This is a genomic window from Gordonia oryzae (assembly GCF_003797185.1).
GTDB classification, from domain to species: domain Bacteria; phylum Actinomycetota; class Actinomycetes; order Mycobacteriales; family Mycobacteriaceae; genus Gordonia; species Gordonia oryzae.
In genome coordinates, this window is record NZ_RKMH01000001.1 from 114,943 (window position 1) to 172,613 (window position 57,671).

General features: G+C 67.6%; 49 protein-coding genes and 1 pseudogene (2 of these 50 only partly in view). 44 read left to right on the top strand and 6 right to left on the bottom strand.

Annotated features, from left to right (window positions below):
- The 22 genes and pseudogenes from thrS to EF294_RS00685 form a co-directional block, all read left to right on the top strand.
- Positions 1 to 94 carry the 3' end of a threonine--tRNA ligase gene (gene thrS, locus EF294_RS00575; RefSeq protein ID WP_123925083.1) on the top strand. The gene continues 1,976 nt to the left of window position 1, outside the view, so 94 of the gene's 2,070 nt are visible here — the last part of the coding sequence; the start codon falls outside the window, past its left edge; its stop codon occupies positions 92 to 94.
- On the top strand, positions 87 to 677 hold the full coding sequence (locus EF294_RS00580) for an ATP adenylyltransferase (protein WP_123925084.1): 591 nt from the start codon (positions 87 to 89) through the stop codon (positions 675 to 677). Before thrS ends, EF294_RS00580 begins: the two co-directional genes overlap by 8 nt.
- A gap of 28 nt (positions 678 to 705) precedes the next feature.
- Positions 706 to 1,392 carry a phosphatidylinositol phosphate synthase gene (pgsA, locus tag EF294_RS00585; RefSeq protein WP_123925085.1) on the top strand — a complete coding sequence of 229 codons (687 nt, stop codon included), beginning with the start codon at positions 706 to 708 and terminating at the stop codon, positions 1,390 to 1,392.
- Between the two features lie 14 nt (positions 1,393 to 1,406).
- Positions 1,407 to 2,342 carry a phosphatidylinositol mannoside acyltransferase gene (locus EF294_RS00590; RefSeq protein WP_123925317.1) on the top strand — a complete coding sequence of 312 codons (936 nt, stop codon included), beginning with the start codon at positions 1,407 to 1,409 and terminating at the stop codon, positions 2,340 to 2,342.
- Positions 2,339 to 3,463: a glycosyltransferase family 4 protein gene (locus tag EF294_RS00595; RefSeq protein WP_123925086.1), complete on the top strand. Its 1,125-nt coding sequence runs from the start codon at positions 2,339 to 2,341 to the stop codon at positions 3,461 to 3,463. The genes EF294_RS00590 and EF294_RS00595 overlap by 4 nt, the downstream gene beginning before the upstream one ends.
- 33 nt (positions 3,464 to 3,496) lie before the next feature.
- Positions 3,497 to 4,030, top strand: coding sequence for a LemA family protein (locus EF294_RS00600; protein WP_123925087.1), 534 nt, complete (start codon positions 3,497 to 3,499; stop codon positions 4,028 to 4,030).
- Between the two features lie 132 nt (positions 4,031 to 4,162).
- A complete protein-coding gene (gene pdxS, locus EF294_RS00605; RefSeq protein WP_123925088.1) occupies positions 4,163 to 5,122 on the top strand; it encodes a pyridoxal 5'-phosphate synthase lyase subunit PdxS in 960 nt (319 codons plus the stop codon).
- Between the two features lie 95 nt (positions 5,123 to 5,217).
- A pseudogene (locus EF294_RS00610) lies at positions 5,218 to 6,063 on the top strand (PP2C family protein-serine/threonine phosphatase); the annotation flags it as partial.
- Positions 6,064 to 6,325: 262 nt separating this feature from the next.
- Positions 6,326 to 7,090 carry an FHA domain-containing protein gene (locus EF294_RS00615; RefSeq protein WP_425459380.1) on the top strand — a complete coding sequence of 255 codons (765 nt, stop codon included), beginning with the start codon at positions 6,326 to 6,328 and terminating at the stop codon, positions 7,088 to 7,090.
- A 222-nt stretch (positions 7,091 to 7,312) separates the two neighbouring features.
- Positions 7,313 to 7,753, top strand: a complete 441-nt coding sequence (locus tag EF294_RS00620) for a response regulator transcription factor (protein WP_185090889.1) — start codon at positions 7,313 to 7,315, stop codon at positions 7,751 to 7,753.
- A 93-nt stretch (positions 7,754 to 7,846) separates the two neighbouring features.
- Positions 7,847 to 8,701, top strand: coding sequence for an acyl-CoA thioesterase (locus EF294_RS00625; protein WP_123925091.1), 855 nt, complete (start codon positions 7,847 to 7,849; stop codon positions 8,699 to 8,701).
- On the top strand, positions 8,698 to 9,309 hold the full coding sequence (gene pdxT / locus EF294_RS00630; RefSeq protein WP_123925092.1) for a pyridoxal 5'-phosphate synthase glutaminase subunit PdxT: 612 nt from the start codon (positions 8,698 to 8,700) through the stop codon (positions 9,307 to 9,309). The genes EF294_RS00625 and pdxT overlap by 4 nt, the downstream gene beginning before the upstream one ends.
- A 127-nt stretch (positions 9,310 to 9,436) precedes the next feature.
- The gene (locus EF294_RS00635; RefSeq protein ID WP_123925093.1) at positions 9,437 to 10,189 is read left to right on the top strand and encodes a YebC/PmpR family DNA-binding transcriptional regulator; all 753 of its coding nucleotides are present in this window, start codon (positions 9,437 to 9,439) and stop codon (positions 10,187 to 10,189) included.
- Positions 10,190 to 11,662: 1,473 nt separating this feature from the next.
- Positions 11,663 to 12,256 (top strand): crossover junction endodeoxyribonuclease RuvC, encoded by a 594-nt coding sequence (gene ruvC, locus EF294_RS00640; protein WP_123925094.1) that lies wholly within the window; start codon positions 11,663 to 11,665, stop codon positions 12,254 to 12,256.
- Positions 12,253 to 12,849, top strand: coding sequence for a Holliday junction branch migration protein RuvA (ruvA, locus tag EF294_RS00645; RefSeq protein WP_123925095.1), 597 nt, complete (start codon positions 12,253 to 12,255; stop codon positions 12,847 to 12,849). The genes ruvC and ruvA overlap by 4 nt, the downstream gene beginning before the upstream one ends.
- Entirely contained in the window at positions 12,846 to 13,949 is a 1,104-nt protein-coding gene (ruvB, locus tag EF294_RS00650) for a Holliday junction branch migration DNA helicase RuvB (protein WP_123925096.1), read from the top strand. The genes ruvA and ruvB overlap by 4 nt, the downstream gene beginning before the upstream one ends.
- Before the next feature lie 282 nt (positions 13,950 to 14,231).
- Positions 14,232 to 14,642 (top strand): preprotein translocase subunit YajC, encoded by a 411-nt coding sequence (gene yajC, locus EF294_RS00655; RefSeq protein WP_123925097.1) that lies wholly within the window; start codon positions 14,232 to 14,234, stop codon positions 14,640 to 14,642.
- A gap of 215 nt (positions 14,643 to 14,857) precedes the next feature.
- A complete protein-coding gene (gene secD / locus EF294_RS00660) occupies positions 14,858 to 16,660 on the top strand; it encodes a protein translocase subunit SecD (RefSeq protein WP_123925098.1) in 1,803 nt (600 codons plus the stop codon).
- Positions 16,657 to 17,892, top strand: a complete 1,236-nt coding sequence (gene secF / locus EF294_RS00665; protein ID WP_123925099.1) for a protein translocase subunit SecF — start codon at positions 16,657 to 16,659, stop codon at positions 17,890 to 17,892. Before secD ends, secF begins: the two co-directional genes overlap by 4 nt.
- 65 nt (positions 17,893 to 17,957) lie before the next feature.
- Positions 17,958 to 19,658 carry an ABC transporter substrate-binding protein gene (locus EF294_RS00670; protein WP_246007590.1) on the top strand — a complete coding sequence of 567 codons (1,701 nt, stop codon included), beginning with the start codon at positions 17,958 to 17,960 and terminating at the stop codon, positions 19,656 to 19,658.
- Between the two features lie 65 nt (positions 19,659 to 19,723).
- Positions 19,724 to 20,302, top strand: a complete 579-nt coding sequence (locus EF294_RS00675; RefSeq protein ID WP_246007617.1) for an adenine phosphoribosyltransferase — start codon at positions 19,724 to 19,726, stop codon at positions 20,300 to 20,302.
- A gap of 690 nt (positions 20,303 to 20,992) precedes the next feature.
- Positions 20,993 to 23,395: a RelA/SpoT family protein gene (locus tag EF294_RS00685; protein WP_123925101.1), complete on the top strand. Its 2,403-nt coding sequence runs from the start codon at positions 20,993 to 20,995 to the stop codon at positions 23,393 to 23,395.
- A gap of 53 nt (positions 23,396 to 23,448) precedes the next feature.
- Here the strand turns inward: EF294_RS00685 and EF294_RS00690 are convergent, their stop codons facing one another.
- Positions 23,449 to 24,552, bottom strand: a complete 1,104-nt coding sequence (locus tag EF294_RS00690) for a peptidylprolyl isomerase (RefSeq protein ID WP_123925102.1) — start codon at positions 24,550 to 24,552, stop codon at positions 23,449 to 23,451.
- Positions 24,553 to 24,767: 215 nt separating this feature from the next.
- Between EF294_RS00690 and EF294_RS00695 the strand changes: the two genes are divergently transcribed.
- Both EF294_RS00695 and hisS read left to right on the top strand, forming a co-directional pair.
- On the top strand, positions 24,768 to 25,499 hold the full coding sequence (locus EF294_RS00695) for an MBL fold metallo-hydrolase (RefSeq protein WP_123925103.1): 732 nt from the start codon (positions 24,768 to 24,770) through the stop codon (positions 25,497 to 25,499).
- Positions 25,496 to 26,761 (top strand): histidine--tRNA ligase, encoded by a 1,266-nt coding sequence (gene hisS / locus EF294_RS00700; RefSeq protein ID WP_123925104.1) that lies wholly within the window; start codon positions 25,496 to 25,498, stop codon positions 26,759 to 26,761. Before EF294_RS00695 ends, hisS begins: the two co-directional genes overlap by 4 nt.
- A gap of 64 nt (positions 26,762 to 26,825) precedes the next feature.
- Here the strand turns inward: hisS and EF294_RS00705 are convergent, their stop codons facing one another.
- A complete protein-coding gene (locus EF294_RS00705) occupies positions 26,826 to 28,481 on the bottom strand; it encodes a DUF885 domain-containing protein (protein ID WP_123925105.1) in 1,656 nt (551 codons plus the stop codon).
- The gene (gene ypfJ, locus EF294_RS00710) at positions 28,481 to 29,353 is read right to left on the bottom strand and encodes a KPN_02809 family neutral zinc metallopeptidase (protein ID WP_123925106.1); all 873 of its coding nucleotides are present in this window, start codon (positions 29,351 to 29,353) and stop codon (positions 28,481 to 28,483) included. Before ypfJ ends, EF294_RS00705 begins: the two co-directional genes overlap by 1 nt.
- A gap of 182 nt (positions 29,354 to 29,535) precedes the next feature.
- Here ypfJ and aspS point away from each other — a divergent pair, with 182 nt between their 5' ends.
- The 6 genes from aspS to EF294_RS00740 all read left to right on the top strand — a co-directional run bounded on the left by aspS (position 29,536) and on the right by EF294_RS00740 (position 41,439).
- The gene (gene aspS / locus EF294_RS00715) at positions 29,536 to 31,374 is read left to right on the top strand and encodes an aspartate--tRNA ligase (protein WP_123925107.1); all 1,839 of its coding nucleotides are present in this window, start codon (positions 29,536 to 29,538) and stop codon (positions 31,372 to 31,374) included.
- A 171-nt stretch (positions 31,375 to 31,545) separates the two neighbouring features.
- Positions 31,546 to 35,043 (top strand): transglutaminase family protein, encoded by a 3,498-nt coding sequence (locus EF294_RS00720; RefSeq protein ID WP_123925108.1) that lies wholly within the window; start codon positions 31,546 to 31,548, stop codon positions 35,041 to 35,043.
- On the top strand, positions 35,040 to 37,796 hold the full coding sequence (locus tag EF294_RS00725; RefSeq protein WP_123925109.1) for a circularly permuted type 2 ATP-grasp protein: 2,757 nt from the start codon (positions 35,040 to 35,042) through the stop codon (positions 37,794 to 37,796). The genes EF294_RS00720 and EF294_RS00725 overlap by 4 nt, the downstream gene beginning before the upstream one ends.
- Positions 37,793 to 38,761, top strand: coding sequence for a transglutaminase family protein (locus tag EF294_RS00730; protein WP_123925110.1), 969 nt, complete (start codon positions 37,793 to 37,795; stop codon positions 38,759 to 38,761). The genes EF294_RS00725 and EF294_RS00730 overlap by 4 nt, the downstream gene beginning before the upstream one ends.
- Positions 38,762 to 38,873: 112 nt before the next feature.
- On the top strand, positions 38,874 to 40,046 hold the full coding sequence (locus EF294_RS00735) for a hypothetical protein (protein ID WP_123925111.1): 1,173 nt from the start codon (positions 38,874 to 38,876) through the stop codon (positions 40,044 to 40,046).
- 7 nt (positions 40,047 to 40,053) lie between these two features.
- Entirely contained in the window at positions 40,054 to 41,439 is a 1,386-nt protein-coding gene (locus EF294_RS00740; protein ID WP_123925112.1) for a replication-associated recombination protein A, read from the top strand.
- 294 nt (positions 41,440 to 41,733) lie between these two features.
- Here EF294_RS00740 and EF294_RS00745 read toward each other — a convergent pair whose 3' ends face one another.
- The gene (locus EF294_RS00745) at positions 41,734 to 42,201 is read right to left on the bottom strand and encodes an OsmC family protein (RefSeq protein WP_123925113.1); all 468 of its coding nucleotides are present in this window, start codon (positions 42,199 to 42,201) and stop codon (positions 41,734 to 41,736) included.
- A 124-nt stretch (positions 42,202 to 42,325) separates the two neighbouring features.
- On the opposite strand from EF294_RS00745, the gene alaS reads away from it, so the two are divergent.
- A complete protein-coding gene (alaS, locus tag EF294_RS00750; RefSeq protein WP_123925114.1) occupies positions 42,326 to 45,103 on the top strand; it encodes an alanine--tRNA ligase in 2,778 nt (925 codons plus the stop codon).
- A complete protein-coding gene (gene ruvX, locus EF294_RS00755; RefSeq protein ID WP_123925115.1) occupies positions 45,103 to 45,558 on the top strand; it encodes a Holliday junction resolvase RuvX in 456 nt (151 codons plus the stop codon). Before alaS ends, ruvX begins: the two co-directional genes overlap by 1 nt.
- A gap of 475 nt (positions 45,559 to 46,033) precedes the next feature.
- Here the strand turns inward: ruvX and EF294_RS00760 are convergent, their stop codons facing one another.
- Complete coding sequence (locus tag EF294_RS00760; RefSeq protein ID WP_123925116.1) at positions 46,034 to 46,231, bottom strand: hypothetical protein; 198 nt, start codon at positions 46,229 to 46,231, stop codon at positions 46,034 to 46,036.
- Between EF294_RS00760 and mltG the strand changes: the two genes are divergently transcribed.
- The 6 genes from mltG (at position 46,226) to aroB (ending at position 52,118) form a co-directional block, all read left to right on the top strand.
- On the top strand, positions 46,226 to 47,776 hold the full coding sequence (mltG, locus tag EF294_RS00765) for an endolytic transglycosylase MltG (RefSeq protein ID WP_246007591.1): 1,551 nt from the start codon (positions 46,226 to 46,228) through the stop codon (positions 47,774 to 47,776). The two genes, EF294_RS00760 and mltG, sit on opposite strands and share 6 nt — an antisense overlap.
- Positions 47,767 to 48,690: a shikimate dehydrogenase gene (locus EF294_RS00770; protein ID WP_123925320.1), complete on the top strand. Its 924-nt coding sequence runs from the start codon at positions 47,767 to 47,769 to the stop codon at positions 48,688 to 48,690. The genes mltG and EF294_RS00770 overlap by 10 nt, the downstream gene beginning before the upstream one ends.
- Positions 48,691 to 48,780: 90 nt before the next feature.
- A complete protein-coding gene (locus EF294_RS00775; protein WP_123925117.1) occupies positions 48,781 to 49,167 on the top strand; it encodes a prepilin peptidase in 387 nt (128 codons plus the stop codon).
- A gap of 70 nt (positions 49,168 to 49,237) precedes the next feature.
- On the top strand, positions 49,238 to 50,446 hold the full coding sequence (aroC, locus tag EF294_RS00780) for a chorismate synthase (RefSeq protein WP_123925118.1): 1,209 nt from the start codon (positions 49,238 to 49,240) through the stop codon (positions 50,444 to 50,446).
- A complete protein-coding gene (locus EF294_RS00785) occupies positions 50,443 to 51,000 on the top strand; it encodes a shikimate kinase (protein ID WP_123925119.1) in 558 nt (185 codons plus the stop codon). Before aroC ends, EF294_RS00785 begins: the two co-directional genes overlap by 4 nt.
- Positions 50,997 to 52,118, top strand: a complete 1,122-nt coding sequence (gene aroB, locus EF294_RS00790) for a 3-dehydroquinate synthase (RefSeq protein WP_246007592.1) — start codon at positions 50,997 to 50,999, stop codon at positions 52,116 to 52,118. Before EF294_RS00785 ends, aroB begins: the two co-directional genes overlap by 4 nt.
- A 467-nt stretch (positions 52,119 to 52,585) precedes the next feature.
- Here aroB and EF294_RS00800 read toward each other — a convergent pair whose 3' ends face one another.
- Positions 52,586 to 53,086: a B-4DMT family transporter gene (locus tag EF294_RS00800; RefSeq protein WP_123925120.1), complete on the bottom strand. Its 501-nt coding sequence runs from the start codon at positions 53,084 to 53,086 to the stop codon at positions 52,586 to 52,588.
- Between the two features lie 102 nt (positions 53,087 to 53,188).
- Between EF294_RS00800 and EF294_RS00805 the strand changes: the two genes are divergently transcribed.
- From EF294_RS00805 to EF294_RS00830, 6 genes are all read left to right on the top strand, one after another.
- Positions 53,189 to 54,295, top strand: a complete 1,107-nt coding sequence (locus tag EF294_RS00805) for a M24 family metallopeptidase (protein WP_123925121.1) — start codon at positions 53,189 to 53,191, stop codon at positions 54,293 to 54,295.
- A 35-nt stretch (positions 54,296 to 54,330) separates the two neighbouring features.
- Positions 54,331 to 54,894, top strand: coding sequence for an elongation factor P (efp, locus tag EF294_RS00810; protein ID WP_123925122.1), 564 nt, complete (start codon positions 54,331 to 54,333; stop codon positions 54,892 to 54,894).
- Positions 54,895 to 54,909: 15 nt separating this feature from the next.
- Positions 54,910 to 55,377 (top strand): transcription antitermination factor NusB, encoded by a 468-nt coding sequence (nusB, locus tag EF294_RS00815; protein ID WP_123925123.1) that lies wholly within the window; start codon positions 54,910 to 54,912, stop codon positions 55,375 to 55,377.
- Between the two features lie 196 nt (positions 55,378 to 55,573).
- On the top strand, positions 55,574 to 56,161 hold the full coding sequence (gene pyrR / locus EF294_RS00820) for a bifunctional pyr operon transcriptional regulator/uracil phosphoribosyltransferase PyrR (protein ID WP_123925124.1): 588 nt from the start codon (positions 55,574 to 55,576) through the stop codon (positions 56,159 to 56,161).
- The gene (locus EF294_RS00825) at positions 56,161 to 57,111 is read left to right on the top strand and encodes an aspartate carbamoyltransferase catalytic subunit (protein WP_123925125.1); all 951 of its coding nucleotides are present in this window, start codon (positions 56,161 to 56,163) and stop codon (positions 57,109 to 57,111) included. Before pyrR ends, EF294_RS00825 begins: the two co-directional genes overlap by 1 nt.
- Positions 57,108 to 57,671, top strand: partial view of a dihydroorotase gene (locus EF294_RS00830; RefSeq protein WP_123925126.1) — the beginning only. It continues 747 nt past the right edge of the window; only the first 564 of its 1,311 coding nucleotides appear in the window; its start codon is at positions 57,108 to 57,110; the stop codon falls past the right edge of the window. Before EF294_RS00825 ends, EF294_RS00830 begins: the two co-directional genes overlap by 4 nt.

Here is a 57,671-nt window from a genome sequence, read left to right on the forward strand (position 1 = left end):
CGAGACGATCGCCGAGTGGATCGGCGCCCGTCGCAACGATTCGCCGACCAGTGAGCTCATCGCCGCCGGGGCGGGTGGGGGCCACGATGGCTGACGAGCATGGGGCCGGTGAGACGAGCGCCGGCGAGCAGATCCGGGATTGTGGTACGGGTGATCCGGATCGGTTGCAGCGGTTGTGGAGTCCGCACCGGATGACCTACATCACCGCCGACCCGCCCGCGACCGCATCCACCGGACATCCCTTCCTTGACATCCCGACCATGACCGACGAGGACGGGTTGATCGTCGCCCGCGGGGAGCACGTGTACGCGGTGCTCAATCTGTACCCGTACAACCCCGGCCACACGATGGTCGTGCCGTATCGCCAGGTCGCCGATCTGGAGGCGTTGATGCCTGGGGAGTCGGCCGAGCTGATGGCCTTCACTCAGCGGATGATCCGCACCATCAAGTCGGTCTCGAATCCCAACGCGTTCAACGTCGGTTTGAACCTCGGTTACGCAGCGGGGGGATCGTTGGCCGAACACCTGCACCAGCACATCGTTCCGCGCTGGGTCGGTGACGCGAACTTCATCACGGTGGTCGGCGGCGCGAAGGTGATGCCGCAGTTGTTGCGAGACACCCGTCACCTCCTCGCCCAGGCGTGGGAACAGTTCGGTGAGGGGCGGGGCGAGCGGTGAATCTCGATCGGGGAGAAGGAGCGCATCGGTGCTGAGCATCCGGGGCCGCGCGTCGGTATCGAAGGTGACGCTGCCCATTGGTCGCGCGTTGCTGCGCACCGGACTCACACCCGACATGATGACGTTCATCGGCACCGTGGCCTCGGTGGCCGCGGCGCTGACGCTGTTCCCGATGGGGCAGTTGTTCTGGGGCACGATGGTCATCTGGCTATTCGTGATGTTCGACATGCTCGACGGTGCGATGGCGCGTGCCCGTGGCGGTGGCACCCGGTTCGGTTCGGTGCTCGACGCGACCTGCGACCGGATCGCCGACGGCGCGATCTTTGCCGGACTGGCCTGGTGGGCCGCCTGGACTCACCCGCATCAACTGCTCGTCGTTGCCACCTTGATCTGCCTGGTGACCTCCCAGGTCATCTCGTATGCGAAGGCTCGAGCAGAAGCCGCAGGCCTCAACGGCGACGGTGGTCTGATCGAACGACCCGACCGGCTGATCATCGTGCTCGTCGGGGCCGGGTTCACCGGCCTGGGTCTGTGGTGGGCGATCCACGTCGCGATGTGGTTGCTCGCGGTCGGGTCGCTCGTCACCGTCGGTCAGCGCATGTGGTCGATCGCGGCGTCACCCGGTGCGCGCGAACTCATCCCGATGGGCGCGGCGGCCACCGATGCCGACCGGCCGGACGGGGCGGGAACCGAACCCGGCGCGGACGCGCGGTGAGCGGGTCGACGAGGGTGGGGTCAGCGCTGGACCGCTTGACCGCGCATGCCGCCGACCTCAGCTATCGGGCCGGGTGGGCCGGCGTCCGCCATGCCCCGGACGGTCCGGCGCGCGCCGCCTTCGACCGGGCCGGTGCAATCGCCGGCCGACGTCGTGGCGGACCGGAGCAGTTGCGCCGCAACCTCGCACGTGTCCTTGGCACCAGCGGCACCCAGGTCCCCGACGATCTCGTCGTCGATGCCATGCGCTCCTATGCGCGGTACTGGTACGAGGCCTTCCGTCTGCCCGCGCAGGATCTGGCAGCCACCGCCGAGACCGTCGTCGTCCCACCATCGGATCAGGCGCGACTCGATGCAGTCCTCGACCGCGGCAAGGGTGTGGTGCTGGCGCTGCCGCACTCGGGCAACTGGGATATGGCAGGCGTTTGGCTGGTGCAGAATCGCGGGAGTTTTGCCACCGTCGCCGAACGACTCAAACCGGAATCGCTGTTTCGTCGGTTCGTCGACTACCGGGAGTCGTTGGGATTCGAGATATTTGCGCTCTCCGGCGGAGAGCAACCACCGTTCGGTCTGCTGGCCGAGCGCCTGCGCGCCGGCGGAATCGTGTGCCTGCTCGGCGAACGCGACATCGCGCGCCATGGCGTCGGGGTCACCTTCTTCGGCGAACGCACCCGCATGCCCGCCGGCTCGGCGCGCCTGGCCATCGAGACCGGAGCCGGTCTGTTGCCGGTGCACCATTGGTTCACCGATGCGCCCGGCTCGCAGATTTCCGTCAGCACCGAAATCGATGTATCCGTCGGAGTCGAGGCAGCGACCCAGGCGCTCGCCGACGCCTTTGCCGAGAACATCGCCGCACACCCCGCCGACTGGCACATGCTGCAGCCCTTGTGGGAGGCCGATTGGTCGGCGCGCCAGCGTGATCGGGTACATGGGGCCGGGGAGAACACATGAGGATCGGCATGGTGTGCCCGTACTCGTTCTCCGTGCCCGGCGGAGTGCAGGCGCACGTCGCCGAACTCGCTGCGGTGTTCATCGACCGCGGCCACCATGTCAGCGTGATCGCTCCCGCCGACGGTGACACCGACCTTCCCGACTACGTCGTCTCCGGTGGCCCGGCACTCGCCATTCCCTACAACGGTTCGGTATCGCGGTTGAACTTCAGTCCCAACGGATATCGACGACTGCGTCGCTGGATCGCCGACAACCACTTTGACGTGTTGCACGTCCACGAACCCAATGCGCCGAGCCTGTCGATGATGGCACTGATGGTGGCGTCCGGTCCGATCGTCACGACATTCCACACGTCGACGTCGAAGTCCTTGTGGCTCAGTACTTTCCAAGGAATACTACGGCCCTATCACGAGCGTATCTCGGGTAAGATCGCGGTGAGTGAACTGGCGCGACGATGGCAGATGGAGTCGCTGGGTTCGGACGCGGTGGAGATCCCCAACGGCATCAACGTCGGATCGTTCGCCGACGCCGAGCCCCTCGACGGCTATCCGTGGCCGGGGCGGACGGTGCTGTTCCTCGGTCGCTACGACGAGCCCCGCAAGGGCATTGACATCCTCATGCGCGCACTGCCCGCGGTGGTCGAGCGATTCGGTGACCTGCGGGTCCTCGTGGTCGGCGGTGGCAATCAGAAGGCGCTGCGGCGCCGCGCCGGAGATCTCGCCGACCACCTGGTGTTCCTCGGCCAGGTAGACGACGCCACCAAGGCCCGCGCGCTGACGTCGGCCGAGGTCTACTGTGCGCCGAACCTCGGCGGCGAGAGCTTCGGCATCGTGCTCGTCGAGGCCATGGCCGCCGGCGCCGCGGTGATCGCCAGCAAACTCGACGCATTCCGGCGGGTACTCGACGATGGCCGGGCGGGCCGATTGTTCGCGGTCGGCGCCGCCGACGAACTGGCGTCGGGCCTCATCGAGCTACTTGCCGACGATCGGTCCCGCGCCGATCTGGTGCGGGCCGCACATGCCCGCGCGGCCCGCTACGACTGGTCACGGGTCTCCGATCAGATCATGCGCGTGTACGAGACCGTCACCGTCGGTGCCGGTCCGGTCGTGGTGTCGGACTGAGGTCATGGTGCGCGAGTCGAGGGGACGGTGCGGATGCAGGCGTTGATGACCGTGGTGGTCGTGATCACTGTGGCGATCCTGGTGATCATCGGTGCCTGGGCCTACAGTCGCGCGAATCGGCTCGACCGGCTCAACGTCCGCGTCGACCTCGCGTGGCAGGCGCTGGAGGCGGCCCTGGAGCGGCGAACCGTGGTGGTGCGGTTGCTCACCGCGTGGATGGAGGACTCCGGTGTTCCGGAGACAATCACCGCCGCACGGCATCTCGCCGCCTGTGCCGACGCCGCCGAATATGCTCCGCGAGCCTCGCGTGAGGATGCCGAGAACGCGTTGTCCACGGCGCTGAACCGGGTAGACCCGTCGGTCCGCCCGCCCGGACTGATCGCCGAACTGGCCGACGCCGAGACCCGGGTGATGATGGCCCGCCGCTTCTACAACGACGCCGTACGCGACACTCGCAATCTGGCCGACCGGTTCCTGGTGCGGCGTCTACGACTCGGTGGACGTGCGCAGCGTCCCGAGTACTTCGAGATCGTCGAGCGGGTAACCACTTCCGGCACCGCCGACTGATCAGCGTCGGCCAAACCGAGGTGTGTGGCGAGTACGCCGGACACCTCACCTATCCTGGTGGGACGCGCTGCGCAGCCCTGACGGGTAGCGCCTTCGCCGAGCCTGCAAGAACCGCGAATCAGGAGACCTCCAGTGAGCCAACCCCAGTCCGGGACCACCCCCGGGTCTGATGCGACGTCCGCGATCAACGGACACCACGGCAGCCCCGAGTCCGGTCAGGGCACCGCACGGGTGAAGCGTGGCATGGCCGAGATGCTCAAGGGCGGTGTGATCATGGACGTGGTCACCCCCGATCAGGCCAAGATCGCCGAGGATGCCGGTGCGGTCGCGGTGATGGCGCTCGAGCGTGTGCCCGCCGACATCCGTGCCCAAGGTGGCGTCTCACGGATGAGTGATCCGGACATGATCGATGGCATCACCGCCGCGGTGTCGATCCCGGTGATGGCCAAGGCCCGCATCGGTCATTTCGTCGAGGCCCAGATCCTGCAGAGTCTCGGTGTCGACTACGTCGACGAGTCCGAGGTGCTGACCCCGGCCGACTACGCCAACCACATCGACAAGTGGGCGTTCACGGTCCCGTTCGTCTGCGGTGCCACCAATCTCGGTGAGGCGCTGCGTCGTATCACCGAGGGAGCGGCGATGATCCGGTCCAAGGGTGAAGCCGGTACCGGTGACGTATCGAACGCGACGACGCACATGCGCAAGATCCGCGACGAGATCCGCAGGCTCACCTCGCTGCCGACCGACGAGCTGTATGTGGCCGCCAAGGAGCTGCAAGCGCCCTACGAGCTGGTTGCCGAGGTCGCGCGGGCGGGTAAGCTGCCCGTCACCTTGTTCACCGCCGGCGGCATCGCGACCCCGGCCGATGCCGCGATGATGATGCAACTCGGCGCCGAGGGGGTGTTCGTCGGATCCGGCATCTTCAAGTCCGGCAACCCGGCGCAGCGTGCGGCCGCGATCGTGGCTGCGACGACCTTCCACGATGACCCCGACGTGGTGGCAAAGGTCTCGCGAGGACTCGGTGAAGCGATGGTCGGGATCAACGTCGACGACATCCCCGCGCCGCACCGCCTCGCCGAACGAGGTTGGTGACTCGTCCTGACCGTGAGTATCCGTCAACCGAATGGCCGTTTCCCGGTGTGGTCCGACGCCGTCCGGCGAGGTCTCGCCGGTAGGATCTGCTGACCATGGATTCGGTGAGCATCGTCCGCGACGAGGCGACCTCGGGCACCCACTTCGTGGAGGATCTGCGTCTGGAATGGGCGGTGCGATGCAGCGTCGGCCGGGTGCGCGAGACCAACGAGGACGCCGCACTGGCCATGCCGGGTACGTATCTGCTCGCCGACGGCATGGGCGGTCACGACAGCGGGGAACTCGCCAGTGAGGCAGCGCTGCTTACTCTCTCGGCTGCCACGAGTGCCGGCGAGCTGATCGAGACGCAGAAGGCACTCATCGACCTCCTCGACGAGGCACAGGCCCGGATCTCCGACATCGAGACCTCCTCGGAGCGCCGCGCGGGAACCACGACGACCGGTGCGGTGCTGGTCACCGTGGAGGGCGAGCCGCACTGGCTGATCCTCAACATCGGCGACTCGCGCACCTACCGGTTCCAGCGCGGCACTCTGCAGCAGCTCACCCGGGATCACTCACAGGTCCAGGACTTCATCGACGCCGGGTTCCTCACACCCGAGGACGCTCGGACCGATCCGCGCCGTAACGTGATCACCCGAGCGCTCGGCGCGGGCATGATCGAGCCCGTCGCCGACTACTTCAGCACCGTCGCGTTGCCGGGCGACATCCTGCTCTTGTGCTCGGACGGTTTGACCGGGGAACTTCCTGACGACGAGATCGCCCGCATCCTCGGTGACGCCGACGGCGTCGTCGACGCCGCGGACGAACTCGTCGACGCCGCACTGGAACTGGGCGCTCATGACAACGTGACCGTCATCGTCGTCGAGGTCCACGAATCGGTCCCGACGATCCGGATCCCGGCCGTCAACGGCGACGCGGACAGCGCTGTGGCGGACGGCGCTGAGGTGGACGGCGCTGTCGCGGACGATGCTGGGGTCGATGGCGCCGCCGTCGCGGGGGCGGCTGTCGAAGAAACCGGAACCCACGACGCAGGGGTCGACGACGCAGGAGCCCACGGTGCCGAAGACGCAGGAGCCCACGGTGCCGAACACGCAGGAGCCCACGGGGCCGAAGACGCGGAGGCCTCGGAAACCAGGGCCGACGGGACCGCAACCGACGGGGGCAACGCGGAGCCCACACCGGAGAAGTGATCGGGTCAGATGAATGATTCCTGAACCGGACCATCCGGCGTCGGAGCATTCGGGGAGTGCTCCAGTGCCCGCGGGGATGACCTACGTCGAATACTGCGGTGAGCGCTATCCGTTGATGGGCGACCGACGGTTCACCGTCGGGCGCGAAGCCGACCTCTCGGTTGACGACAACCCCTATTTGCATCGCCGATTTCTGGTGCTGCACAACGAAAACGGACTTTGGTGGCTCACCAACCTGGGCACCCACCTCTCGGCGAGCGTGTCGGCCGGCGACGTCGGGTTCTCGGCGACCCTCGGCCCGGGCGCGCGTATGCCGCTCGTCTTTGGCGAGACCACGATCGTGTTCACCGCGGGCCCGACCACCTACGAACTCAGCGTCTACGCGACGGCCCCACAGGTGCGCCCGGTGACCGAGCAGTCCTTCGCCGGGGGGCGGACCACGCAGGGCGTCCCGATGCTCACCGCGAGCCAGAAACTGCTCATCGTCGTGCTCGCGGAAGAGATCCTGCGCCGAGAGGGCACCGGGGCCAGCGCGATCCCGTCCTCGGCGAAGGCGGCCGCCCGGCTGGGGTGGCCGCTGACGAAGTTCAACCGAAAGCTCGACAACGTCTGCGACAAGCTCGATCAGCTCGGGGTCAGCGGGATGCGCGCCGGGGGTGGCAAGCTCGCCAGCAACCGCCGTGCCCGCCTGGTCGAGTATGCGGTCGCCTCCCGCATTGTCACCCGCGACGATCTCCCGCTGATCGACGCCGAAGCCGCGCGCAACGCCGCGAGCTGATGGCTGGGCCCGTTCCCCCTTTCTGGGGAGCGACGCATGGGTAGTCGTGTCGACAACTCCCCATCGGCCCGAAGTCACCCCTTCTGACCTGCTCTTATCTTATGGGTAGTTCTACCCATGGGCAGGGGAGTTCTCCCCATCGACCTCTCGTCGGATCGCTCATAACGTCTTCTGCATCGGGGCAACGGAGCCCAACGCATCACGCGAACTCAGGAGGACACCATGACCGCAGTCGTTTCCCACATCCCCGCCAATCAGCTCGCCCAGGCCGCTCGTCGCCGGGCCGAGGCCGACCGCCGGCGCACCGAGGCACTCGCGCGGCTCGCCGCCCGCCGGATGCCGTTGCCCGGTCAGCAACCGAAGCCGGCCAACCCGCTCATGCGACTGGTGCCCGAGGCGCCGCAGCCGGTTGAGGAGGCCACGGCTCCCGACCTGTCGCGGCCGAACCTGACCAACCGGGAGATCGAGGTGCTGCGCACCTGGCTGATGGTGGACTCGAAACCCGCTGTGGCCCAGGAGCTCTTCATCTCTCTCGGCACGGTCAACACCCACCTGACCCGTATCCGCGCCAAGTACGCCGAGATCGGCCGCACCGCGCCGACCAAGGCTGCCCTCGTTGCGCGCGCTGTGCAGGACGGTCTGGTTCGTCTCGACGAGCTGTGACATATTTTGCTTGCAGCGCCTGGGGGAACCACGCCGCGTCTTCGGCACAGGCCCTTTCGAGTGACAACCGAACCCATACGGGATACTGGTCCGGTGGCAGAGATCGAGGACGTCCTCAGGGTCGAGCGTATCGAGACCGACATCTATCGAGGCGGGGCCTTCGAGAGTCAGCTCCAACGCACCTTCGGTGGACAGGTCGCCGGCCAGTCGCTGGTGTCGGCGACACGGACCGTTTCCGACGAGTTCTCGGTGCATTCGTTGCACGGATACTTCCTGCGGCCCGGCAACCCCGATATACCAGCGGTCTTCCTCGTCGACCGCATCCGTGACGGCCGATCCTTCGTCACTCGTCGGGTGACCGGAATCCAGAACGGCGAGGCCATCTTCACGATGTCGGCGTCGTTCCACGTCACCACCGACGAGGGCATCGAACACCAGGACCCGATTCCGCCCGCACCGGCCCCCGAGGATCTGCCCGACCGGCAGGCCGAGGCCGGTGACGACGAGAAGGCGGTGTTCAAGGAGTGGGACAACTTCGACATCCGGATCGTCCCGGCCGACAAACTGGTCACTTCACCGTTCTTGGTCGCCCAGCAACGGGTGTGGTTTCGCTACCGCAAACCGCTGCCGGATGATCAGACGATCCACGTGTGCACGCTGGCCTACATGAGTGACATGACCCTCTTGGGGTCGTCGAAGGTGCCCCATCCCGGCGTCGAGCCCCAGTCGGCGTCCCTCGACCACGCGATGTGGTTCATGCGGAGCTTCCGCGCCGACGAATGGTTGCTCTACGACCAGACCTCGCCGTCGGCCGGTGCCGGGCGAGCTCTGACGCAAGGTCGGATCTTCGACCGGGCCGGACGGATGGTCGCCGCGGTGACCCAGGAGGGCCTGAGCCGGACCGGACGCGTGATGCCCGCCGATCAGCATGCCCGGCAACAGCGGTGAGTGGCACCCGACCTCGGATCGGGGTGCTGGCGCTGCAGGGTGACGTCCGCGAGCATCTCGCCGCCCTGACTGGTGCCGGTGCGCAGGCGTCCACGGTCCGCCGCGCGACCGAGCTCGACCTCGTCGACGGGCTGGTGATCCCCGGTGGTGAATCGACCACGATGAGCAAACTCCTGGGGATCTTCGAGTTGTTCGAACCGCTGCGTGAGCGGCTCGCCGAGGGCATGCCAGCCTACGGTTCGTGCGCCGGGATGATCCTGCTCGCCTCCCACATCCTCGACACGCGCCCCGACGCCCGGCACCTCGACGCCCTCGATATCACGGTGCGCCGCAATGCTTTCGGGCGTCAGGTAGACTCCTTCGAGACCGATCTCGATGTCGAGCACATTACCGACGACGGGCCGTCGATGCGCGCGGTGTTCATCCGCGCGCCCTGGGTGGAGGAGGTCGGGGCCGACGTGGAAGTGCTCGCCCGGGTGCCCGGTGGTCCGGCCGCCGAGCGGATCGTCGCGGTGCGGCAGGGCAACGTGCTGGCCACCTCGTTCCACCCCGAGGTGACCGGTGACCGGCGGGTGCATGCGCACTTCGTCGACATGGTGCGCCGTTGACGCCGGTGGCGCGTCGGTAGAATCGATCTCCGACGTGTTCGACAGTTAGTGACGTGTTCCACAGAAGTCTTGCCCGGATCACCCCTTCGGGGGCTCCTCCGGTGCACGGGAAGGATCGGGAGAGCGTATGAGCGGCCATTCCAAATGGGCGACCACCAAGCACAAGAAGGCCGTCATCGATGCCAAGCGTGGCAAGATGTTTGCCAAGCTGATCAAGAACATCGAGGTCGCCGCGCGCACCGGTGGCGGTGACCCCGCGGGTAACCCGACGCTCTACGACGCGATCCAGAAGGCCAAGAAGTCGTCGGTGCCCAACGACAACATCGAGCGGGCCCGCAAGCGCGGCGGCGGCGAAGAGGCCGGCGGCGCCGACTGGCAGACCATCACCTACGAGGGCTACGGCCCCAACGGTGTTGCGATCCTCATCGAATGCCTCACCGACAATCGCAATCGCGCCGCCGGCGAGGTGCGGACCGCGATGACCCGCAACGGCGGCAACATGGCTGATCCCGGCTCGGTGGCCTACCTGTTCACCCGCAAGGGTGTGGTGACGCTGGAGAAGAACGGTCAGAGCGAGGACGACATCCTGATGGCCGTCCTCGACGCCGGCGCCGAAGAGGTCAACGACCTCGGCGAGACGTTCGAGGTGGTCAGCGAGCCGACCGATCTCGTCGCGGTGCGTACCGCCCTACAGCAGGCCGGCATTGATTACGAATCGGCCGAGGCCGACTTCCGCGCGTCGGTGGAGGTTCCCGTCGACGCTGACGGGGCGCGCAAGGTATTCAAACTGATCGACGCTCTCGAGGATTCCGACGACGTCCAGAACGTGTACAGCAATGTCGACGTCAGCGACGAGGTGCTCGCCGAACTCGACAACTGAGTACCCGACAGCGCACCCCGCGTCGGTTCAGCCGTCAACCGCGCGGTCCCCAACGGTGCGGCGCCGGGTGGTCCGCATGGTCGTAGCAGACCTCGCCGTCAGCAGCCGGGTGCTTCTGTCGAGCGATCGTCGGTTCCGGCAACAGCACCTGCATGACCGCATCCCGTGAATTGTCCCGGTTCGGGCGGGGACCGTTGGTTGGGCCACCTCCGATTCGGTGGTGGCCCGCTCACGGTGGCGTGTCTCGACTTCGACGGCTGAGCAGCCCAGCGACGAGCGCGGGCGGTCGGTGTTGAACCAGAGCGCCCGATCGTCGATTCCATCAGCGCGTTGTCGGGGGCTCTCGCCCCCCGGGATTCGGTGGGTCCGGTGTTGTCGGCCTCCTGCACAGTCGTGGTCGACGCCAAGGACCGATATTGCCCCCGGCGTCGCCGTAATGCACCAAACCTGTTGTAGCGAAGTCGAATACAGACCTTCCGCGAAAGGCGGCGCTTGCTTGATGGCACCGGTCACCGGCGGCGTGCGTGTGCCGGTCATGACGCGCCATCCGAGGATCCACCTGGGAACCACTCGACGAGAACGACACGTAGTCGAAGACGGCCCATGTCCACACATAGATGAAGTCCGCACCCATCACTGATCCGGTCGATCTCGCGTATCCCATTTCCGGCCAACATGATCCGGGAAACCGCATCGTGCGAGCGTAGGTAGGCGGACTCCGGCGACCTGGATCCGGTACTCGGTGAGTACCCGGCTGATCGGAATAACAGGCGGCGTTCTCACGTGGCGAACGTCGTGTCGAGGTAGATGAACACGCGTTGCAGGCGGAGTGTGATCGTGAGTTCCGTTGTGAAAGATGGCCATTCGCTCCATAGGGGTCGAGGCGGCCGCTGTCGGTGCTCGGTTCGGTCGGCGGCGAGGCGGGCGGGGTGATCACTCAGGTAGAAGGCCCCGGGCCGTGGGGCTTGTTCAGTGGTGGGGGCCTCGTGTCGTTGGTTGCGAAATGACCTGTCGGAGAGTTTATCCCAGAGGTGTGGTAGTCAGCCTCGGTGGCCGCGGAAGCCATCGCATACCTTATGGCGCGGCGCCGCGAGGTCGTACCGCGAGGTGGTGAACGCGTCGAGGTGGTGCGGTCCCCACGACAGTCGCGGTGAGGGCGTCCGACGTCGTCGGCGACCTGGACGACGTCGGCCGTGTGGGCGCGGTACTTCGGCGATCCGCGGCGCCAACAGGTCCGGTCGGCCGCCACTGCACCGTCGATCCCGAGCACCGGTTGACCGGGCAGGCCGCGCACCTCTCGGCGCATGTGACGACCAGGCCCTCGGGGTCGATCGGGCGGTAGGCGGCCGCGGCCGCATTCTCCACGGTTCGGCCGTGTTCGTTCGCTACGGGTTGCCGTGTCGATCCCACTCTCCGTCGGTCGGCGTCGCTAGAATCTCGAACAACTGTTCGCTGTCGGTGGAGGAGTGTCGAGTGCGGGTGATGGGCGTCGATCCAGGGTTGACCCGGTGCGGGATCGCGCTGGTCGAGTCGGGCAGTGGTCGCAGCGTGACCGCCCTCGACGTCGATGTGGTGCGCACACCGACCGACATGGAACTCGCCCAGCGCCTTCTGTCGGTGTACACCGCGGCCAGCCACTGGCTCGACATCCACCAGCCCGATGTGGTGGCGATCGAGCGTGTTTTCGCCCAGAACCAGGTGTCGACGGCGATGGGCACGGCGCAGGCCGGCGGGGTGATCGCGCTGGCCGCAAGTCAACGCGATGTGCCGGTGCGTTTTCACACCCCATCGGAGGTGAAGGCGGCGGTCACCGGCAGCGGCCGTGCCGACAAGGCGCAGGTCACCGCCATGGTGACCCGTATCCTCGGGATGCAGACCAAACCTCGCCCCGCCGATGCCGCCGACGCCCTCGCGCTCGCGATCTGCCATTGCTGGCGTGGACCGATGATCGAACGGATGGCGCAGGCACAGCAGCGCGCTGAACAGATGGCCCGGGTGCATCGGAAACGGGTCGCTGCGGCGCGTGCGGTGACGCTACCGTCCGGGCGGAAGGGGACAGGTTCATGATCGCGTCGGTACGCGGACCGGTGGTCGAGGTCGCCCTCGATCACGTTGTCATCGACTGCGCCGGGGTGGGCTATCGGGTGTTGGCGACCCCCGACACGCTCTCGCGGATGCGGCGCGGTGACGAGATGACGCTGTTGACCTCGATGATCGTGCGTGAGGACTCGATGACCCTGTACGGTTTCACCGAACCCGACGCCCGCGCGCTGTTCGCCCTGCTGCAGACGGTCACCGGTGTCGGCCCACGTCTGGCGATGGCGACGCTGGCGGTGCTCGAACCCGATGCCCTTCGGCGGGCGCTGGCCGATTCCGACGTGAAGTCGTTGACGAGCGTGCCGGGTATCGGGAAGCGGGTCGCCGAGCGGCTCGTCGTCGAACTGCGTGACAAGGTTGCCCGGCCGGTGGCCGACGCTGCCGCTGGTGCGGAAGCGCGGCCGGTCGGGGTCGCCGGGCAGGTTGCCGAGGCGCTCGTCGGACTAGGCTTCAACGCGGCGCCGGCGGAGAAGGCGGTCGCCGCGGTGCTCGCCGAGCAACCGGATGCGGACGCGTCGATGGCGCTGCGTAGGTCGCTGGTCCTGCTCGGGAAGTCCGCATGAACCCCGACGACCGCCTCACCGACGACGGACTCGAGGAGGAGCGGGGGGTCAGTGCGACCCCAGTGCGCTCCGACGGTGACCTCGACGCCGGGCTTCGTCCGCGATCGCTCGCCGAGTTCATCGGCCAACCGCGCGTGTGTGAACAGCTCGAGCTGGTGCTGCACGGCGCGAAGAAGCGCGGTAGCACTCCCGACCACATTCTGCTGTCGGGGCCACCCGGTCTGGGCAAGACGTCGCTGGCGATGATCATTGCCGGGGAGATGGGTGCGGCCATTCGGGTCACCTCCGGGCCCGCCCTCGAACGTGCCGGCGACCTCGCGGCGATGCTGTCCAACCTGGTCGAGGGTGACGTGCTGTTCATCGACGAAATCCATCGGATCGCCCGGCCCGCAGAGGAGATGCTGTATTTGGCGATGGAGGATTTCCGGGTCGACGTGGTCGTCGGCAAGGGACCCGGTGCCACATCGATTCCGCTCGACGTGGCACCGTTCACCCTGGTCGGGGCCACGACCAGATCCGGATCGCTGACGGGTCCGCTGCGTGACCGCTTCGGGTTCACCGCACACATGGAGTTCTACGAGGCGGGCGAGCTGGTCCGGGTACTGCGCCGATCGGCGGGCATCCTGGGCATCACCCTGCAAGCCGATGCCGCCTCGGAGATTGCGAGCCGCTCCCGGGGCACGCCCCGCATCGCCAATCGGTTGTTGCGGCGGGTGCGTGACTACGCCGAGGTCCGCGGGGACGGGGTCATCACCGTCGATATCTCTCGTGCGGCGCTGGCCGTGTACGACGTCGACGAACTGGGCTTCGACCGCCTCGACCGCGCTGTCCTGGATGCATTGATCCGGGCGTTCGGTGGCGGGCCGGTGGGGGTGTCGACACTGGCGGTGGCCGTCGGCGAGGAACCGGCGACCGTCGAGGAGGTGTGCGAACCGTTCCTGGTGCGCGCCGGGATGGTCGCACGCACACCGCGTGGACGTGTGGCGACCGCAGCGGCGTGGCACCACCTGGGACTCACACCACCAGCCGGTGCTCTCGACGCGACCTTCGGGGTCCGCCCGCGCGAGATGGGCGGCCCGTCGCTGTTCGACGCCATCTGAGCGCCCGCGGCGAGGAAGGTCTGAACCTGTCATCGCGCCGTTGTGCCATGTATCTGCCACGGCGGCGTTCGCCGCGTTGGGAGGCGACTCGCCCCTCATGGCACACTGGATGCAGTGCGTGCGCTCGGCGCAGACGTTACCGGTGGTCATCATCACTCCGGGGCAACGGGTCGCGGGCGCGTGACTTCGCCGGAGCCCCTTCGCCGGCGACCCGCCGAGCGTGGCATCAGCGCGTCGCGTCGCGGGTAACGATCTCGATACGACAAGGACGACGACACCTCGATGGAATCTCTGTTTTTACCACTCTTGCTGGTCCTGATGGTCGGCTTCATGTACTTTTCGGTGCGCAAACAGAAGAAACGTGCCGCCGAGGCGCAGGAAATGCAGAACTCTGTCCAGACCGGTACCCGCATCCAGCTGTCGAGCGGACTCTTCGGCACCGTGATCGACGCGACATCGTCGGAGTACGTCGACGTCGAGATCGCGACCGGCCTGGTCACCCGATGGAACCGGCTGGCCGTCATGCGCGTGATACCCACCGACGAGGCCGCCGCGACCTACCCCGGCTACACCCTGCCGGTCGACGAGGCGACCGACGATGCGTCCGAGGCGATCACCCCCACCGATGTCACCACAGATCGGCCCAACCTCGATAAGTCGGGCGGCGACACGTCCGCCGACTCGGACAAGTAGGCACCACCCGACACCAACCGCCGGCCGCTTGACCGATCCGAATGGCCACGGAGGAGGGCCGTCGGGGGCGGTGGCCCGCCGTTCTGCGCGAGCGGGGCAGTAGAGTGGCCACTCGATCGCGCGATCGAGGCCCTCGGTCTGTTCGCGCCGCGTCGTCCGCGTCGACGAGTGTGCCCAGGTGCGCCGGTCGACGCTCATCAAAGGAGATCGAGTACGTGAGTTTTTCGCGTGGGGCCGAGTCGAAGGGAACCGCCGCCGATTCGACCGGTACGGCGGGTCCCGGCGGTCGGAAGGCGCCCGGGCAATCGGCCCGATCGCGATCGGCGGGGGGATCGAAGAAGGGTACCCGGCGCCGTTCGCCGGGCCGCTCGTCGTCGATCGAGATCCCACCGTGGCAACCGTTGACGGCGTTTGTCGCGCTCCTCGCCCTCGTCTATCTCCTCGTTTTCCTCACCGGTGGTGGCTCGCCGGAGCCGAAGCTGGGCATCGACCTGCAGGGCGGGACCCGCGTGACATTGACCGCGCGCACCGCCAACGGCCAAGCGCCGACCCGCGACCAGTTGAACCAGGCCAAGCAGATCATCGAGCAGCGCGTCAACGGGCTCGGTGTGAGTGGCTCGGAGGTCGTGATCAGCGGGAACAACCTGGTCATCACCGTGCCCGGCCAGGACGGCTCGCAGGCCAAATCACTGGGCCAGACCGCCCGGCTGTACGTGCGGCCGGTCGAGACCTCGGCGCCGGCGACGCCGCAGCCGCCCAACACCACGCGCGCCGAGAGCTCGAACCAACTCCCCGCCGATCAGGTGGCCGCGGAGATCACCCAGGAGAAAAAGAACCGGCAGGCCCCCGCCGGCGCCAACACCCAGGCGCTGCAGGGCTACATGTCGAAGATGAACTGCGCCAACAACGCCAACGACCCACTGCTCGGCAACGACGACCCGAAGCAATACCTGGTCGCCTGCTCCACCGACGGCAAGACCGTGTACCTGCTCGGGCCGGAGATCATCGACGGGCGAGATGTGAAATCGGCCAGCGCGGGCACCGACCCGCAGACCGGTGAGTGGATCGTCAGCCTCGAATACAAAGGCGCCGCCGCGACGACCTGGCCGGAGTACACCGCCAACAACATCGGCAAGCAGACCGCGTTCACCCTCGACACCCGCGTGGTGTCGGCACCGGTGATCAACCAGGCGATCAGCGGGGCCACCCAGATCACCGGCTCGCCGTTCACCGAAGCCGAGGCCACCGACCTCGCCAACGTGCTCAAGTATGGCTCGCTGCCGTTGTCGTTCTCCACCCCCGACACCGAAACCGTCTCGGCCACACTGGGTCTGTCCTCGTTGCGGGCGGGCCTCCTGGCCGGAGCGATCGGGTTGATCGCGGTGCTGATCTATGCGCTGGCCTACTACCGAATGCTCGGTTTCCTCACGGTCGCGTCGTTGCTGCTGTCGCTGGTGATGGTCTACGGCATCATCGTGCTGCTCGGTCGCTGGATCGGGTTCACGCTCGATTTGGCCGGCATCGCCGGTCTGATCATCGGCATCGGTATGACCGCCGACTCCTTCGTGGTGTACTTCGAACGCATCAAAGACGAGATGCGTGAGGGACGAAGTTTCCGGTCCGCGGTCCCGCGTGGCTGGGCGAGCGCGCGACGCACGATCTGGTCGGGTAACGCCGTGAGCTTTCTCGCCGCGGCGGTCATCTACATCCTCGCCGTCGGCGAGGTGCGCGGCTTCGCATTCACCCTCGGCCTCACCACCATCCTCGATATCGTGGTCGTATTCCTGGTCACGCACCCGCTCGTCGTGCTCGCCAGCCGCTCGGAGTTCCTGTCGCGGCCGCGACTCAACGGACTCGGGGCGGTCAGCGAGGTGGCGCGAGCCCGCAGAATCTCACGGGGCGAACGGATGTCGAACCTCAGTCCGTCCACGACCGCGGCCAGCGCGGCAGCGACAGGCGTCGACTCGACATCGACCGACTCGACCCCCTCTGGTCCGACGAAGGGATCGGCGAAATGACCGGCAGTAATCGGACCACCGGCGCACCAACCGGCAGTACGACGACGGGAGTGGAGTCGGGTACCGCGACTGCGACGACTGTGATGATCACCGGCAGTGATGCCGACTTCCACGCCGACACCTCCCGGTCGTTCCTCTCACGCCTCTATACCGGTACCGGCGCCTTCGAGGTCATCGGCAAACGCCGTATGTGGTACCTGGTCACCGCGCTGATCCTCGCGGTCGGCATCATCTCGATCGGCGTGCGCCAATTCACCTTCGGTATCGATTTCGAGGGCGGCACGCAGATCTCGATCCCGGTGTCGCAGGGCATCACCAGCCAGTCCGTCGAGGACATCGTGGGCAAGGCGCTCGGCAGAGCCCCGGATTCGGTGCAGACCGCCGGATCGGGGTCGAGTGAAACCGTGCAGGTGCGCACCGACGCGCTCAGTGCCGAGCAGGCGCGCGCGGTGACCGTCGCCCTCACCGACGCGTATGCGCCGACACTCACGGCCGCCGACGTCAGCATCGCCGAGGTGAGTTCCACGTGGGGACGTGAGATCACCGAGAAGATGTTGCTCGCCCTCGCCGTATTCCTGGTGATCGTGTTCGTCTACATCGCGGTGCGCTTCGACCGGGAAATGTCGATCGCCGCGCTGGCGACCCTGTTCTTCGACATCATCTGCACGGCCGGCGTGTATTCGCTCGTCGGTTTCGAGGTCACCCCGGCGACCGTCATCGGTCTGCTGACCATCCTCGGTTTCTCCCTCTACGACACCGTCGTCGTGTTCGACAAGGTCTCGGAGAACACCCGGTCGGTGCTACAGACGACGCGTCGCACCTACGCCGAGCAGGCCAACCTCGCGGTGAACCAGACTTTGATGCGCTCGATCAACACCACAATCATCTCGGTGCTGCCGATCATTGCATTGATGGTCATCGCCGTGTGGCTGCTCGGGGTCGGCACCTTGAAGGATCTCGCGCTGATCCAGCTCGTCGGCGTCGTGGTCGGCACCTACTCCTCGATCTTCCTCGCCACCCCGCTGCTGGTGACCCTCAAGGAACGGCGTCGTGAGATCGCCCGCCACACCGCCCGCGTGCTCGATCGACGCGCGGCCATCGCCGCCGGGCAGGACCCGGACGCCGCCGGCACACCGGCACGTCGCCGTCCGTCCCGGGCGTCGACCGGTCGGGGAGCCGCCGAGAACGACACCCCGACGGTACCGAGCGGGAAACGGCGACGCACGCGATAGTCTCGGCAGTCGTGGCATCCAGATGTCGGCAATCCAGGCGTTGGCAGGGCACGACCACACCGGTGATGAGATCCGCAGTCCTGTTGGTGATCCTGCTGGTGGGCGCCGGTCTGATTGCGGGTTGCTCACGTGACAATGCACCCGCGGCGATCAACTACGTCGTCGATGCCGACATCCGCAGCTACAACCCGAACACCGAGAACGGCAACGCCGACGGCGCGTTGATGGCGTTCACGCGTGTGCTCCCCGGGTTCAGCTATCTCGGCGACGCCGGACAGGTCACCCCCGACCGTGATGTCGGCACGGTCACCCGCGAGCCCGGGACCCGGCTGATCCTGAAGTACCAATTCAATCCGCGCGCAACGTATTCCGACGGAACGGCGATGGACTGCGACGACCTCGTGCTGGCCTGGGCAGCGATGAGCGGGCGATTCGGCCGGTTCACCCCGGCGACCACCGCGGGCTATCGCGACATCGACTCCGTCGACTGCGCGCCCGGAGACAAGACGGCAACCGTCACCTTCGCCGCCGGACGTGACCACTCCGACTGGGCCTCGCTGTTCGGCGCCGGCACGCTGCTGCCGGCGCAGGTGGTGGCCCGCGCCGCCGGGGTCCCCGACGTGGCCGCACCGATCCGCACCGGCAATCGCGCCGCGATCGCACGCATCGCCTCGGCCTGGAACACCGGCTTCGACCTCGCCCCGGGAGATCTCGACCTCGCGCGCTTCCCGTCCGCCGGACCGTACAAGATCGCGAGCTACTCGACATCCGGCGGAGTGGTGCTGGTGGCCAACGACAAGTGGTGGGGTGATCCGCCGGCCACCTCACGCATCGCGATCTTCGGCCGCAGCAGCGACGCCGCCGGCCGTATCGCCGACGGTGACTACGACGTCGCCGACGTCACCGCAGGTCTCGTCCCCGGCGCCGGCGAGATGCGGTCGGGCGCCACGTCGCCTTCGGCCACTCCCGGTGCAGGACTACGGGTCGGGGCGCCCGGTCAAGCGCTCGGCGTCGAGGGTCTCGCGTTGTCCGGGCGCGGAGTGTTCGCCGACGCCCGGGTACGACGCGCCTTCGCCTCGTGTGTGCCACGCGATGCGCTCGCCCGGAAGTTCGGATACGGGGCCCAGATGTGGAACATGCGGGTACTCGCGCCGGGAGACGAGTTGGCCGCATCACTGAACGGCGAGTTCGGCGCGCAATACGCACGTCCCGACCTCCCGCGCGCACGTGACCTGCTGGCCCAGGCGGCCGATGATGGCGGGGGCCGGCCGGCCCGGACGGTGCGTATCGGCTATGCTGCACCGACCGAGCGCTGGACACAGATGGTCGCGGCCATCGCCACCGCGTGTGCCCCCGCAGGGATCACCGTCACCGATGTCGGTGCCGACACCCGGGGGGTCGGAACACTCGGTTCCTCGGCCGATGCACTGCTGGTGGCCAACGGCGCCGCCTTCACCGCCGTGGGGGCCGCAGACGAGACCCGCGATGCCTACCAACTGCGGGGAGACGATCCACTCGACCTGACAAACTTCTCGAACCCGCAGGTCAATGACGCGATTGACGCGTTGGCGGTCACCGATGTCGCATCCGAGCGTCTCGCGCTCGTTCGCACCATCGAGAACGCCGCGTGGGCTCAAGTCCCCTCGATCCCGCTGTTCGCCGCCCCCCGCGCACATGGCTGGAAAGATCGGATCACCAACGTCGTCGCAGGTGCGGGGCGAAGCGGAACGGGATGGAACATGGACCGATGGATACGCAGCCAGTGAGCAACGGTAGAAATGACCCGATGCCCGACGACTTGATGCCCGACGACCCGATGCCCGACGACCCGATGCCCGACGACTTGACGCCGGATACCGCGACTGGCGACGCCCTGGCCCGGGCGCGAACCGCGATCGCCGAACACGGCCGCATGGTGGCCGACTTCCCGGCGCCGGGAATCGATTTCAAGGATCTGACGCCGGTGCTCGCCGACCCCGACGGGTTGTCGGCGATCGTGACCGCGCTGACGCACGGATGCGGGTCGGTCGATCTGGTGGCGGGCATCGACGCCCGCGGGTTCCTGCTCGGTGGAGCCGTCGCGCGGGAACTGGGGGTCGGAACCCTCGCCGTTCGCAAGGGCGGGAAACTTCCGCCGCCGGTGTACTCGATCGACTACGACCTCGAATATGGCAGTGCGCGACTGGAGATCCCGGCGAGCGGAATCGACATAACCGGATCGCGGGTACTGCTCGTCGACGACGTCCTCGCCACCGGCGGCACCGTGGTGGCGGCGGCCGAACTGCTGCGTCGCGCCGGCGCCGAGGTGATCGGGGTCGCGGTGATCATGGAAATCGCGGCGCTCGGAGGTCGGGCTCGCATCGCCGACGGATTCGCCGACGTTCCGGTGCACGCGGTCACCTCCGACTGATCGAACTATGAGAATCGTTGGCGGACATGGGTGTTGGTGAGTATCGCCGCCCCCTCGTCGCTTGGGGTGACGCGCCGGAGCGGTGGCTGGCCTACCTGGATGCCCCCAGTCATATCCCAACCCCTTGCTCAGGGTACGGCCGCGGTGCGCGGCGGCGTGCGCCGGGGACGGCCACCTCATACGTCTGTGGCCGGTCGGCACACGATTGATCGCGAGGGCGGCCGTCTCGGGGAACCGCGACGGCCTTGATTCGCAGATCGCGGAGCGGGCGAACCCGGGTCCTGGTCGGTCCACCCCCGCCCGTGCTACCGGCCAGTGGTTGACGTCCGACCCCTGCGGCCCGCAGGTGACCCGGTAGTCGTCGGCGTCGTCGACGGCCTGCCAGTTCGCCGTGGCCCCCGACACGGACGACGGATTGTCGGTGTTCGACGCGCTGACCCAGGATCTCGACCCGACGCCGCCTGGGTGGTGCGCTGCAATCCCGGCTTGGCGCGGGCCCACGCGGATCTGTGGCGATCGCCCAGCCGCGATGCTGCCACTGCTGCCCGGCTCGTCACATTCCGGCCGGACCGCCGGTGCTTCGGAAAGCGCGGATTAGACTTGCGACATGTGTGGTGGGACCGACCGGAGGTGTAAGGCAACGACCCGGTGCGTCCACCGCGCGCGCCGCCGAAGCCAAGGGAGGGTCTGATGGCCGACGAGCCCAACACCGCGGGCCCGACCACCGACGCCGGACCCGCCGAGGTGGGGTCCGCAGTGACCGAGCCGGCAGTGACCGAGCCAGCAGTTGCCGGGTTCGCAGCGGGCGACCCCAACGATGCGTGGCCACAACATTCGTCGGCATCGCGGCGGGTGCGTGCCCGCCTCGCGCGCCGGATGACCGCGACCCGTAGCCCGGTTCGGCCGGTGCTCGAACCGCTGGTCACCCTGCACCGGGAGATCTACCCGAAAGCCGACGTCGCATTGTTGCAACGCGCCTACGACGTCGCCGACGAACGTCATCAGGGGCAGAGCCGCAAGTCTGGTGACCCCTACATCACCCACCCGCTCGCGGTGGCCACGATTCTTGCCGACCTCGGTATGGACACCATCACCCTGGTCGCCGCGCTGTTGCATGACACCGTCGAGGACACCGGATACAGCCTCGAGCAGTTGGAATCGGAGTTCGGTGCGGAGGTCACCCACCTCGTCGACGGCGTGACCAAACTCGACAAGGTCGCCCTCGGCAGTGCTGCGGAGGCCGAGACGATCCGCAAGATGATCATCGCGATGGCCCGTGACCCGCGTGTGCTGGTGATCAAGGTCGCCGACCGGTTGCACAATATGCGCACGATGCGCTTTCTGCCGCCGGAGAAGCAGGCCCGCAAGGCGCGAGAGACACTGGAAGTTATTGCGCCCCTTGCTCATCGGCTGGGTATGGCGACGGTCAAGTGGGAGCTCGAGGACATCTCCTTCGCGATCCTGCACCCCAAGCGGTACGAGGAGATCGTGCGGCTGGTTGCCGACCGCGCACCCTCACGCGACACGTACCTGGCGCGGGTGCGCGCCGACATCAACAACGCGCTGTCCTCGGCCCGGATCACCGCGACGGTCGAGGGCCGGCCCAAGCACTACTGGTCGATCTATCAGAAGATGATTGTCAAGGGCCGCGACTTCGATGACATTCATGATCTCGTCGGCATGCGCATCCTGTGCCACGAGGTGCGCGACTGTTACGCCGCTGTCGGTGTGGTGCACTCGCTCTGGCAGCCGATGGCAGGCCGGTTCAAGGACTACATCGCCCAGCCACGGTTCGGGGTCTATCAGTCCCTGCACACCACGGTGATCGGCCCCGAGGGCAAACCCCTTGAGGTACAGATCCGGACCCACGACATGCACCGCACCGCCGAGTTCGGCATCGCCGCGCACTGGCGATACAAGGAGAGTGGCTACAAGGATCGCAAGGGTCGAAAATCCGACGTCGCCGAGGTCGATGCCATGGCATGGATGCGCCAACTCCTCGACTGGCAGCGAGAAGCCGCCGACCCGGGGGAGTTCCTGGAGTCGTTGCGCTACGACCTTGCGGTCAAGGAGATCTTCGTGTTCACCCCGAAGGGTGATGTGATCACGCTGCCCGCCGGGTCGACACCGGTGGATTTCGCCTACGCGGTGCACACCGAGGTCGGCCACCGCTGCATCGGCGCACGTGTCAACGGCCGGCTCGTCGCCCTCGAACGGACCCTCGAGAACGGCGAGGTCGTCGAGGTGTTCACCTCGAAAGCGCCCACGGCCGGGCCCAGCAAGGACTGGCAGAACTTCGTCGTCTCACCACGTGCGAAGGCCAAGATCCGGCAGTGGTTCGCCAAGGAGCGTCGCGAGGAGGCGCTCGAGCAGGGCAAGGACGCCATCGCCAAGGAGGTCCGTCGTGGGGGATTGCCTTTGCAGCGATTGATGAGTGCGGACTCGATGGCTGCGGTCGCCAAGGAATTGCGCTACATCGACGTCAGTGCGCTCTACACCGCGGTCGGTGAAAACCACGTCTCGGCCCGACATGTGGTGAACCGTCTCGTCGCCGCTCTCGGGGGCATCGACGAGGCCGCCGAGCAAATCGCCGAGCGCTCCACCCCGTCGACGATGCCCAGCCGTTCAAGGCAGGGCGGTGATGCCGGCGTGGTCGTTGAGGGCGTTGACAATGTGCTGATCAAGCTCGCCAAGTGCTGCACTCCGGTACCCGGTGACGAGATCATGGGTTTCGTGACCCGCGGTGGCGGGATCAGCGTGCACCGCACCGACTGCACCAACGCCACTTCGTTGCGCGATCAGTCCGAACGGATCATCGACGTCTCCTGGGCGCCGTCACCCGAATCGATCTTCCTCGTCGCCATTCAGGTCGAGGCACTCGACCGTCACCGGCTCCTGTCCGACGTGACCAAGGTGCTAGCCGACGAACGGGTGAACATCCTCTCGGCTTCGGTCACCACCAGCCGCGATCGCGTCGCGATCAGCAAATTCACCTTCGAGATGGGCGACCCGAAGCACCTAGGACACGTCTTGAACGTCGTCCGCAATGTCGAAGGCGTCTACGACGTGTACCGGGTCACCTCGGCTGCCTGAGAAGTCGCCGGCCTGATGGGTCTCGCCACGGCCGGGCCGTGGCGAGACCGAGGTCAGGAGACCGTGGCGGTCTCGATGGTGATCGGCAGCTTCGGTGAGCCGTCGTCGGCGGTGCGCTCGTAGGCGCCGGTCGTCTGGTTGGGTCCGATGCCGGGGTTCACGCCACCGGCGAACACCTTGTCGATGACCTTCATACCGGCAGGTGCGACGGTTCCGACCACCGCGTAACTCGCCGGCAGGGTGCCGTCCTGGATGAGGATGAAGAACTGTGCCGACCCGCCGGAATTCGCCTCACCCTGCTGGGCGCTACCGCTGTTGGCGATCGCGACGGTCCCGCGCGGGTAGGTGACGGCCTGCTGGCCGGTCATCGGATTGGCCTGACCGGACGGCTTGAGATCGGTCGGCGGCTCGTCGGGGCTCGTCCAGCCGGGCTGGCCGAGCCCGGTACCGGTCGGGTCGCCGCACTGCAGGACCTTCAGAGCCGCGGTCGTCATCCGATGGCACGGGCTGTTGTCGTAGTAGCCGTGGTCGGCGAGCGAGATGACTGCGCCGGTGTTGCACGGAGCGCCGGTGCGATTGAGCTCTACGGGCACGACACCCTGCGTGGTGGTCAGGGTGAGCGTGGACGTGCCGTCCTTGGCCTGCGTCTTGTCGGGCATCGGCGTGGTCTTCTGCTTCGACTCGCCGGCCTTCACCTTGTTGATCTGCTCCTGATAGAGCGCGCGCTGGTCGGGAGCGGTAACCTCGGCGGGAACCGTCGTCGGGATCTGCTTGAAGTTGCTGTCCTTGGCAACGTAATCGCACGTCGTGTGCGAGGCGTTGAATCGATCGGTCTGGATCTTGTCGACGATGAAGTAGGTGGCGGTCGCGAGTACCGCGACGACCACCACACCCGAGACCGAACCGATGAGGACCTTGCGTTTGCGGGCCGCGGCGCGTTCGCGCTCCAACCGTTCCTCGAGTTTGCGTTTGGCGGCCTCGCGCCGTTGCTCGTTGGTCAGCGCCCGGTCGGCCGTCGCCGCCTCCGCAGGACCGTCGCCCGCGGGATCGGAGGCATTCTCGCTCAGGTTCGGCCCCGACGGGTTCGCGGTGGCCGGGTCATCGTTGTCGGCATCATTGTGGGCACCCGGCTTCTCGGGTTCCTTGTTGCTCGCCACGCTGTGACCCCTCCTCGGTGTGCGCTTGGTGTCGTATGCGCTCTGCTCGTCGTCCGACTCCCGCCGGACACCCCATGCAGTGTGCCAGTATCTCCTGTGAACTCGCCGCACCGGGTCGAGGACACAGCCGGGCGTGGCGACGCTCGCGCCACCAAATGAGCTGGTACGCCGACCGCGGCCGAGGCTGCCGGATTCCCATGAGACACAATGGAGCCATGCTGATCACCGGCTTCCCCGCGGGCATGTTCCAGACCAACTGCTACATCCTCGCCCCGGCACCCGGTGGCGAGGCCGTCGTCATCGATCCCGGGCAGGACGCGGCACCGATGGCGAAGAAGGTGCTCGCAGAGCACGATCTCACCCCGGTGGCTGTCCTGCTCACCCACGGTCATCTCGATCACACGTGGACCGCCGCGGATCTCTGCGACGAGTACTCGATCCCGGCCTACATCCACCCCGAGGACCGGCCGATGCTCGCCGATCCGGGCATCGGTCTCGGCCATGCACTCTCGTCGGTGATCGGGTCCCTGGAGTTCCGGGAACCGGACAAGGTGCTCGACTTCGTTGACGGCGAGACGGTGGAGATCGCCGGGCTGCGGCTGGCGGTCGACCACGCACCGGGTCACACGCAGGGCTCGGTGCTGCTGACCCTCGACGTGCCGGTCGACGAGAGCGGTGCCGGTGACACCGTCCCGGTGTGTTTCTCCGGTGACGTAGTGTTCTCCGGGTCGATCGGCCGTACCGATCTGCCCGGCGGCAACCATCAGCAGCTGCTCGACTCGATTGCTGCTCGGCTGCTGACCCGCACCGACGACACCCAGGTACTGCCCGGGCACGGACCGCAGACCTCGATCGGTGCCGAACGTGCGAGCAATCCGTTCCTCGCCGGTCTCGCCGGTGGCGTCGAGGGCACCAGTACCGCGAAGAAGGGACGAATGGGCCTGTGACCAACGATTTCGCCGCACCTCGGGGTATCCCGGACTACTACCCGCCGGCCTCGGCCGACTTCCGCAAGGTGCGCGACACGCTCACCGAGGCGGCACGGCGTGCGGGGTACGGCCACATCGAGTTGCCCGTTTTCGAGGACACCGCGTTGTTCGCGCGTGGCGTGGGTGAGTCCACTGACGTCGTCAGCAAGGAGATGTACACCTTCGCCGACCGCGGTAGCCGCTCGGTCACGCTGCGCCCGGAGGGCACCGCAGGCGTGATGCGCGCGGTCCTCCAACACGGTCTCGACCGTGGTCAGTTGCCGGTCAAACTCTGTTACGCGGGTCCGTTCTTCCGGTATGAGAAGCCGCAGACCGGTCGCTACCGCCAGCTCCAGCAGGTCGGCGTGGAGGCCATCGGCGTCGACGACCCGGCCCTCGACGCCGAGGTCATCGCCATCGCCGACGAGGGTTACCGACGACTCGGGCTCAGCGGCTTCCGGCTGGAAATCACCTCCCTCGGCGACGACGAGAGCCGACCCCGGTATCGGGAAGCGTTGCAGCAGTTCCTCTTCGGGCTCGACCTCGATGAGCCCACCCGTCAACGGGCCGAGATCAATCCGCTGCGTGTGCTCGACGACAAACGTCCCGAGATCAAGGCAGCCACCGCCGACGCGCCGCTGCTGCTGGACTATCTGAGCGACGACGCGCGGGCCCACTTCGACACCGTGCTCGCGCACCTGAACCGGCTCGGCGTTCCCTACGAGATCAATCCGCGGCTGGTACGCGGACTCGACTACTACACCAAGACCACCTTCGAATTCGTCCACGACGGACTGGGCGCACAGTCGGGGATCGGTGGCGGTGGGCGCTACGACGGTCTCATGCAGCAGATCGGCGGCAAACAGGATCTGTCGGGGATCGGATTCGGCCTCGGCGTCGATCGCACGATGCTCGCCCTCGAGGCGGAGGGCGTGGCGGGTGCCGACGCCGCGCGCGTCGAGGTCTTCGGGGTTCCGCTCGGCGCCGATGCGAAAGCCGAATTGGTATCCGTCGCAGGGACTCTGCGGGCTGCGGGGATCAGTGTCGATCTCGCCTACGGCGATCGCGGCCTCAAGGGTGCGATGAAGGCCGCCGACCGGTCGGGCGCACGGCTCGCACTCGTGCTCGGCGATCGCGAACTCGCCGAGCGCACTATCGAGATCAAGAATCTCGCGACCGGCGAGCAGCATCGGGCCTCGCTCGACGGCCTCGTCGACGAGGTGCGGGGTCTGCTGGGCTGAAGCGCACGCCGATCCGTATGACGTTTCCCACCGGAAACCGGAGGAAACGTCATACGGATCGGCCTCACCTCGCGTGGTGCATCCGCTCGGCGAGAACGTCCAGGCTCACCCCGCCGAGCGCCAGCGCGCGGGTGTGGAACTCCTTGAGCGTCCAACCCGGATGTGCGGCGAGGGCGGCGTCGCGGGTCTGTTCCCAGACCCGTTGTCCCAGTGCGTAGGACGGCGCCTGGCCGGGCCAGCCCAGGTAGCGGTCGAGTTCGAAGCGCAGCACCGCGCGGTCCATGGCCACCGAAGAGGTGAGAAACGTCCAGGCCTTCTCGGCGTCCCAGGTGCCGCCGCCGACCGACTCGGGGGCACGCAATCGGCAGTGCACGCCGATGTCGACGACCACGCGTGCCGCGCGCAGCCGCTGCGAATCCAGCATGCCCATGCGGTCACCCGGGTCGTCGAGCCAGCCCAGTTCGGACATCAGGCGTTCGGCGTAGAGCGCCCAGCCCTCGCCGTGCCCGGAGGTGAACGATGCCAGTTTGCGCCACGAGTTGAGGTCATCGTCGACGATCGCCGAACCCAGCTGGAGGTGATGACCGGGCACTCCCTCGTGGTAGACGGTGGTCTTCTCCTGCCACGTGTGAAACACGTTCTGCCCCGGGGGGACCGCCCACCACATGCGGCCCGGCCGGCTCAGGTCGGCGGTGGGCTGGGTGTAGTAGATGATGCCGGTCGACGACGGCGCGAGCCGGCATTCCAGGCGGGTCAGCCGGGACGGGATCTCGAAATGGGTGCCGGCCAGTCCGTCGACGGCGGCGTCGGAGGTCGCCTGCATCCAGTCGACGAATGCCTGCTTGTCGTGGATCTGATACCGCGCATCGGCATCGAGTGCGGCCAGGGCGTCGCCAACCGTCCCCCCGGGCACGAGTTGCGCGGCGATGGCCTGCTGTTCGGCGACGATCTCGCGCAGTTGGGCCAGACCCCAGGCGTAGGCCTCCTCGGGGTCGGCGTCGGCACCGAGATAGTGCCGCAGATGCAGTAGGTAGCGGTCACGGCCGACCGCATCGTCGTCGGCGGCGTCGGGAGCCACCCGGGTGCGCAGGTGGCCGGCGAAGTCGGCGAAGGCCGAACCCGCTGCGGTGGTGGCAGATTCGAGGTCGGCTGCCAGATCGGGGTAGGCGACGATCGAGCCGGTGTTCGCCGAGATCGCGGTGAGTGCCTGATCTACCTGCGCGGCAACGAGTTCCACCTGCCGGCGGGCGAACGGCGGGCCGGTTGCGCGTCGTTGTTCGAGGCCGGCGATCGCGGTGGTCAGAGCGTCCGGGATCGCCGCGATCCGGCGCACCATCGTCTCCCGCGCCGCCGGCGAATCGGTGTCCATCAGATCGAAGATGTCGCGGATCGCCTGTAGCGGGGAGGCGATGACGTTGCAGACACCGGTCAGCTCTCCCGCATCGGCGAGGGCGAGCTCACGGCGCAGCGACGCCGTCATGGTCGCGACGGTCACCTGGTCGACGTCGTCGGACACCTCGGCGGCGCCGAGCGCGGCCAGCGTCGCCCGGGCGTGGTCGGCGCGGGTGGCGACGGCATCGGGGGAGAAGTCGGTGAGCCGGTCGGCCACGGCGTCATCGATCCCGAGTTCGGTGGCCAGAATCGGGTCGTCGGCGGCCATCGTGCGCAGGTGGGCGTCGGCGATCGCATCGACGGCGGTGCTGATGCGTGCGGACGGCATCACAGGTCGTTGGTGGCGAAGGTGTCGCAACGCTTGGGGTCGCCGCCCTGATAGCCGACGGTGAACCACCGCGCGCGCTGCTGCGCCGACCCGTGCGTCCAGCCCTCGGGGTTGGAGTTGGCGCCCTGGATGGTGTCGTCGCCGATGGCCTTGGCGGTCTGGATGACTCCGGCGATGTCGCGCTGGGTCAGTTGTTGCAGCCGATTGTCGTATCCTTCGTCGCTGGCGTGATGCGCCCATACGCCGGCCAGGCAGTCGGCCTGCAACTCGACGCGCACCGATCCCGACAGCGGTCCCTGTGAACCGAGTTGCTGGCCCTTGCGCAGCGCTCCGGTCAGGTTCTGCACGTGATGGCCGTACTCGTGGGCCACGACGTACTCCTGCGCCAGGGCGCCGTTGCTACCACCCATCTGGACGAGGGTGTCGAAGAAATCCGGGTCAAAGTAGGCGGTCTTGTCCGCGGGACAGTAGAACGGGCCGGTCGCTGAGGTCGCCGCACCGCAGGCGGTGTTCACCGACCCACTGAAGATCGTGGTCTTCGGTGGCGTGTAGTTCGACATCAGCGTCGGCCAGACGTGGTCGAGACTGTTGGTGGTGGCCACGATTCGGCAGATCGCGTCACCCTGATTGGCCATCTCCACGGTGCAGGACCGGATGTGCTCGTCAATCACCGACGATGAGGCCGAGTTGGAGCTTCCGCTTCCGGCGGTGCCGCCGCCCATGATGTCTCCCGGGTTGACCCCGAACAACAACGCCACGATGGTGATGATCAGCCCGGCACCGCCGCCCAGGGCGATCCGCCCGGCGCCGCCACCGCCACCCCCGCCGGAGACGTTCCCGGTGTCGAGCGGCCCGCTGCCCTGAAATGTCATGGCGACAGCGTAACGAGACGATCCACCTGGATCGCGTCGAATAGTTCGAGACTCGCCGACGCCGCAGGCATAGGCAACAACCGCCCGGGCGGTGGCTGCCTGCGGGCGGTGGCCGCCTACGATTGTCGTGGGTCGATGCGCCCACCGAATCTCGACGTCTCCACCCTTGAGGAAGGACCTTCGTGCTCCGCACACATCTCGCCGGTTCCCTGCGCCGCGCCGATGCCACGCAGACCGTCACCGTCGCCGGTTGGGTGGCCCGCCGCCGCGATCACGGGGGCGTGGTGTTCATCGATCTGCGTGACAGCTCTGGACTCGTGCAAGTGGTGTTCCGGGACGAGGCGGTCGCCGCGGTCGCGCACCGGCTGCGTGCCGAGTACTGCATTGCCGTGACCGGTGTCGTCGAGGTTCGACCCGAGGGCAGCGAGAACCCCAACCTGCCGTCGGGTGAGATCGAGATCAACGCCGCGCACCTCGAGGTGCTCAACGAGGCGGCGCCGCTGCCGTTCCAGCTCGACGAGAACCCCGGTGAGGAGACCCGCCTACGCCACCGGTACCTCGACCTGCGCCGCGAGGGTCCAGGATCGGCGCTGCGGCTGCGCTCGAAGGTCAACGCCGCCGCCCGCGGGGTACTGCTTGCCCGCGACTTCGTCGAGATCGAGACCCCGACATTGACGCGCTCGACCCCTGAGGGTGCCCGTGACTTCCTGGTGCCCGCGCGCCTGCAGCCGGGTTCGTTCTACGCGCTCCCGCAGAGTCCGCAGCTGTTCAAGCAGTTGCTGATGGTTGCGGGTATGGAGCGTTACTTCCAGATCGCGCGCTGCTACCGCGACGAAGACTTCCGCGCCGACCGTCAGCCGGAGTTCACCCAGCTTGACGTCGAGATGAGCTTCGTCGACCAGGATGACGTGATCGCCCTCGCCGAAGAGATCCTGGTCGCGTTGTGGCGCCTGATCGGGGTGGAGCTGACCACGCCGATCCCGCGCATCACTTACGCCGATGCGATGCGCCGTTTCGGCAGCGACAAACCCGACCTGCGTTTCGACATCGAACTCGTCGAATGCACGGAGTACTTCTCCGAGACACCGTTCCGGGTGTTCCAGGCGCCGTACGTCGGCGCCGTCGTCATGCCCGGGGGAGCCTCGCAGCCGCGACGCACCCTCGACGCCTGGCAGGAGTGGGCCAAGCAACGCGGAGCCAAGGGCCTGGCCTACGTGCTCGTCAACGACGACGGCACCCTCGGCGGCCCGGTCGCCAAGAACCTCTCCGACGCCGAACGTGACGGTTTGGCAGCACATGTCGGGGCCGCGCCGGGCGACTGTGTGTTCTTCGCCGCCGGGCCCGCGAAGGCGCAGCGAGCGCTGCTCGGCGCCGCACGCTCGGAGATCGCGACGCGGCTGGGACTCATTCCTGCGGCGGGTGAACCGATCGACCCCGCGACCGCGGACTGGGCATTCACCTGGGTCGTCGACGCTCCGCTGTTCGAGCCCGCCGACGAGGCTAGTGCCGCGGGCGACGTCGCGGTCGGCTCCGGAGCCTGGACCGCCGTGCACCATGCCTTCACCTCGCCGACCCCGGAATCGTTGGAACACCTCGAATCCGATCCCGGTGCAGCGCTGGCCTACGCCTACGACATCGTGTGCAACGGCAACGAGATCGGCGGCGGATCAATCCGTATCCATCGCCGCGATGTGCAGGAACGGGTCTTCGAGATCATGGGCATTGGACCCGAGGAAGCGCAGGAGAAGTTCGGCTTCCTGCTCGACGCCTTCGCCTATGGGGCTCCGCCGCACGGCGGGATCGCCTTCGGCTGGGATCGCATCACCGCGCTGCTCGCGGGTGAGTCGTCCATCCGTGAGGTCATCGCCTTCCCCAAGTCCGGTGGCGGCGTCGACCCGCTGACCGACGCTCCTGCGCCGATTACCGCACAGCAGCGCAAGGAATCGGGTATCGACGCCACGCCGGCACCGAAGAAGGGGCCCGACGCGCTCCCTTCTGGGTCGGCCGAGCCCACAGCATGACCGTCGACCCCGATGACCGCCCACCCCGGGTGGTCGTCGGGTGAGCCCGATCGCACGTCGGGCGCACGGGTCACATCTGTGATGTGATTTTCCGCAGGCGGGCCCGCGGTACACGGACACCTGTGGCGCCCGGACCCGCGCCGAGGTGACGTGAAAGGTTGGTGGGCTGCTGTGACCATCAAGGTCGCGCTGGAACATCGTACGAGCTACGCCTTCGACCGGCCGGTGAAGATCTTCCCGCATGTGGTCCGGCTCCGGCCGGCACCGCATTCGCGGACGCCGATCGAGGCCTACTCGCTGAAGGTCGAACCGGGTGAGCACTTCCTCAACTGGCAGCAGGATGCATTCAGCAATTATCTTGCGCGACTGGTGTTCCCGGAGCCGTCGACATCGTTGACGATCACGGTCAGCCTGCTTGCAGACCTGACCGCGATCAACCCGTTCGACTTCTTCATCGAGGACTGGGCCGAGCATTACGGGTTCGACTACCCCGACGATCTGAAGGAGGACCTCGAGGCCTACCTGCGGCCGGTCGGGGTCACCGACGGCGAATTTGCCGGTGCGCCCGTGCATCCGGCGATCGCCGAGTTCGCCGCCGCGCACCGGCCGACGTCGAGGATTCGGGTGATCGATTTCCTCGTCGGGCTCAATCAGGCGGTGCAGCAGGCGGTCGGCTACACGGTGCGCCTCGAGCAGGGTGTACAGAGCCCCGAGTACACGCTGTCCAGCGCGATCGGATCCTGTCGTGATTCGGCGTGGTTGCTCGTGGCCCTGTTGCGCGAGTTGGGGCTCGCGGCGCGCTTCGTCTCCGGCTACCTCGTCCAGTTGACCTCCGACATCCGATCCCTGGACGGACCATCGGGCCCCGACGCCGATTTCACCGATCTGCACGCGTGGACCGAGGTGTACCTACCCGGCGCCGGATGGGTCGGCATGGACCCGACATCGGGACTGTTCGCGGGGGAGGGACACATCCCGCTCGCGGCGACCCCGAGTCCCGGTGCCGCCGCACCCATCACCGGATCGACCGGTCCCTGCCACGCCACCCTGGACTTCTCCAACACGGTCACCCGATTCCACGAGGACCCGCGGGTCACGTTGCCCTACACGGCCTCCCAGTGGGATCGCGTCTGCGAACTCGGTGCCCGCGTGGACGCGACGATGGCCGAGAACGACGTCCGGCTCACCATGGGCGGCGAACCGACTTTCGTCTCCATCGACAACCAGACCGACCCGGAGTGGACGACCGCCGCCGACGGCCCGCACAAACGACTGCTCGCCTCCGACCTCGCCGAGCGTCTGCACCGCGACTATGCGCCGACCGGACTGGTCCAGCGAAGCCAAGGCAAGTGGTATCCCGGGGAGCCCTTGCCGCGCTGGCAGATCGCGATCATGTGGCGCGCCGACGGCCGGCCGATCTGGACCCGGCCGGAGTTGCTCGCCGATCCGTGGACGAATCCGGCGCGCGCCGCCGAGTCCATTGCCATCGAGACCGCGGGACCGGTACCCACCGCCGAAGGGGCGGAGCGTGCTCAGAAGTTGTTGCAGACCTTCGCTTCTCGCCTCGGTGTGCCCTCCTCGCAGGTGCTGCCGGCCTTCGAGGACCCGTTGGTCCGGATGCGTGAACTCGCCGCGCTGCCACCGGGTGACCCGGGAACCGACCCCACCACGCCGACCGCACGCACGTTCGCGCGGGCCGAGGCCGCCGTCGAGATCGACGATCCCGACGTCGACCTCGAACCGCCCGCCGACTCGACCGCTGCGCGTCGGGAACTGCTGGACCGCCTCGATGCCAACGTCGTGTACCCGACGGCATATGTGTTGCCGTTGAGCCGATCCGAGGACGAGACCGCCTGGCACAGCGCACGGTGGACCACCCGCCGCGGCCGACTGGTCCTGACCGCGGGCACCTCTCCGGCGGGACTGCGGCTGCCGCTGAACTCGCTGTCGTGGGGGCCGGCTCCCGCGGTGTTCGTGTCCGACCCGTCGGCGCCTCATGACGCCTTGCCCGACAAGGCTTCCGACGATCTGGGCTACACCGTGCTGGCGATGGACCCGGCGCAGTTCGTGCCGCGGACCGCGGTGGTGGCCGAACAGCGTGGGGAGAACCTGTTCGTGTTCATCCCGCCGACCGCGGCGCTCGAGGAGTATCTCGCGATCATCGAGATGATCTCCGACGCCGCCGAGGCGACCGGTACCGCCGTGGTCATCGAGGGATACGGCCCGCCCGCCGACCCGCGTCTGACCACGCTGACCGTGACCCCCGATCCGGGTGTCATCGAGGTCAACATCCAGCCGACGTCGAGTTTCGCCGAACAGTCGGAGCTGTTGGAGTCGCTCTACGATCACGCGCGCCGAGCCCGGCTCGGTACCGAGACCTTCGACCTCGACGGCTCGCACGGCGGTACCGGCGGTGGCAATCACATCACGCTCGGCGGCCCCACGCCGGCGGATTCGCCGTTGTTGCGGCGCCCGGACCTGCTGGTATCGATGCTGACCTACTGGCAGCGTCATCCGGCCCTGTCGTATCTGTTCAGCGGCAAGTTCATCGGCACCACCTCCCAGGCCCCGCGGGCCGACGAGGGCCGCGAATCGGCGCTCTACGAACTCGAGATCGCCTTCGCCGAGATCGACCGGCTCGCCGAGAAGACACCGGTCGCGGTCAAACACGCCAAGGGGGAGCCGCACGCGCCGACGGTCGGGGTCGCGCCGAATCCGTGGGTCACCGATCGCGCCCTGCGTCATCTGCTCACCGACATCACCGGCAACACCCACCGCGCCGAGTTCTGCATCGACAAGCTCTATAGTCCCGACTCAGCGCGCGGCCGGCTCGGGCTGTTGGAGCTGCGCGGGTTCGAGATGCCCCCGCATCACCGGATGGCGATGGTGCAGTCCTTGCTGGTGCGCTCGCTGGTGTCGTGGTTCTGGGAGCAGCCCTATCGGGCGCGGCTGATCCGGCACGGCGCCGATCTGCACGGCAAGTATCTATTGCCGCACTACCTCATCGCCGACATCGCGTCGGTGGCCGAAGAATTGCGCGAAGCCGGGTATCCGTTCGACACGGCGTGGCTGGATCCCTTCACCGAGTTCCGTTTCCCCCGGCTCGGGACGGTGCAGATCCGCGATCAGGAGATCGAACTTCGCGGTGCCATCGAGCCGTGGAACACCCTCGGTGAGGAGGCCACCGGTACCGGCACCGCACGCTATGTGGACTCCTCGATCGAACGGGTTCAGGTACGCGTCACCGGTGGCGACGATGATCGATACGTGTTGACCTGCAACGGTTTCCCGGTTCCTTTGCGCGCGACCGGCCGGGCCGGTGAACGGGTGGCCGGTATCCGGTTCCGGGCCTGGCAACCGCCGAGTGCGCTGCATCCGACGATCAGCATCGACACCCCGCTGACCTTCGATCTCGTCGACACCGTGAACGGACGGTCGGTCGGCGGTGCCACCTATCACGTGGTGCATCCGGGCGGGCGCGCTTACGAGCGACCGCCGGTGAACGCGGTCGAGGCCGAATCGCGCCGTAACGGTCGGTTCGAGGCCGCCGGGCATACGACCGGCACCCTCGACATCGGCCTGTTGCGGGAACGGCTGGCCCGTGCCGCGATCGACGCCGGGGTCCCGGCGATCCTCGACCTACGTCGGGCACGTACAGTTCTCCGGTGACCGATTCTGCGGGTGGCCCACTGCCCGCGGTGTTCGACAGGTATCGCTCCGACGGCTACGCGCTGTTCGATCTCGCGCGGATCGATGGGGGGGTCCTGCGCGCCGCTGCCGGCACCGTCCACCATGACGAGATGCTCGACGTCGGCGGCGCGGTACGTCCGGGCTGGGACGAGCTGGTGGCCGGCTACGGCATGCGCGGTGATGAGCGACTGCGGACCGCCGCCGCCCGCCTGGCGTCGGCGACCCGGGACGAGGGCGTGGTGTACAACGCCGTGCAGGACGGCACGACCGTCGCGCGGCCGTGGTCGGTCGATGCCGTCCCGCTGATCATCAACGGCGTCGAGTGGGCGGTGCTGGAAAAGGCGATCACCCAGCGCTCGATGCTGCTCGATCTGATCTTGCGTGACCTCTACCGCGACCAGCGACTGATCACCTCCGGTCTCATTCCCCCCGAGATGGTGTTCGCCCATCCCGGGTATGTGCGCAAGGCCGCTCGTCTGGAGGTTGCCGGTCCGCATGCGTTGTTCCTGCATGCCATCGATCTCGTCCGGCGCGGCGACGGACGATTCGTCGCCTATGCCGACCGCACGCAGGCGCCGTCGGGAATCGGTTATGCGACCGTCGACCGTCGACTGGTCTCGCGTACCTTCCCGCAACTGTTCCAATCGTGCGCACCGCGTCCGATGGCGACCTTCGCCGGAACGCTGCGTCTGGCTCTCTTCGATTACGCACCGCCCGGGGTCGACGACCCGACGGTGGCCGTGCTCAGCCCCGGCAGCATGTCCGAAACCGCCTTCGATCAGGCGTATCTCGCGTCGATGCTCGGCTTTCCGCTGGTGGAGGGCGCCGATCTGACCGTGCGCGACGGTGCGGTCTACATGCGTTCGCTGGGCCGCTTCAAGCGGGTCGACGTGTTGCTGCGCCGCATCGACGCCGCGTATTGCGATCCACTCGACCTGCGCACCGATTCACGTCTGGGCGTCGCTGGTCTCGTCGAGGCGATCTCACGGGGCACAGTGACCGTGGTCAACACGCTCGGCAGCGGTGTTTGCGAGAACCCCGCCCTGCACACGGTGCTCGAGGCGGCCGCGCCGGTGCTTCTCGATGAGGACTTGGCGCTCGGGTCGATACCTACGTTCTGGGGGGGTGAGGAGCTACAGCGATCCAAGGTGCTCGCCGAACTCGCCGACCTGTCGGTCACCAACGTGCGCACCGGCGAGGAGTTCCTCGGCCCCCTGACCGATGCGCGTACCCGCGACGACCTCGCTCGCCGCATCACCGCGCACGGCGCGGAGTGGGTCGCGCGCTCCCTGGAGGCGCATTCGGTGGCGCCGACCATCACCCCCGGCGGGACCGGGCGCCCGGGCGTGGTGCGCGCCGCGCCGGTCTCGGTGCGCGCGTTCAGCGTCGCGCAGGGCCCGACGTATGCGGTGATGCCCGGCGGACTCGGTTCGGTGCTGGCCGACGGGGTGGGCGGGGCGGCGCTGCAGACCGTGGCCGCCAAAGATGTGTGGGTGACCAACCCGGAGGTCGGCGGTCATGTCTCGCGTCGTTCGGAAACACGCGGGGAGACGGCCGAGGGGGTCATCGAAATCCGTTCGCCGCGCTCGTCGGCGGCCGAGTACGTCGACACCGCCGTGGCGGCGAGCCCGCGCGTGCTGTCCGACATGTTCTGGTTCGGCCGCTACGGCGAGCGGACCGAACTGGTGACACGCCTGACGAAGGTCGCCCGCGAACGATGCCAGGACTTCCAGTACCGGCCGTGGATGCAGGGCACCTCGGCGGTTCCGCTGTTCCTGCACGCGGTGGCGACGACCACCGGAACCGCCGAGCACCTGCACACCGCCGACCTGCTGGTCGACAACGGCCAGCGCTCGCCCGAGCAGGTCAACGCAGCGATCATGCGCATCGTCGAACTGACCGTCGATGCGACGGTGCCGGGCACCGTGGCCTTCGCCGTGGACCGGCTCGTCGCGGCGGCCCGCGCGGTGCGCGATCAGATGTCGACGAGTACCTGGATGGTGCTGACGTCGATAGAACGGGCGGTGGAATCGCTGGCCCGGCAGGTGGCCAGGTCTGCCGAGGTCGACCAGACCACCGGCGCGCGCACCGCGGGCATCTTCGGCGATGCCTCGCTGGATCTCGGCCCCGATCTGGCCCGCACACACGAGGACATCATGCACGGGGTGCTAGGGCTGGTCGGGTTGCAGGCGGAGTCGATGGTCCACGATGCGGCCTGGCTGTTCATGGACGTCGGACGCCGGATCGAACGGGTCATCACCCTCGCCGATCTGACCGGGGCGCTTTTCGAAACACCCCACGAGACCGCCGTCGAACAGGCGCTATTGGAGGCCTATCTGATCGCCGGTGAGTCGGCGGTGATCTATCGCAGGCGCAGCCGTGGTCTCTACCGACTGCTCCCGGTGGCGCAGCTGTTGCTGTTCGACGAGACCAACCCGCGCGCGATGATCTATCAGCTCGACCGCATGCGCGCCGACCTGACCGGCCTGCCCGACGCGTTGCGGTCGGCCGCGGCCGAACGTCTCGTCGAGGAGATGACCGCCGAACTACGACGTATCGATCCCGCTGATCTCGGCGCCGTCGGTGACGACGGCAGGCGCAGTGACCTCGTCGAACTGATGACCACGTTGCGCGAGGGTTCAGTCGAATTGTCGGAGGTGCTCGCCCGCAGCAGGTTCGCGTTGCCACGTCCTGCTCAGCCCATCTGGGGCTTCGGGAGGGGTGACACGTGACCAGCCCGCGATCGGCTGCATCGACGACTCGTCGCTACCGCGTGACCCACCGCACCGCCTACACCTACGACGCGGAGGTCTCCTCGTCGTACGGGCGGTGCTACCTCATTCCGCGCGATCTGCCGCACCAGCGGGTTCTGCGCAACGCCGTGAGCGTCGACCCCGAGCCGGACGACCGCTCGACCGGTCTGGACGTGTACGGCAACACCGACACCTACTTCCACGTCCACACCCCACACACCGAACTAGTGGTGACCGGGACCTCGGACGTCGAGGTCGACCCGATCGACCCGGGTCTGATCGCCAGCCCAGCGGCGCGTGTGCCCTGGGAGCAGGCCCGTCCGACGATCCTTGGCCCGCAACTGGCGACAGAATTCACCCTCGATCTCGATCCGCCGGAGATCACCGAGGCGGTCATCGAGTACGCGGGAACCGTGTTCACCCCCGGCCGGCCGCTCATCGAGGCGGTGACGGACCTGACGACCCGCATCTACCGTGACTTCACCTACAGATCGGGGTCGACGGCGATCAGCACCAGCGTCGACACCGTCATGTCCCGACGCGAAGGCGTATGCCAGGACTTCGCCCGGGTGGCCATCGCCGCCTTGCGCTCGGTCGGGCTCGGCGGCCGCTATGAATCGGGGTATTTGGCGACCGATCCGCCCCCCGGGCGCGAACGCATCTTCGGTGCCGACGCCAGCCACGCGTGGGCGGCGGTCTGGCTCCCCGACGGTCGCTGGCTGCCTTTTGATCCGACCAACGACAAACTCGTCGATGAACGGCATGTCACCGTCGCCTGGGGTCGCGACTACGACGACGTGCCGCCGCTGCGTGGGGTCATCTACACCGATGCCACGCGCAGCGAGATCACGGTATCGGTCGACGTCAGCCCGCTCGACGCGGACTCCGGCGCGCCGGTGAGCCCGATCCGTCCGGACGTCGACGATGACACCGGATCCGCGTGAAGTTCGCCGAGGCCGGGTACCCCACGAGCGTGCGGGGATGTCCTCCGATCGGTCACGCAAACTCAACGGCCGGTGACGACTGTCGGTGGCATTCGGTACGGTGGGGGATGCCATGACGGTCATCACAGAAAGCCGCATCACCAGCGTGGTGAGTGCCGCAGAGGCCCTGTTGTCGCATCGCGCCGGTTCGCCGGTCGTGCTCGCCGAACCGGAGGATCTCGGAGGAAGTGGGCGGACCATCGTGGTGCGCGTACGCGTCGCCGAGAACCCCCTGTCGATGGACCGCACCCTCGTCATCAAGGCGCTCCCCGAGCACGAGGATCCGCATGCGTTCCACCGCGAGATCGCCTCGTACAAGTACGCGACGGCACTGCCCATCGAGTCCCGACCGGGACCACAGCTGATCGCCTCCGACCCGGATGCTCGGCTCATGGTGCTCTCCGATCTCGGCCGCGGCAACGCGATGACCACCCTGCTCGGTGGTGTCGACGTCGTCGAGATCTCCCGCGCGGTGAGTGCGTGGGGTCAGGCGCTCGGTCGCATGCACGCGGCCACGGTCGGCGGTGAGGTCGACTTCGATGCATTGGTCCGACGCGGGCCCTCGGGGACCGAGGGCCGCGACCTCCTCGGCGAGGAGGCCCGACGCGCGGTCCGGATCGCTCGCTCGCGAGCCGCCGACCTCGGTGTCGAGATGGGTTGCGCGGTCGTCTCCGCGCTCGACGGGGCGTGCACCCTGTTCGACGAGGGCGATCATCGTGCGTTCAGCCCGTCGGATGTCGGTCCGGAGAACATCCTGCTCAACGAGGCCGGCGTGCAATTCATGGACTACGAATGGGGTGGGTTCCGTGACGCAACCCTCGACATCGCCTACGCGTTGGTGACCTCTGCGGCGCAACTCGGCCCGCACGCCCTCGAACATCGCGACCAACTCGAGACCGCGATGGTCGACGCGTGGCGTTCGGAGGTGCACACCATCTGGCCGGCGCTGCGCCGCGACGGCGATCTGCAGCGCAAGCTGGTCGTCGCCCGGCTGCTGTGGGCGTGGCTGTCGACGGTGTGGTTGCTGCCGGAGGAGGATGCCGACCTCACATCTACGGACTCGGCAGCACCGCAGGAGTTTGCGACCGCTGACCACGCCCACGACTGGGCGCTGCATTCCAACGATCCGCGCGTGATTGTCGCGAGGTGGTCGGATCTGGCCGCGTCGGCGCGCTCGGTCAACGCCGACGTCGCCGATTTCGCCGCCGCGATCGGCATAGCGTTGCACCGGGTCTGGCTGTCCTGACGCGGGAATGAACGGACTTTTCGACACTCCCGATCCCGAGTCACCCAGCAGCGGACCCGCGGTCGGCGTCTCGGCACCGCTCGCCGTCCGGATGCGGCCCCGCTCACTCGAGGAGATCATCGGTCAGACCCATCTGCTGGGTTCGGGGTCGCCGTTGCGTCGGCTCATCAACGGTTCCGGTGCGGCGTCGGTGCTGCTCTACGGCCCACCGGGTACCGGCAAGACCACGATGGCGTCGCTGATCTCCACCGCCGCCGGCGGGCGGTTCGAGGCGTTGTCGGCGTTGTCGGCGGGGGTCAAGGAGGTGCGGGCGGTCATCGAGGTGGCCCGCCGACGACTCGTCGACGGCGAGCAGACCGTCCTGTTCATCGACGAGGTCCATCGCTTCTCCAAGACCCAGCAGGACGCGTTGCTTGACGCCGTCGAGAACCGGATCGTGTTACTGGTGGCCGCCACCACGGAGAATCCGTCGTTCTCGGTGGTCTCCCCACTGCTGTCACGTTCGTTGGTGCTGCGGTTGCGGTCGTTGACCGACGACGACATCCGTGAGGTGCTCCGCCGGGCGGTCACCGATGAGCGAGGTCTCGGCGGGGCGGTTCGCGTGACCGACGCCGCCTACGATCACCTCGTCGCTGTTGCCGGTGGTGACGCTCGACGTGCGCTGACCGCACTGGAGGCCGCCGCCGACGTCGTGTCCCAAGATCGGTCGGATACCGATGCGCAGGCCGACGCGAGCGAGATCCCGGTAGTGGATCTCGCCGACGTGGAAGCGGCCATCGACAAAGCCGCGGTGCGCTACGACCGAGACGGCGACCAGCACTACGACGTCACCTCGGCGTTCATCAAGTCCGTCCGTGGGTCCGACGTCGACGCCGCGCTGCACTACCTGGCACGGATGATCGCCGCGGGGGAGGACGCGCGATTCATCGCGCGGAGGTTGATGATCCACGCCAGCGAGGACATCGGGATGGCCGACCCGATGGCCCTGCAGACCGCTGTTGCCGCCGCGCAGGTGGTCGCCTTGGTCGGTATGCCCGAGGCGAAACTGGCTCTGACGCAAGCCACCATCCACCTCGCGACCGCTCCGAAGTCGGCGGGCGTCGTCGGCGCGATCGGAGCCGCGCTGGCCGACGTCGAGGCCGGTAAGGCCGGCGCAGTACCGCCTCATCTGCGCGACAGTCACTACGCCGGCGCGAAGAAGATGGGCAGCGGCGTCGGCTACCGCTATCCGCACGATGACCCCGATGGGGTTGTACCGCAACAGTATCCACCGGACGAGCTAGTCGGTGTCGACTACTACCAGCCGACTGACCACGGTTTCGAGCGCGAAATCGGGCCACGGGTGGGCAAATTGCGGTCGATCATTCGTAGAGCAACCTCGAAACGACGCTGATTCGCGGACCGGTGCTGAGCGCAGTGGTTCCTGGCGTCGTCATAGCGATCTCCCCATCGAGACGAGCCGACCGAACACCCACGATGTCGATCACCGGAACCCCTTGGGAGAGGGTAGGGCCGCCCTGATGGTTCCGCAGGTGATCACCTGCATGTCCCGATGTCCGGTCGGCCGAGGATCTCCTCGAGAGCGATCCCGCACTCCGGCGCCGCCCAAGGAGACAGGAGCACCAGCCATCGATGCGGTCCACCCCCTGATCGCTTCGCCGCCGGTGGCGATGTGGGTGATCAGCGATCAGCCGACGGTGACGGTGGCGTGGTGGCGGATCGGGAAGTTCACCGAGTGTGCGATGAAGCACCACTCGTGGGCGTCGTGGTGGGCATCGTGGGCGTCGGCGACCATCGACTCGTCGGCAACGGTGACCGTCGGGCGCAGCGTCGCCGAGGTGAAATATCCGCCGTTTCCCACTTGCGCCATGACGGCGCTCGCCTCATCGGCGTAGCCGGTGACGACGACGCCGCGGGTCACACACGCGTGCAGATATGACAGCAAGTGACACTGTGAGATCGCGATGAGCAGCAGATCCTCGGGATTATGGTGTGCAGCATCGCCGCGAAACGCCGGATCCGCCGACCCGATCAGGTCGGGTTTCCCGGCGACACCAGCGCGGACGGTGCGGTCGTAGTCGCGGTACCCGGAGGTCCCGGAGCCGCGGTCGCCGATCCAGGTGGTGGTGACACGATAGTGGTGTTCGCCGGACATAACCCGAGTATGACGAGCCGATGACGGCCGCGATACCCGACGCGGTCGGAGAGCGTGGGGCCTGCCGACGGTAGGCTGGTAACCCGCAGATACGCACATCGCCGAACTTTCGAGGACTCACCCAGTGCAGACGCATGACATCAGGAAGCGATTCCTGGATCACTTCATCAAGGCCGGGCACACCGAGGTGCCCAGCGCCTCGCTGATCCTCGACGACCCCAACCTGCTGTTCGTCAACGCCGGCATGGTGCCGTTCAAGCCGTACTTCCTCGGTGAGCAGACCCCGCCGTTCGACCGCGCCACCAGCGTGCAGAAGTGCGTGCGCACCCTCGACATCGACGAGGTCGGCATCACCACCCGTCACAACACCTTCTTCCAGATGGCGGGCAACTTCTCCTTCGGTGACTACTTCAAGCGCGAGGCGATCACCTTCGCCTGGACGCTGCTGACCAACAGTGTCGAGGACGGCGGATACGGCATTCCGGCCGAAAAGCTGTGGCCGACGGTTTATCTCGATGACGACGAGGCGGAGTCGATCTGGCGAGACGAGATCGGTGTGCCGGCCGGACGCATCCAGCGACGCGGCATGAAGGACAACTATTGGTCGATGGGCGTCCCCGGTCCGTGCGGACCGTGCTCGGAGATCTTCTACGACCGCGGTCCGGCGTACGGCATCGAAGGTGGACCCGAGGCCGACGAGGACCGCTACATCGAGATCTGGAATCTCGTTTTCATGCAGAACGTGCGCGGCCCGGGCGGCGGTAAGGAGGGCTACGAGATCCTCGGCCCGCTGCCCAAGAAGAACATCGACACCGGCATGGGCATCGAGCGCGTCGCTTGCCTGCTGCAGGGTGTCGACAACGTCTACGAAACAGATCTGCTCAAGCCGATCATCGACCTCGCCGCGAGCGTGACCGGCCGCGCCTATGGGGCCGGCGACCACGAGGCCGACGTCCGGTTCCGGGTGATCGCCGACCACACGCGTACCGCCGCCATGCTCATCGGCGACGGCGTGCTGCCCGGCAACGACGGCCGCGGCTATGTGCTGCGTCGGTTGCTGCGCCGCGTGGTGCGTTCGGCGAGGTTGCTCGGCGCCGGGAGCACAGCGAGCGGGCCGAATGTCAGCGGCGCCGGGAGCACAGCGAGCGGGCCGAATGTCAGCGGCGCCGGGAGCACAGCGAGCGGGCCGAATGTCGACGGTGCGGATCAGGCCACGATGGGGGTGTTCATCGGTGCCGCGATCGACCTGATGGCGCCGTCGTATCCAGAACTCGCCGACAAGCGTGAGCACATCGTGAGTGTTGCGGTCGGCGAGGAGGCATCGTTCGCCAAGACACTCGCCGCCGGGTCGAAGTTGTTCGCCGACGCCGCCGCGGCGACCAAGGAAGCCAACAAGAGCACGCTTTCGGGCAGCGATGCGTTTACCCTGCACGACACTTACGGCTTCCCGATCGATCTCACCCTCGAGATGGCCGCCGAGGCCGGGTTACAGGTCGACGAGGGCGGCTTCACCGAACTCATGGCCGAGCAGAAGCGGCGAGCCAAGGCCGACGCGAATGCCCGGAAGACCGGGCACGCCGACGCCGGGGTGTACCGGGAATTCCTCGATCGCGGACCCACCGAGTTCACCGGATACGGAGAGCTCGTGTCCGAGGCGCGCGTCGTGGGTCTGATCGCCGACGGCGTGCGGGTCCGCAGCGCCGGTGCCGGTCAGGAACTGACGGTGATTCTCGACCGCACCCCGTTGTACGCCGAGTCCGGTGGCCAGATGGCCGACACCGGCTCCATCACCACCGGGGCCGGCGCTCGGCTGACCGTCAAAGATGTTCAGCGGGTGGGCAAGTCGGTGTGGCTACACAGCGTCATCGTCGATGCCGGGGAGATCGCCGAAGGCGATGAGGTCCTCGCGAGCGTCGACACGAGCTGGCGCCACGGTGCCACGCAAGGGCACTCGGGTACCCACATGGTGCACGCCGCGCTGCGTCAGGTGCTCGGACCCGGTGCGACACAGGCGGGTTCGCTGAACCGTCCCGGATACCTGCGCTTCGACTTCCATGCATCGGGACCGCTGTCGGCCGAGCAACGCACCCAGATCGAGGAGATCTCCAACGAGGCAGTCGAGGCCGACTACCGGGTCAACACCTTCCAGACCGGTCTCGCCGAGGCGAAGGCGATGGGCGCGCTCGCACTGTTCGGGGAGAACTACGGCGACGAGGTGCGTGTCGTCGAGATCGGCGGCCCGTTCTCGATGGAGCTGTGCGGTGGCACTCACGTCGCATCGTCGGCGCAGATCGGACCGGTCACGCTGATCGGCGAGTCCTCGGTCGGTTCGGGGGTGCGCCGCGTCGAGGCCTATGTCGGCATGGACTCCTTCCGTCATCTGTCGAAGGAACGCGCCCTGATGGCGGGTCTCGCGTCGTCGCTGAAGGTGCCCTCCGATGAGGTTCCCGCGCGCGTCGAGCAACTTGTGACGCGATTGCGTGACGTCGAGAAGCAGTTGGAGAAGATGCGCGCCGAGGCGGCACGGGCGTCGGCGGCCACGCTGCTCGATCGGGCGGTCACGGTCGGGTCGACGTTGCTCGTTTCGGGTACGCTACCCGGCCTCGACGCCAACGGATTGCGGTCGGTGGCCGGAGATCTGCGCGGGCGGGTCAAGGACCGTGCCGCGGTGATCGCAGTGTTCTCACCGAGTGAGGACGCCGGGCAGGCCAAGGTGCCGTTCGTCGTCGCCACCACAGAGGCCGCCCGCTCGGCTGGGCTCAAGGCCGGTGACGTGGTCAAGGAGATTGCACCCCTTCTCGGTGGTCGGGGCGGCGGCAAACCCGATCTGGCACAGGGATCGGGTTCTGATCCGACGGGCGTGGACCCGGCGATGCGACGGATCTCCGAGCTCTTGCACTGATGGCAGATCCGGAGCACGACAACCAGCGGACGCGGCGGGGCCGGCGTCTGGGCATCGATGTCGGCAGTGTGCGGATCGGCGTCGCGGTGTGCGATCCCGACGGCATACTCGCGACTCCGGTCGAGACCGTGCGACGCGACACGTCCGGAGGGTCGGACGTGAGGAGAATCGCCGAACTCGCCGCTGAATACGAGGTTGTCGGCATCGTGATCGGTTTGCCCAAGACGCTGCGCAACAGCGAAGGTGTGGCGGCGGCCGCCGCGCGGACGTTTGGCGACGACCTGACCACCGCGATTCACCCGGTGTGTGTCGAGTATGTCGATGAACGGCTCACGACGGTGACTGCGGCGCAAGCGTTGCGGGCGAGTGGCCGATCGGCGAAGGCATCGCGTTCGGTGATTGATCAGGCTGCGGCGGTCGCTATTCTGCAGGGATGGCTGGACGCGCGACGATGAGTTCGTTGGCGACGTCGTTTCGTCCACCGATGGCAGGGGCCGATCGGTTCAGGTCCAGTGTGATGCGCGACATGCGCACGTGTCGGGGGATGGGTGGGGCTTATGCCGCACCGTCGAAGTGGGATCAGGGAGGGTATCCGCGGTGAGCGACGAACGGCATCGGAATCGCCATCGGGATCGAGTGGACCATCCCGCCGACGGCATGGACCCCGATCGGTTGCGGTATTTCACGCAACCGGTGGATGGACGATCCAGCACCCGGCATCGCCGCCGCCGCACCGGACCGCCGGGCACCTCGTTGGGATCGTGGCCCGTCCCGCCGTCGCCGGAGGCACCCGACGATCGGGTATCCCGGCTTGGGAATGGTCCCCGGCCCGCGGCACCTCCGGCTGCAACACCACAGGCAACGGCACAGGTGCCCGCGCCGCAGTCCGCGGACGGGGCGACCCCGTCAGCGCCACAGCCAACGCTGCGTTCACGCGCTCAGCGGTCGGCTCCTCCTACCGCGCCGATCCCCGCGCCTCCTCAGGCCGAACCGCAGCAGCCTGAACCGCGGCAGCCTGAACAGCAGCAGGTCGAATCGCAGCAGCCTGAATCGCAGCAGGATGAGCAGCAGGTCGAATCGCTGCAGGCCGACGTGCAGCAGGTCGAATCGCAGCAGGCCGACGTGCAACAGCCTGAACCGCAACAGCCTGAACCGCAGCAGGCTGAATCGCAGCAGGCCGACGTGCAGCAGGCCGAACCGCAGCAGCCGCAGCCGGAGCCGGAACGAATCGACGGCGACGACTCGTCAGCCCGCGAGACCACAGACCGGTCGGTAGGTCTGCGGTGGGAGACAGATGTGGCGCCGGGCGCGCTCGCCGGGCTGGCCGAACCGACGTTGGCGGTTCCGGAGGCCGACACCAACCTCACCGATCGAGCCGACACCGAGTCCAGGTGCTCGGACAATCGCGTTGATCACGACCTGACAGCTCCGCACGATCTGATCGAACCGGCCGACGACACCATCCTCGCACCAGTTTCCGGCGACTCCCGCCCAGACCTCGACGATCATCCGGAACGTCGTCCGGCGGCGGTCGCGCGTCGGCGCCGACGCCGGATCGGTATGGCCGTGGTCGCCGTCGTGTTGCTGGCGCTGGTCGCCGGAGTCGGCTACTGGGGCGCGGACAAGGCTGGGCTCTTCGACTCCCGAAAGGACTACTCGGACGCCGCGGGAATCGCCGACGTACTCGTGCACGTCCCGGCCAACGCGTCGATCAAACAGATCGGCCGAATTCTGGTCGACGACAACGTCGTTGGCAGCGTCCGCGCCTTCGTGGATGCCGCCGACGGAGCCTCCCTGCCCAGTGGCTACTACAAGTTGCGGACCCAGATCCCGGCGAGAGAGGCGGTGAGGATGATCACCGACTCCGACTCGACCAACCGGGTCGGGCGCATCGTCGTTCCGCCCGGGACCCCGTTGGACACCAAGCGCGACACCTCGGGGCGACTCACCCCGGGCATCTTCGCGACGATCGCCGACCAGACCGGCGTCGAGATCAATGGACAACGACTCGGGGTGACCGAGCAGCAGTTGTCCGACGCGGCCGCCACTGCGAATATCACCGCGCTCGGTGTCCCGAGCTGGGCGCAGGATTCGGTAACGGCGCTCAACGGCGACCATCGCCGGATCGAGGGCCTGATCGCGCCCGGCACGTGGGAGGACATCGATCCCCACGACAACGCCACGCAGATCCTCAACGCCCTGATTACCAAGAGTGCCCTCATGTACGAGGGCTGGGGTGTGGTGAGCAAGAACAAGTCCGGGCTCAGTCCCTACCAGACGTTGGTGGCCGCATCGTTGTTGCAGGGCGAGGTGCAACCCGACGATTACCCAAAGGTGGCGCGCGTCATCCTGAACCGACTCGCCAAAGGTCAACGGCTGGAGTTCGATTCGACTGCCAACTACACGGCCAGCGTCGTCGACCTGAATCTCCATGACGATGCGCTCAAGGCGGATACGCCGTGGAACACCTATGTGCGTAAGGGTCTACCGCCGACTCCGATCGGTGCGGTGGAGGAGCCGTCGGTGGAGGCGATGGAACAGCCCGCCGACGGCAACTGGCTGTACTTCGTGACCGTCGACTCCAAGGGGACGACACTGTTCACCGACGATTTCGATCAGCATCGGCGCAACATAGCCACCGCATGCCAGAACAAATTCATCACGTGCCGGTGACGGGTTCACTGGGCGAGACCGGATCGGTGCTCGCGCGCCCGCCGCTGCGAGCCCCGGTGGGCGGGCGCACTGCCCGCCGCGCCACGGTGCTCGGCTCCCCGGTGTCGCATTCGAGATCCCCGGATCTGCACCTGGCCGCCTACGGTGCCCTGGGGTTGGGGAACTGGACCTACACGCGACGGGAGTGCACCGCAGCGGATCTGCCGGGGGTCGTCGCCGCGGCGCCGGCCGACCAGATCGGTTTCTCGGTCACGATGCCGGGCAAACTCGCCGCGCTCGCCGTCGCCGACGAGCGCACCGAACGCGCGGTCCTGGTGGGTTCGGCGAACACACTGGTGCGGACTGGGAACGGTTGGCGTGCGGACTGCACCGACATCGATGGCATGACCGGAGCACTCGAACACCTCGGTGTCGACGCCAGCGCCGTCGGTGCCGACCTTCCCGATTCGGCAGTGCTCGTCGGGGCCGGCGGTACGGCGCTGCCGACCATCGCGGCGCTCGCCGCGGTCGGGATCGGCGAACTCACCGTCGTCGCGCGCAGCGCGCAGCGCGCCGCCGACGTGCTCACGCTGGCGCGCGATCTCGGGATGTCGGTGCAGGTGGCCGCGTTCGCGAGTACCGACGATCTGAACCGGCGTTGCCGTGACGGCGCGGTCACCGTCTCCACGGTCCCGGCGTCGGCTACCGCACCGGTGATCGACGCCGTGGCGGGCTCGGCGCGTCTGGTTGAGGTCATCTACGACCCGTGGCCCACCCCTCTGGCCGCCGCGGTTCGGGCCGCGGGTGGTCGGGTGGCCGGTGGACTGGTGATGCTGCTGCACCAGGCGTTCAGCCAGGTCGAGCAATTCACGGGGCTGCCGGCACCGCGCTCGGTGATGGTCGAGGTGTTCGCCGGAGCCGACGCGGCCTCCTGAGGCGCGCACAGAGACGCGACGGTCCACAGGCCGACGCGGGCGGGCTGTGCGGCGCAGGAGCCCACCGACGCCATCGATCACACTGGCGGCATGGTTGCGACGGCTCTGGTGGTGATGGTTTGGCTTGCAATGGTCGCCGAGTGCGACCGGCGCACCGCGCGCATCCCGAATCGATTGCTGTGGCCGGGCGTGCTTGCGGTGGTCGTCGGCGGGCTGATATCCCCGCACGTGCTGATCGCGGCCCTGGCCGGCTCCGTTCCGTACCTACTGGCGTTCGCCCGCCGCTGGTGCGGGGGAGGTGACGTCAAACTCGGATTCGTCCTCGGAGGCATCCTCGCGTACCCGGTCGCGGCACTGCTGATGGTTGCCCTCGCCCAGGTGGGAGTCCTGATCGGACATCGACGTGGCGGCCCGGTGCGACGACCACACGGCCCCACGCTGATCCTTGCCGCGGTCCTCGTCCTGGCGTTCGGTTGAGCCTCGCGCGCGGGTCGTCACCGCCGGTGACCGGGCCCGGTCAAGGCTGTCCGCGGGCCGCGTGGCCCGCATGGAACAATGGGTTCTCGTGTTGCGCTGGATAACAGCCGGAGAGTCGCATGGCCCGGCACTCGTGGCGATCGTCGAGGGTATGGTCGCCGGAGTTGAGATCACCTCGTCGGATATCGCCGAGCAGTTGGCCCGTCGCCGTCTCGGATACGGACGAGGGGCCCGGATGAAGTTCGAGGCCGACAAGGTGACGGTGATCGGCGGCCTGCGCCACGGACGGTCGATGGGCGGGCCGATCGCGGTCGAGATCGGTAACACCGAGTGGCCCAAATGGGAGACGGTGATGTCGGCCGATCCGGTCGACGCCGCCGAACTCGACGGCAGCGCGCGCAATGCGCCCCTCACCCGCCCGCGTCCCGGGCACGCCGACTATTCGGGGATGCTCAAGTACGGCTTCGACGATGCGCGCCCGGTCCTCGAGCGGGCCAGTGCCCGCGAAACCGCCGCGCGGGTAGCGGCGGGCACCGTCGCCCGCAACTTCCTACGGCAGGTACTCGGGGTCGACATCGTCTCGCATGTGATCTCCATCGGGGCCAGCGAGCCCTACGACGGCCCGCCGCCCCGGATCGCCGATCTCGACGCGATCGACGCGAGCCCGGTCCGTGCCTTTGACTCTGACGCCGAGGCAGCGATGATCGCCGAGATCGAGGCGGCCAAGAAGGACGGCGACACCCTCGGTGGTGTGGTGGAGGTCGTCGCGACGAATGTGCCGGTCGGGCTCGGCTCGCACGTGAGTGGCGAGACCCGCCTCGACGCCAGACTCGCCGGTGCACTCATGGGAATCCAGGCGATCAAGGGGGTCGAGGTCGGTGACGGTTTCGCGACCGCGCGTCGCCGTGGCAGCGCCGCACACGATGAGATGGTCCCTGGACCCGACGGGGTGCTGCGATCGACCAACCGGGCCGGTGGCCTCGAGGGCGGCATGACCAACGGCGAGGACGTGCGGGTGAGGGTGGCGATGAAGCCGATCTCGACGGTGCCGCGCGCCCTGTCGACCATTGACATGAGCACCGGCGATCGGGCCAGCGCCATCCATCAACGATCCGACGTGTGCGCGGTGCCCGCGGCGGGTGTGGTCGCCGAGGCCATGGTCGCTCTGGTCCTCGCCCAGGCCGCGTTGGAGAAGTTTGGCGGCGATTCGGCCACCGAGACCGGGGAGAATCTGCGCGGCTACCTCAAGCACGTCGAGTCCCGGCCCCCGCGTTCATGACATCGCAGCCGGTGACCGGCGGCCCCGATCGTCCAGTGGCCGTGCTCGTCGGGTTCATGGGTGCCGGAAAGTCCACGGTCGGACGGATACTTGCCGACAGGCTCGGCGTCGACTTCGTCGACACCGACGCCGAGATCGTGACCCGCACCGGCCAGAGCATTCCGGAGATCTTCACCGGTGCCGGGCCCACCCGGTTCCGCCAGATCGAATGCGACGTCGTCACCGACGTCCTGCAGAACCACCGCGGCGTGGTGGCCCTCGGCGGGGGAGCGGTGACCACCGAAGCGGTCCGTGACGCGCTCGACGGATACCGTGTCGTCCACCTGAAAATCGGTGCCGAGGACGGCTTCTCACGCGTCTCTGGTTCTGATCGGCCACTGCTGGCCGACGGCGATCCGGCCGCGCGCTACCGTGAACTGCTGACCGAGCGCGCCGAGATCTACAGTGGCGTCGCGACCATCGAGGTCGACGCGGCCGACGGTGACGTGCAGGATGTCGCCGATGTCATCATCGCCGCGATCGCCCGCGAACTCGTACCCGAGAGGACCACATGAGCGACTCGATGACCACCGAGCCGGTACGAATCCGCGTCAATGCCGGATCGCCGTATGACGTCATCATCGGCCGCGGTCTGCTCGGTGAACTCGCCGATGCTGCCGCCGGCGCCGATCGGATCGCGATTCTGTATCAGCCGACGCTCGCTCAGACAGCGGAACAGATCCGCGAATACTTGTCCGGCAAGGGATTCGACGCACATCGTGTTGAGATCCCGGACGCCGAGGCCGGCAAGGATCTCGCGGTCGCCGCATTCTGCTGGGACGTGTGCGGCCGGATCGGGCTCAAACGCAACGACACGATCATCTCGTTGGGCGGTGGTGCCGCGACCGATCTGGCCGGATTCGTCGCGGCCACCTGGATGCGGGGAATCGGGGTCATCCACGTTCCCACGACCCTGCTGGCGATGGTCGACGCCGCGGTCGGCGGCAAGACCGGCATCAACACCGATGCCGGTAAGAACCTGGTGGGCGCGTTCCACGAGCCCACAGCGGTACTCATTGACATCGCGACCCTCGAGACGGTACCGAGCAACGAGGTGATCGCCGGTCTGGCGGAGGTCATCAAGACCGGATTCATCGCCGACCCGACGATCCTCGACATCATCGAGGCCGACCCGGCCGCGGCCACTGACCCGACCGCCGACGTCCTACCCGAGCTCATCCGTCGATCGGTGCAGGTCAAGGCTGATGTGGTGTCCGCCGACCTCAAGGAGTCGTCGCTGCGGGAGATCCTGAACTACGGTCACACGCTCGGTCACGCCATCGAGCGTCGGGAACGCTACCGCTGGCGCCACGGTGCGGCGGTGTCGGTCGGGCTGGTCTTCGCCGCCGAACTCGCGCGACTGGCCGGTCGGCTCGACGACGCGACCGCCGATCGGCACGCGGCGATCCTGTCCCTCGTCGGATTGCCGACGACCTACGACGTCGACGCCCTCGGTGATCTGCTCGCCACGATGGCGGGCGACAAGAAGAACCGCTCTGGGGTCATGCGATTCGTCGTTCTCGACGGTCTCGCCAAACCCGGCCGCCTCGAGGGCCCCGATCCGTCCCTGGTCGCCGCCGCGTACTCGGCGGTCGCCGCGGAAGCGGTGCCGGGCAGGGCGACCCTGCTCTGAGCCTGATGATTCCGGGCCGGATAATTCCGAGCCGGACAATTCTGGGCCTGACGAATCTGAGCCGGACAGCCAGGGGCGGCGTCGGCGTCTGAACAGTGGGTCGGCTCGCCCGTCTACTTCGGCGAGCCGTACCCCGGTGGGATGCTGGCGCGTGCCGGACTGGAATCGTCGGTGGCCGACTGGCGCCAGGGACCGTGGGGATGATCCGCGCGAACGACCCGACTTTCGTGTGGTGGAGCACCCCGATACCGACTGGTCGAATGCGAGCTCTGGGCTGCCGACGAACGGTGCGCCTGGGTGACTACGTGTGCATCGCTGCCTGCAGAGGTCTCTCGGTACGACGAGTAGTGCGCGTTGATGCGCAATCTACCCTTCGACGACACTCTCGGGAATCGCCCGTTGCCTGGCGGGCCGGCTTCGCCGCTAAGTGAGTCGCCGCACGTTGCCCGAGGACCGGACGAGGTGCGTCAGACCCGCTCGATCTGCTCGGTCGGCTGCGCGTCGGGGTGTACCGACCAGTCGTCGTCTTGTGCGTTCTTGCGCTGATCGCGGCGCATCAGCCAGCGACCCACCGCCGCGCCGACGAACGCCGGGACAAAGATCAGCAGCGCGGTGAACGAGCCACCGGCGATCAGTTCGACCCACAGGCTGGCCTGACCGATCCCGGCGAAGACGAAACTGCCCAGGAGCCACGAGATGAGACCCGCGACGACACCTGCGAAAACGCCGGCCTTGAGCCAGCGGACGGTCAGATCCTCGTAATCGTCGGGATCGAGGTTGGCCCGCGCGTCGGCGATGCCGTCGATTCCGCCCCAGACCAGGGACACCAGCACGACCGCCGCGACCGCGATCGTCTTCCACACCGTGGAGTGCAGGGGAGCGTGGATGATGGCCAGTCCGAGTGCCACTCGGGCCGCGACGTGTACCGCGGTCATGACGACTCCGCGCAGCAACCAGGAGGAGAACATGCCGATCACGTTACTAGAGGGTCAGCACATCCAGTGCTCTTGGCCACACTTTGCGTCAAGTCGTCCGCCCGGTGCCGAAACGTGTCCGGCTAGCGTGAACCGATGACCCCTACACATGACTACGCTGGTCGTCGTGATCGGCTGCGTGACCTGATCGGTGGCGGTGACCATGCCGTCGATGCCTTCCTGGTCGGCGATCTCACCAACATGCGCTACCTGACCGGGTTCACCGGCTCCAACGGCGCGGTGTTGATCTCGGCCTCGGGTCCGGCGGGTGACCGGATCTGCACCGACGGCCGCTATCAGACCCAGGTCCGTGAGCAAGCCGGTGACCTCGATGCCGTCCTCGCCCGAGACTGTCCACCGGCACTGCTGCGCGTCGCCGCCGACGCCGAGGCGCGCCGAATCGGTTTCGAGGCCGATGCGCTCACGGTCGCCGAGCACCGGGCCCTCGATGCGGACGCACCCGATGGTGTCGAACTCATCGGCCGGACCGGCCTGGTCCAGGGCCTACGGGAGATCAAGGATGCCGGGGAGATCGCACTGCTGCGGCAAGCCTGCCGGATCGGCGACGAGGCACTTGCGGCGCTGATCTACGGCGGGGGCTTACGGGCGGGTGCCACCGAGCGAGAGGTCGCCCGTGCCCTGGAGTGGGAGATGTACCGCCACGGTGCAGATGCGGTGGCCTTCGAGACGATCGTCGCCGCCGGCGCCCACTCGGCGATCCCACACCATCGCCCCACCCATGACGTGCTCGCCGACGGCGACTTCGTCAAGATCGACTTCGGTGCGGTGTTCGGTGGTTACCACTCGGACATGACCCGGACCTTCGTGCTCGGTCACGCCGCGCCGTGGCAGCGTGAGATATACGAGCTCGTCGCCACCGCGCAGGCGGCCGGGCGCGCGGCGCTGCACCCGGGCGCAGACCTGCGCGTGGTGGACGCCGCGGCCAGGGTGGTGATCGCCGACGCCGGTCACGCGGAGAACTACGTGCACGGTCTCGGACACGGAGTTGGCCTCGAAATCCACGAAGCGCCCGGAATCGGCAAGCTCGCAACAGGTACACTGCCATGCGGCGCAGCGGTGACCGTGGAACCTGGGGTCTACCTCCCGGGCCGAGGTGGAGTCAGGATTGAGGACACCCTCGTCGTCACCGACGGCGATCCGGAGCTGCTGACCGCCAGCGACAAGACATTCACCGTCATCTGACGGTTCTCGACGTCAAGAAGGAAGAGACGACGCATATGGCGACCACCGCCGATTTCAAGAACGGCCTCGTGCTGCGCATGGATGACCAGCTCTGGCAGATCCTGGAGTTCCAGCACGTCAAGCCCGGCAAGGGTCCGGCCTTCGTGCGCACCAAGATCAAGAACATCCTGTCGGGCAAGACCGTCGACAAGACCTTCAACGCCGGGGTCAAGGTGGAGACCGCGACCGTCGACCGTCGTGACATGACCTACCTCTACAACGACGGCACCGACTACGTCTTCATGGACGCCCAGGACTACGAGCAGTACTCGCTCGCGCCGGCAACCGTCGGTGACGGCGCGCGGTTCCTGTTGGAGAACATGACCGTGCAGGTCTCGCTCAACGACGGCACCCCGCTGTTCGTCGAGCTGCCGGTCACCGTCGAGCTCGAGGTCACCCACACCGATCCGGGCCTGCAGGGCGACCGCTCCACCGGTGGCACCAAGCCGGCCACCGTGGAGACCGGTACCGAGATCGCGGTTCCGCTGTTCATCAACACCGGCGACAAACTGAAGATCGACTCGCGCGACGGCAGTTACCTCGGCCGCGTCAACAACTAGCGAGATCCCCAACACGTGAAGCAGCCCGGAACCCGACACAAGGCGCGTCGCCGCGCCATCGACCTGCTGTTCGAGGCGGAGGCCAAGGACGTCAGCCCGGCCGAACTCATCGCCGAACGGCGGGAGCTGGTCCGTACCGACGAGAGTGTCGGACAGATCCACCCTTACACCGCACGGGTCATCGACGGTCTGGTGGCCGACCAGGCGCAGATCGATGCGGTCATCTCCTCGCACCTGAAGGGCTGGACCCTGGCCCGGTTGCCGGCGGTGGACCGGGCGATCCTACGCCTGGCCACGTGGGAGTTGTTCCACGCCACCGACGTCGACCCGGTCGTCGTGGTCGATGAGGCGGTCGAACTCGCGAAGGAACTGTCCACCGACGACTCGCCCGCCTTCGTCAACGGGGTGCTGCAGACGATCGCCGACCTTGCTCCGCAGGTGCGGGCCGCGCAGGCGGCGGGATCGGATCGCGACAGCCACTGAGCCGCCGCGGCCCGAGTCCACTGAGCCGCCGCGGCCCGAGTCCACTGAGCCGGCACGGCCCGAGTCCACTGAGCCGGCACGGCCCGAGTCCGGTTCGGCCCGAGTCCGGTTCGGCCCACATGATCCCGGCGTGTAGTCTTGGCCGCGACAGACATCCTTTAACGATCCGTCCCGTGAGGCGGAGAAGGAGGTCGGCGTGGTCACGCCCACCGACGGTACCCCCTCGGGTAGACGAGTTCTCCTTGACGCCGGGGACGTCTCGCGGACCATCGCCCGCGTCGCGCACCAGGTGATCGAAAAGAATGCGCTGGACGCCCCCGACGCCCGCCGCGTCATCATCATCGGCATTCCCACTCGTGGCACCACTCTCGCCGACCGCTTGGCCGTCAAGATCGGAGAGTTCGCCGGACGCGAGATCCCCGTCGGCTATCTCGACATCACCCTGTATCGCGACGATCTGCGCGACAAACCCCACCGTCCTCTCGAGCGCACGATGGTGCCGCCCGGCGGCGTCGACCACGCGATCGTGATCCTCGTCGACGATGTCCTGTACTCCGGTCGTACGGTGCGGGCCGCGCTCGACGCCCTGCGCGACCTCGGCCGCCCCGACGCGGTGCAACTCGCCGTCCTCATCGATCGTGGTCACCGCGAATTGCCCTTGCGTGCCGACTATGTCGGCAAGAACATTCCGACCTCACGCGAGGAGAGCGTGGCCGTGCACCTCGTTGAGCACGACGGGCTCGACGAGGTCGTGCTGAGCGCGGCCGGGGCGGGGGAGCGCTGATGCGGCACCTGCTGTCCACCGAGGGCCTGTCGTCGGCGCAGGCCACCGAGTTGCTCGACGAGGCCGAACGCTTCGAGCAGGCACTGACCGGACGTGAGGTCCGCAAGCTGCCGACGTTGCGCGGGCGCACGGTGATGACGGTCTTCTACGAGAACTCCACCCGCACTCGGGTGTCCTTCGAGACCGCAGGGAAATGGATGAGCGCCGACGTGATCAACGTCTCGGCTTCGAGTTCCTCGGTCGGCAAGGGCGAGTCGCTACGAGACACCGCGATGACCCTGCGCGCCATCGGCGCCGACGCGCTGATCGTTCGGCATCCGGCTTCGGGTGCGGCACAACAGATCGCGCAGTGGACCGAGGGTCGCGACGGCACCGGTCCGTCGGTGATCAACGCCGGCGACGGTATGCACGAACACCCCACGCAAGCGCTGCTCGACGCACTCACGCTCCGTCAACGGCTCGGCTCGCTTCAGGATCGCCGCGTCGCGATCGTTGGCGACATCCTGCACTCTCGGGTGGCCCGCTCCAACGCGCATCTGCTTTCGACCCTCGGTGCGGAGGTGGTGCTGGTCGCGCCACCGACACTGCTGCCGGTGGGCGTCGAGGCCTGGCCGGTGACCGTGTCGAGCGACTTCGACGCCGAACTCCCGGCGGTCGACGCGGTGATGATGCTGCGCGTCCAGGCCGAACGCATGAACGGCGGTTTCTTCCCCAGCGCACGCGAATACTCGGTGCGCTACGGGCTTTCCGAGAGGCGCATGGGGCTACTCGGTGACGACGCGGTGATCCTGCACCCGGGACCGATGTTGCGCGGCATGGAGATCGGTTTCTCGGTCGCCGACGCTCCCGCGGCGACGGTCTTGGAACAGGTACGCAATGGAGTCCATGTGCGGATGGCGGTGCTGTTCCGCTTGCTCGTCGGGACCGAACAGTCAGGAGTATCACAGTGAGCGCCCCGAGGAACATCGGAACTGTTGTCCTGCAACAGGTTCGGCCGTACGGCGAGGAACTGGTCGACGTGGTCGTCGTCGACGGTGTGATCACCGCGATCGGGACCTCGGTGACGGTGCCCGAGGGGGTCGAGTGCATCGACGGGGCCGGTGCCGTACTCCTGCCTGGCTTCGTCGATTTGCATACCCACTTGCGGGAGCCGGGCCGGGAGGACACCGAGACCATCCGCACCGGCTCGAGGGCCGCGGCGCTCGGTGGCTACACGGCGGTGTTCGCGATGGCCAACACAGACCCGGTCGCCGACAACTCGACGATCACCGACAACGTGTGGCGTATCGGGCGCGAGGTGGGCCTGGTCGATGTTCACCCGGTCGGGGCGGTCACCGTTGGGCTGGGCGGTGAACAACTCGCCGAGATGGGAATGATGGCGGCCGGCGTCGCGGGTGTGCGCATGTTCAGCGATGACGGCACATGCGTCCACGACCCGCTGATCATGCGCCGCGCTCTCGACTACGCCACCGGACTCGGAGTGCTGATAGCCCAGCATGCCGAGGAGCCG

What these genes read in the sequence shown, in the direction of transcription:
- yajC (WP_123925097.1), top strand. Translation starts at nt 14,232, where the DNA reads ATGGAATCTCTGTTTTTACCACTCTTGCTGGTCCTGATGGTCGGCTTC.
- ypfJ (WP_123925106.1), bottom strand. Translation starts at nt 29,353, where the DNA reads ATGACATTTCAGGGCAGCGGGCCGCTCGACACCGGGAACGTCTCCGGC.
- EF294_RS00775 (WP_123925117.1), top strand. Translation starts at nt 48,781, where the DNA reads ATGGTTGCGACGGCTCTGGTGGTGATGGTTTGGCTTGCAATGGTCGCC.
- EF294_RS00800 (WP_123925120.1), bottom strand. Translation starts at nt 53,086, where the DNA reads ATGTTCTCCTCCTGGTTGCTGCGCGGAGTCGTCATGACCGCGGTACAC.
- EF294_RS00685 (WP_123925101.1), top strand. Translation starts at nt 20,993, where the DNA reads ATGGCCGACGAGCCCAACACCGCGGGCCCGACCACCGACGCCGGACCC.
- aroB (WP_246007592.1), top strand. Translation starts at nt 50,997, where the DNA reads ATGAGCGACTCGATGACCACCGAGCCGGTACGAATCCGCGTCAATGCC.
- EF294_RS00695 (WP_123925103.1), top strand. Translation starts at nt 24,768, where the DNA reads ATGCTGATCACCGGCTTCCCCGCGGGCATGTTCCAGACCAACTGCTAC.
- ruvX (WP_123925115.1), top strand. Translation starts at nt 45,103, where the DNA reads ATGGCAGATCCGGAGCACGACAACCAGCGGACGCGGCGGGGCCGGCGT.
- EF294_RS00600 (WP_123925087.1), top strand. Translation starts at nt 3,497, where the DNA reads ATGCAGGCGTTGATGACCGTGGTGGTCGTGATCACTGTGGCGATCCTG.
- EF294_RS00615 (WP_425459380.1), top strand. Translation starts at nt 6,326, where the DNA reads ATGATTCCTGAACCGGACCATCCGGCGTCGGAGCATTCGGGGAGTGCT.
- EF294_RS00670 (WP_246007590.1), top strand. Translation starts at nt 17,958, where the DNA reads ATGAGATCCGCAGTCCTGTTGGTGATCCTGCTGGTGGGCGCCGGTCTG.
- secF (WP_123925099.1), top strand. Translation starts at nt 16,657, where the DNA reads ATGACCGGCAGTAATCGGACCACCGGCGCACCAACCGGCAGTACGACG.
- EF294_RS00675 (WP_246007617.1), top strand. Translation starts at nt 19,724, where the DNA reads ATGCCCGACGACTTGACGCCGGATACCGCGACTGGCGACGCCCTGGCC.
- aroC (WP_123925118.1), top strand. Translation starts at nt 49,238, where the DNA reads ATGGAACAATGGGTTCTCGTGTTGCGCTGGATAACAGCCGGAGAGTCG.
- EF294_RS00580 (WP_123925084.1), top strand. Translation starts at nt 87, where the DNA reads ATGGCTGACGAGCATGGGGCCGGTGAGACGAGCGCCGGCGAGCAGATC.
- EF294_RS00705 (WP_123925105.1), bottom strand. Translation starts at nt 28,481, where the DNA reads ATGCCGTCCGCACGCATCAGCACCGCCGTCGATGCGATCGCCGACGCC.
- ruvB (WP_123925096.1), top strand. Translation starts at nt 12,846, where the DNA reads ATGAACCCCGACGACCGCCTCACCGACGACGGACTCGAGGAGGAGCGG.
- EF294_RS00735 (WP_123925111.1), top strand. Translation starts at nt 38,874, where the DNA reads ATGACGGTCATCACAGAAAGCCGCATCACCAGCGTGGTGAGTGCCGCA.
- EF294_RS00825 (WP_123925125.1), top strand. Translation starts at nt 56,161, where the DNA reads ATGCGGCACCTGCTGTCCACCGAGGGCCTGTCGTCGGCGCAGGCCACC.
- EF294_RS00620 (WP_185090889.1), top strand. Translation starts at nt 7,313, where the DNA reads ATGACCGCAGTCGTTTCCCACATCCCCGCCAATCAGCTCGCCCAGGCC.
- EF294_RS00595 (WP_123925086.1), top strand. Translation starts at nt 2,339, where the DNA reads ATGAGGATCGGCATGGTGTGCCCGTACTCGTTCTCCGTGCCCGGCGGA.
- EF294_RS00785 (WP_123925119.1), top strand. Translation starts at nt 50,443, where the DNA reads ATGACATCGCAGCCGGTGACCGGCGGCCCCGATCGTCCAGTGGCCGTG.
- EF294_RS00740 (WP_123925112.1), top strand. Translation starts at nt 40,054, where the DNA reads ATGAACGGACTTTTCGACACTCCCGATCCCGAGTCACCCAGCAGCGGA.
- EF294_RS00635 (WP_123925093.1), top strand. Translation starts at nt 9,437, where the DNA reads ATGAGCGGCCATTCCAAATGGGCGACCACCAAGCACAAGAAGGCCGTC.
- efp (WP_123925122.1), top strand. Translation starts at nt 54,331, where the DNA reads ATGGCGACCACCGCCGATTTCAAGAACGGCCTCGTGCTGCGCATGGAT.
- EF294_RS00805 (WP_123925121.1), top strand. Translation starts at nt 53,189, where the DNA reads ATGACCCCTACACATGACTACGCTGGTCGTCGTGATCGGCTGCGTGAC.
- EF294_RS00745 (WP_123925113.1), bottom strand. Translation starts at nt 42,201, where the DNA reads ATGTCCGGCGAACACCACTATCGTGTCACCACCACCTGGATCGGCGAC.
- ruvA (WP_123925095.1), top strand. Translation starts at nt 12,253, where the DNA reads ATGATCGCGTCGGTACGCGGACCGGTGGTCGAGGTCGCCCTCGATCAC.